Source organism: Pseudomonas sp. GV047 (assembly GCF_003058245.1).
GTDB classification, from domain to species: domain Bacteria; phylum Pseudomonadota; class Gammaproteobacteria; order Pseudomonadales; family Pseudomonadaceae; genus Aquipseudomonas; species Aquipseudomonas marginalis.
Genome location: NZ_QCWA01000007.1, coordinates 284185 through 340915, shown reverse-complemented (window position 1 = coordinate 340915; position 56731 = coordinate 284185). Strand labels below are relative to the sequence as shown.

Below are 56731 nucleotides of genomic sequence, written 5' to 3'. Positions count from 1 at the left end.
ATCTGCCCCAACTGCCCGTCACGGGGCGCCGTAATGCGGGTGTTGGACAGGTCGATCCGCGCCAGCTCCACCGCCGCCTCGGCACTGGCCACCGCCGCTTCCAGGGAGCCGCGATTGACGATCACCGTCTGCAAATCCTGCCGCGCAATTTCCAGGCTGGCCTGGGCCTGGGCCACCGCCGCGATGGTCTGGGCATTGGCGGCGCGGGTCACGTCCAGCTCGCGCCGGGACACCGAACCGTCGCTGATCAGCTCTTCGTTGCGGCGCAGGTCGGCAGTGCTTTTGCGCGCCTGGGCCTGGCTGTCCACCAGTGCGGCCTGGCGCAGCTTGATCGTCGCTTCGGCACTGTTGCGTTGCTGCACCACATTGGCCAGCGCGGCCTTCTGCACCGCCAGTTGCGCCAGGGCCTGGTCGAGGCGTTGCTTGTAGATGCGGTCATCCAGGCGCACCAGCAGGTCGCCGGCCTTGACGTACTGGAAGTCCTGCACCGGCACCTCGAACACATAGCCGCTGAGCTGCGGGCCGATGATGGTCACCTGGCCGCGCACCAGGGCGTTCTCGGTGGTTTCCACCGCGCTGCTGAACGGCGGCAATTGCCAGGCATACAGCACGATCAGCACGCCGACGATGGCAATCGCGGCAAAGCCCAGGGACGAGAGAATGCGCACGCGCAATGAGCGCGGCTCGGTGACCGTGGCGCCGGGCGGCGTGGTGCCTTCCGGGGTGGCGGCGATGGCGTTGGTGGTCGTGGTGGTCGGTTCGGTCATGAAGTAGCGCCGCTGGGTTGAACGGGAGTGGCTGTTTTAGTGGTGCTCATCAGCCACAGACTGCGGATAAAGATCCAGATCATGGTCAGGATCGCGATAATCGCGATCAGCATGAACACATCGTTGTAGGCCATGACATTGGCCTCGCGGGTCGCCGCGGTGGCCAGGCTGCGGATGCCCATGAGGTTACGCAATTCCGGGTCGGCGACGATGCCGCCATAGGCCGAGCCGCCGCTCTGCACCCGCGCGGCCACACGCGGGTCAAGCAAGGTCAGATGCTCGACAATCATGCTGGAATGATACTTCTCGCGCACGATCTGGAAGGTCCCGAGCAAAGCCGCGCCGATCAGGCCGCCGAGGTTCTGGCAGATCCCGAACATCACCGAAAAGCTCACCAGGTTACGCGGGTTGGCCAGCACGTTTTTGGTCCCCAGCACCATGGTCGGCCCCAGGAAGAAGGTGCCACCGAAGCCTAGCAGGAACTGGCTGATGTACAGGTTCTGCGGACGCGTGAGGTTGCTGGAGAAACTGTCCATCACCGAGCCGGTGGCCATCAGCGCCAGGGAAATCACCAGCGGCATCAGCAGGTGCGCCGGGTTGATCGTCAGCGCACTGACCACCAGCCCGCTGATCGCGCCGGCCAGCATCACCACGTACAGCGTATGCATCTGCTGGTAGCTCATGTTCAGCATCTGCATGAACCCCACCGCACCGGTGGACTGCTCCGACAGCACCATGCGAATCAGGATCACCGCCAACGCCAGGCGGATCATGGTGCCGCTGCCCAGCCAGCGGGTCATCAGCATCGGGTTGGCGCGGTTATGCTCGATGGCCAGGCCGGCCATGATCAGCAGCAGGGAACAGGCCGAGGCCACGCCGATCCACGGCGCTTCCAGCCACCAGTCGATACGCCCCAGGGACAGCACCGCACACAGCAGCGCGACACCGCTGGCGAGAATGGCGAAGGTGACGAAGTCGAGTTTTTCAAAGGTCTTGAAGCGGTCGCCGGGGGGCAGTTTGAGCAGGAATACACAACCCAGGCAGATCAGCGCCAGGCCCAGTTCGAACAGGTAAAGCCCGCGCCATTCGGCGATCTGCAGCAAGTCCTCGGAGAACAGTCGCGCCAGGGGCAACGCCAACTGCGCCGTACCCAGCCCCAGCACCAGGGATTTCAACCGCCACTTGGCCGGGAACGCCTGGATCATGTAGTACAAGCCCAACGAACTCAGCGCCGCGCCGACCATGCCGTGGGCGGCCCGTACGGCGATGGCCGAGTTGAGGTCGTTGACGAACAAGTGGCCGAAGGTCACCAGCGCGTAGAGCACCAGGAACACCTCGGTAAACGCGCGCAGGCCGAATTGCTGGCGGAACTTCACCAGCAGCAGGTTCATGCACACGTTGGTCATCACATAGGCGGCGGGCAGCCAGGCCATTTCCGCGGTGGTCGCACCGAGGGCGCCTTGCAGGTATTGCAGGTTGGCGATGACCAGCGCGTTGCCCAGGCCACCGGTGATTGCCACCAGCACGCCGACCATCGCGAACAGCCAGCGCTTGTGCGTCGGATGCAACGGCGTCGACGGCGAGCCCGGCAGGCTCGGGCGCTCGTGGGGTTCCCAGGGGCGGGGGGTGTATTTGTCCATTCGATGACCTAGATGAGCCGACGGGTGACGTCGGTAAAACCACTACTCAGAGTAGTAAACCTGAGCGGGGTTCATCTTGCCATCTTGGGCGCGTCGGTCAGCGCCCATCTTGCCACTCATGCGCTGCTTTCTTTACTCGATGGCAGGGATGCCATTATCTCAGCGCGGCACGTTTCCAATATTTCATCCGCCAGGGCCGAGTCATCCGGACACGCCCGCGACAGCATGACCGCACCGATTGCATGGGCCAGCAGGTCGATCATTTTCGCGCGGACCTCTTGCCTGGGCACATCCACACCCGCCATGTACTTGTCCTCGAGTGCTGCCAGCGTGTTTTCAACGCCACTGGCAAAGGTTGCCTTCAGATCATCTGACTGACGGGCCGCGTCACCACACAGGGCTGCCATGGTGCACCCCTCTCCCCTGCCGTCTCTGTGATCCCTGGACACGTACAGGTTCACAAAGCCCGGAATGTCCAGATCGGAGCTATTCGACAGGGACTTTGCCAGGCTATTTTCCGCTGCTTCGGCCATCAAGTCGGCCTTGGAGCCGAAGTGTTTGTAGAAGCCTCCCTGGGTAAAACCCGCAGTAGCCATGAGTTCTGCCACACCCACACCGTCATAGCCACGCTCACGAAACAGCTCTGACGCCGTCTCCACAATATGAGCTCGGTTGGCGAGTGATTGTGTCTTGGTGATCTTCATTTCGCGCCCCTGGGACTCCTGAACAATGGCCTGACTATACTCTGATGTCGATCACAATCAAAACTGTTGACAGCTTTGATTATGATCGACATCATAAAACCACCAGCCCATGTCTCTGCGGCTGTGCGGCGCGGGTCGCCGTCTCTGATCATCCTGAACAATCAAGAGCATCTACTTATGAGCACCCCAGAAACCGTACTGATTACCGGCGCCTCAACAGGCATTGGCGCGACCTACGCCGAGCGTTTTGCCCAACGTGGGCACAATCTCGTGCTGGTAGCCCGCGATAAAGGCCGGCTGGACGCACTGGCCTCGCAGCTGCGTGAGAAACACGCGGTGTCCATTGACGTGATCCAGGCCGACCTGACTCAAACCGGTGACCTGGTCCGCGTCGAAGCACGCCTGCGTGACGACGCCAGTATCGGCATCCTGGTGAACAATGCGGGCGCCGCCCTCTCCGGCAGCTTCATCGAGCAATCCATCGACAGCGTTACCAACCTGGTCGCGCTCAACACCACCGCCCTGGTGCGACTCGCCAGCGCCATCGCGCCACGCCTGGTACACGCCGGTAACGGCGCGATCATCAACATTGGCTCGGTGGTGGGGCTGGCACCGGAATTCGGCATGAGCGTCTACGGCGCAACCAAGGCGTTCGTGCTGTTTCTATCCCAGGGGCTGAGCCTCGAACTCTCGCCCAAGGGCGTCTACGTGCAAGCCGTTCTTCCAGCCGCCACCCGCACGGAAATCTGGGATCGCGCAGGCATCGACATCAATACCCTGAGCGAAATCATGAGCGTGGACGAGCTGGTCGATGCTGCGCTGGTCGGTTTTGATCGTCGCGAGCCGGTGACCATTCCGCCCTTGCAAGACGCCGCCCGCTGGGATGCCCTGCAAGCCGCCCGCCAGGGTTTGCTGTCAGAGATTCGCCAGTCGGTCGTCGCCGAGCGCTATCAAGCCAAGGCGTGATTGTCACCTATAGCCATGGGAACCGAACGATGAAAGCCTTCCTGATCGACCGTTACGGCAAGCATCAAGGACGCCTTGCCGAGGTACCGGACCCGGAACCGGGCATCCACGACGTACTGGTCAAGGTACATGCCAGCAGCGTCAACCAGCTGGATTCGAAGATCAGCAAGGGTGAATTCAAACTGATCCTGCCCTACACATTCCCGCTGATCATGGGCAACGACCTGGCCGGCGTCGTCGTTCGCGTAGGGTCAGGCGTGCGCACCTTCAAACCCGGTGACGAGGTCTACGCGCGCCCGCCCGACGCGCGCATCGGTGGCTTTGCCGAACTGATCGCGATTGAGGAAAGTGCCCTCGCACTGAAACCCAAAAACACCAGCATGGAACAAGCCGCCGCCCTGCCCCTGGTGGCACTGACCGCCTGGCAGGTGCTGGTTGAAACAGCCCGCGTGAAGAAGGGGCAAAAAGTCTTTATCCAGGCGGGCTCCGGTGGTGTCGGCAGCATTGCCATCCAGCTGGCAAAACACCTGGGGGCTTTCGTTGCCACCACGACCAGCACCGCCAACGTGGAGTGGGTCAAGGCGTTGGGAGCGGACGTGGTCATCGACTACACGCAGCAAAACGTCGAAAACGTGTTGCGTGACTACGACGTCGTCTTGAACAGCCTCGGCCCCGCCGAACTGGAAAAATCCCTACGCATTCTCAAGCCGGGTGGGCAGCTCATCTCCATCTCGGGACCACCGACCGCCGAGTTCGCACGCGAGCAAAAGCTGTCCTGGGGACTGGGCTGGATCATGCGCCTGTTAAGCAGCGGCATACGCAGAAAAGCCCGCAGGCAGGGCATCGACTACGGGTTCGTGTTCATGCGTGCGAGCGGTGCGCAATTGCAGAAAATCACCGCGCTCGTCGAGTCCGGCGCCATCACACCGGTGATCGACCGAACCTTCCCTCTCGAGGCAACGGCTGAGGCCTTGAGCTACGTCGAACGGGGCAGAGCCAAGGGCAAGGTGGTGATCAAGGTCCTATGACTAAGCCCACCCAACGCTCAAGCTGATGGCGATGCAGACTTGTCCCCCGTGAGGGTGCGAAGCGCCCCCAATGAAGGACGAATGGGGTGTACCCGATATTGCGCAGTGGCTGGTTTTGGGGCTGCCGAGCAGCCCAGCGCGGGACAAGCCCGCTCACCACATCCACAGTGGATCTCATGGGCATCCAGAAACGCATTTCAAATCAGATCCAACCGAGCCAGCTCCAATAAGTCGCCGCAAACACCAACATCAACCCATACCCGATCAACGTCACCAGGATCCCCACCTTGGCAAACTGCCGCGCCGTAAACGTCCCGGTCCCCAAACACACCATGTTCTGCGGCGCATTGATCGGCAGGATAAACCCGTAGCTCATCACAAACCCCAACAGCATGGTCATGCCCAAGCGGTTGAACTCCCCCGGCAAGGTCTGCAGCACCGCAATCAATATCGGCAACAACGCCGAGGTCAACGCCGTGGCGCTGGCAAAGCCCAGGTGGATCACAATCAGAAACGCCCCAAGGATCGCAAACACCCCCAACGGCCCGACCTGATCCAGGCCGGTGTGCGTCACCACCTGGGACCCCAGCCATTGCCCGGCCTGGGTGGTCAGCAATGCGGTACCGAGGCTGATGCCCACGCCAAACACGATCACCGTGCCCCACGGAATGCGCGATTGCACATCTTTCCAAGTCATCACCCCGATGCCCGGCAGCAGCAGGAACACCAACCCGGCGTAGGTGGTCGAGGTGGTGTCGAACGGGTGCAGGCGCCCTTCCGTGGCCCATGCCAACAGCAGCAGCACCGACACCGTCAGCAAACGTTTCTGCGGGCCGGTCATCGGGCCGATGTCCACCAGGGACTGGGCCACGGCCTCCTTGCCACCGGGGATGCTGTCGGTTTCCGGCGGCAGCAGCTTGATCACCAGGAACAGCAACAGCGCCGACATGATCAGCGCCCACGGCGCGCCGGCGATCAGCCAGTCGATCCACGACACACGCTGGCCGAGCATCTTGTCCATAAAGCCCACGGTCAGCAGGTTTTGCGCGGCGGCGGTCTGGATGCCGACGTTCCAGATGCTGGTGCCCTGGGCTACCACGATCATCAGGCCGGCGGCGATGTTGGAGCGCTTGTCCACGCCGAACGCGGCGACCACGCCCATCATGATCGGCACCACACAGGCACTGCGCGCCGTGGCGCTGGGCACCACGAGGCTGAGCAGGATGGTCACCGCAATTGCCCCCAGCAGAATGCCCCGCGTGCTGGTGCCGACGCGGGTCAGGGTCACCAGGGCGATGCGCCGGTCCAGGCCGGTGTGGGTCATGGCCGCCGCAATGAACAACGCGCCCGCCACCAGGGCCAGTGCCGGGTTGGAAAAGCCGGTGAGCGCCATGCTGATGGCAGGGCTGGAACCGATCAGGTGCGTGGGGTCTTGCAGCGACGGCGCGGTGCCGAGCAAAAACGCCATGAGCGAGGTGATCATGATCGCGCTGGCTTCATAGGACACCGCCTCGGTGATCCACACCACCACCGCAAACGCGAGGATCGCCAGCATGCGCTGCCCGGCCACCGGCAGGTCGGCGGGCAGCGGCAACAGCAGCACGCCGACCATCACCAGTACGCCGATCACCAGGCCCAGGGGCAACTTGAAAGAGGCTGCGGTTGTTGCGGGGGCGTTCATGGCGGGCTCCGTCGGGCTCTGAATCAGGGAGGCAGCATGGGGCAAAGCGCCGCAACAGGTGTTGACGGGTATCAACCCGAGGTCAATAACTGGCTCAACACCGCCCGCAACTTGCCGGGCTTGAGCGGTTTGTTCAGCAACGGCGCGTCCAGCCGGCGCAGCGCGCGGCGGCACTGGTCGGTGCGGTCGGCGGTGATGATCACGGCGGGGATGTTCTGCGCGAAATGCTCGCGCAGGTGCTTGACCACCGCGCAGCCCACCACGCCATGGTCGAGGTGGTAGTCGGCCAGGATCAGCTCCGGCGCCCTGCCCTGCAACGCCAGCAACGCCCCGGCCTGGTCGGTGGCGGTAATTACCTCGCAGCCCCACTGCGCCAGCAGCGCACGCATGCTGTCGAGGATGCTCACCTCGTTGTCGATCACCAGCAGGCGCCTTCCCGGCAGCGGGTTGCCCGTGGTCGGTAGCACCGGCAGCTGGCTGATCGCCAGGGGCATCTCTTCGCTGATAGGCACCTCGATACTGAACATCGAGCCGCGCCCCGGCCACGAACGGACTGCCACCGGGTAGCCGAGGATCTCGGCGATGCGCTCGACAATCGCCAGGCCCAGCCCTACGCCTTTGCGGTCCGAGGCACGGCCGACGTCGAGCTGGTTGAATTCAAGGAAGATCGCGTCGAGGCGGTCGGCCGCGATGCCGCGCCCGGTGTCCCACACTTCCAGGCGCAGGCGATCGCCACGTCGGCGCGCGCCGAGCAGGATGCAGCCCTCGTCGGTGTAGCGACAGGCGTTGCTGAGGAAGTTGCGCAGGATCCGCGTCACCAGGCGCAGGTCGGTGCGAATCGCGTAATGTCCGGTACGCGCGCGCAGGTTCAGCCCGGCCGCCAGCGCCACCGACTGGAACTCCGAGACCAGCGGCGCAAACAGCTCATCCAGGCGATACAGCGCCACATCGGGCTTGACCGCCGCCTGGTCGAGCCGCGAAATATCCAGCAGGTCGGTGAGCAAATCCTCGGCGCCTTCCAGGGCCTGGTGCGTACGTTCCACCAGCACCTGTTCGACGCTGGGCAGGTTGCGCTCGCGCAAGGTGGAGATCAGCAGTCGCGCGGCGTTGAGTGGCTGCAACAGGTCATGGCTGGCGGCGGCGAGGTATTTGTCCTTGCTGCGGTTGGCGGCCTCGGCGGCATCGCGGGCGTCACGCAGCTCCTGCTCGACCTGCTCGCGCTGGGCGATCTGCTGTTGCAGGTTGCGGTTGGCTTCCAGCAGTTCATCGGTGCGCGCCGCCACGCGCTGCTCCAATTCATCGTTGAGACGGATATAGCGGTTGCGCTCGGCCTCCAGTTCGTCGAGACGCGCGGTGAGTTCCGGGTAGTGGCTCTTGCGCGCCGAGTGATTGCCCAGGCCCAACAGACCGGCGAGGGCCTGTTGCTGGTCGTCAGAGCGCTTCGCCATACACCACCTCGACATCACGCTGGCTGGACTCGCGCGGGTTGGTGAGGATGCACGGGTCGTGCATCGCATGCTGGGACAGGAACGGAATGTCCGCCACGCGCACGCCATGCAGGCCGAGGGTTTCATGGAAGCCGATGGCGTGCTTCAGCGCAATCAGATGCTCCACCAGCCGCCCGCGAATCTGCCGATGGTTGAGCCCCCGGCAGTCAATGCCAAAGGTCTCGGCAATCACCTTGAAGCGCTCCGGCGCCGAGTTGTAGTTGAACGCCACCACGTGTTCCACCAGGACCGCGTTGCACAAGCCATGGGGCAGGTCGAGAAACCCGCCGAGGCTGTGGGACATGGCATGCACCGCGCCAAGGATCGCATTGGAGAACGCCAACCCTGCCTGCATGCTGCCGAGCATGATCTTCTCGCGCAGGGCAATATCGCCGGGGTTGGCGATCATCTGCACCAGGTTGCCGTTGATCAGGCGCATGGCCTCCAGCGCATGGGGGTCGGTCAGCGGGCCGTGGCCGGTGGACACGAATGCCTCGATCGCATGCACCAGCGCGTCGATGCCGGTACAGGCGGACAGGAACGGGTCCATGCTCGCCGTGGTTTCCGGGTCGATCAGCGACACATCCGGCACCACCGCCTTGCTGACGATGGAGAACTTCATGCGTTCCTGCTGGTTGGAAATGATCACGAACTGCGAGACATCCGCCGAGGTGCCGGCGGTGGTGGGGATCAGGATCAGCGGCGGGCTCGGCACGCGGATGGTGTCCACGCCTTCGAACTCGAGGATGCAGCGCCCATGGGCGACCACAATGCCGATGGCCTTGCCGCAGTCCATGGGGCTGCCGCCGCCGATGGCCACGATCACGTCGCAATGGTTTTCCCGGTACACCTCGGCACCGAGCATCACTTCCTCGACGCGCGGATTGGGCGACACGGCGCTGTACAGGCAGTAGTCGATGCCGATGGCCTGCAGGCTGGCTTCCACATCGGCGACCCATCCGGCGGCGATCACACCGGGGTCGCTGACCACCAGGACCTTGCGCGCACCAAAGGTCTTGGCGTAGTTACCGACGTTGTGCCGACAGCCGGCACCGAAGATGATTTCAGGCGAGACGAATTTACGCAGGAGGCTCAGATTGGGGCTCATTGGAAAGCCTGTTGTTATTATTTTTGGGAGATGCGCTCCACACTAACCCATTCCCAGGCGTTTGCAATCAGACCAAAGGGTCATTCCCCATAGGGCACCGGCCAGCGCGAGGCTGGCCGGAGATGGATCAGCGGCTGGCGAAGTACATGGTCACTTCGAAGCCGATACGCAGGTCGGTGAAGGCGGGTTTGGTCCACATGGGGAGAGTCCTCTTGTTGTGCCGGAAGATTCCGGTAAAGGCATTAATGCATGGGGGGGATGGGGGTGCGAATGCTACTTTCGAAGTAAATGCCGCACTGCATTAGTCGCGAATGTACAGGGAGCAAAATGTGGGAGGGGGCTTGCTCCCGATGGCGGTGGGTCAGAGGCATAAATGCTGGCTGACACACCGCCATCGGGAGCAAGCCCCCTCCCACAGGGGACCGCATTGCAATCAGAGGGTTAGAAGAAACCCAATGGATTGATGTCGTAGCTCACCAGCAAATTCTTGGTCTGCTGGTAGTGATCGAGCATCATCTTGTGGTTCTCACGCCCCACGCCCGACTTCTTGTAGCCGCCAAACGCCGCATGCGCCGGGTACAGGTGATAACAGTTGGTCCACACGCGACCGGCCTTGATCGCCCGGCCCATGCGGTAGGCGCGGTTGATGTCGCGGGTCCACAGCCCGGCGCCGAGGCCGAATTCGCTGTCGTTGGCAATCGCCAGGGCTTCGGCTTCGTCCTTGAAGGTGGTGATACCCACCACCGGGCCGAAGATTTCTTCCTGAAACACGCGCATCTTGTTGTGGCCCTTGAGCAAGGTCGGCTGGATGTAGTAACCGCTGGACAGGTCGCCCTCCAGGCGCTCGGCCGCGCCGCCGGTGAGCAGCTCGGCGCCCTCTTCCTGGGCGATCTTGAGGTAGGAGAGGATCTTGTCGTATTGCTGCTCGGACGCCTGGGCGCCGACCATGGTCTCGGTGTCCAGCGGGTTGCCGCGCTTGATCTTGACGATCTTCTTCATCACCACTTTCATGAAGTCGTCGTAGATCGACTCCTGCACCAGCGCCCGCGACGGGCAGGTGCACACTTCGCCCTGGTTGAAGAACGCCAGCACCAGGCCTTCGGCGGCTTTTTCGATGAACTGCGGCTCAGCCTGCATGATGTCTTCGAAGAAGATGTTCGGCGACTTGCCGCCCAGTTCCACGGTGGAGGGAATGAGGTTCTCGGCGGCCGCATGCATGATGTGCGCACCGATTGGGGTCGAGCCGGTGAACGCGATCTTGGCAATGCGCTTGCTGGTGGCCAGCGCCTCCCCGGCTTCGCGGCCAAAGCCCTGGACGATATTCAGCACGCCCGGTGGCAGCAGGTCATTGATCAACTCGGCAAACACCATGATCGACAGCGGCGTCTGTTCGGCCGGCTTGAGCACGATGCAGTTGCCGGCGGCCAGGGCCGGGGCGAGTTTCCAGGCGGCCATCAGCAACGGGAAGTTCCACGGAATGATCTGCCCGACCACGCCCAATGGCTCATGGAAGTGATAGGCCGCGGTGTGTTCGTTGATCTCGGCGGCGCCGCCTTCCTGGGCGCGAATGCAGCCGGCGAAGTAACGGAAGTGGTCAGCGGCCAGGGGCACGTCGGCGTTGAGGGTTTCGCGCACGGCCTTGCCGTTGTCCCAGCTTTCGGTCACGGCCAGCACTTCGAGGTGCTGCTCGATACGGTCGGCGATTTTCAGCAGCACCAGGGAGCGATCCTGGGGCGAAGTCTTGCCCCAGGCGTCGGCGGCGGCATGGGCAGCGTCAAGGGCCTTGTCGATATCGGCAGCGTTGGAGCGCGGGAATTCGGCGATCGCTTCACCGGTCACCGGCGAGGTGTTGGTGAAGTACTCACCACTGAGCGGGGCGACGAACTCGCCGCCGATGTAATTGCCGTAGCGCTGCTTGAAGCTGACGATGGCGCCAGGGGTGCCAGGTTGTGCGTAGATCATGTTAAAGCCTCTGTCTGGGTCCGGGCCTGTCGGTCAACAGGCGATGACCCGATAGTAAAGAGCCCCCGCTGGCGGGCGAATGCGCCGTTGGCAGGGGGGCACTTGTCATTTGGTCGTAGTTTCAGTGCCTGGCGACCAGCTCTTTGGGCAGCTTGAAGGTCCAGAGCATGCCGCCCTGGTTGAAGTCCTTGATGCGCTTGGCCACTTCACCGCCCCACAACGGCACGGCGCCGCCCCAGCCGGAGAGCACCGAGACGTACTGTTCGCCATCCATTTCCCAGGTCACAGGCGAGCCGAGCACGCCGGAGCCGGTCTGGAATTCCCAGACCTTCTCGCCGGTCTTGGCGTTGAACGCCTGCAGGAAGCCTTCCGGCGTGCCGGTGAACACCAGGTTGCCCTTGGTGGTCAGCACCCCGCCCCACAGCGGCGCAAAGTTCTTGTGGCGCCAGACTTCCTTGCCGGTCTTCGGGTCGATGGCGCGCAGTACGCCGATGTAGTCTTCGTTCAGCGGCTTGATGGTGAAGCCGGCGCCAAGGAACGCCGCGCCCTTCTTGTAGGCGATGCCTTCGTTCCAGATGTCCATGCCCCACTCGTTGGACGGCACATAGAACAGCCCGGTGTCGCGGTTATAGGCCATCGGCATCCAGTTCTTCGCACCGAGGAACGCCGGCGCGACAAACACCGAGGTGCCCTTGGTTTCGCTGCCCGGCGCGCCTGGGCGGCTGGCTTCGTTGTAGATCGGTCGACCGTCCTTATCCAGGCCGCTGGCCCAGGTGATCTTGTCGACAAACGGGAAGCCGCGGATGAACTTGCCGTTGGTGCGGTCGAGCACGTAGAAGAAGCCGTTGCGGTCGGCGGTGGCCGCCGCTTTGATTTCCTTGCCGCCTTCGGTGTAGTTGAAGGCGATCAGCTCGTTGACGCCGTCATAGTCCCAGCCGTCGTGGGGCGTGCTCTGGAAGTGCCACTTGATGGTGCCGTCGTCCGGGTTCAGCGCCAGGCGCGAGGACGAGTAGAGGTTGTCGCCGGGGCGCAGGTGCGAGTTCCACGGCGCCGGGTTGCCGGTGCCGAACAGCAGCAGGTTGGTTTCCGGGTCGTAGTAGCCGCCCAGCCACGGTGCGGCGCCGCCGGTTTTCCACAGGTCGCCCGGCCAGGTCTTGCCCGCCTCGCCGCCGGAGATGCCGTTTTCCACGGCTTTGCCGTCCTTGTAGACATAACCCATATGGCCTTCGACCGTCGGGCGGCTCCACAGCAGCTCGCCGTTTTTCGGGTCATAGGCCTGGATCTTGCCGACCACGCCGAATTCGCCACCGGCCACGCCGGTGATCAGCTTGCCGTTGACCACCAGGGGCGCGGCGCTGATCGAGTAGCCTTCCTTGTGGTCGGCGACCTGCTTGCTCCACACCACTTTGCCGGTGTCTTTGTTCAGCGCCACCAGCTTGGCGTCGAGGGTGCCGAAGAACACCAGGTCGCCGTACAGCGCCACGCCACGGTTGATCACGTCACAGCACGGGCGGATGTCATCGGGCAGACGCGCATCGTACTGCCAGAGCTTCTTGCCGGTGCGCGCATCCACCGCGAACACCCGCGAGTAGGAACCGGTGAGGTACATCACCCCGTCCTTGATCATCGGCTGCGCCTGTTGCCCACGCTGCTTCTCGCCGCCAAAGGAAAACGCCCAGACCGGGCGCAGGTCCTTGACGTTGTCGACGTTCAGGGTGTCGAGGGGGCTGTAGCGCTGGCCCTGCACGCCCAGGCCGTTGGTGACGATCTGCCCGGGGTTTTTCGGGTCCTGGAGGATGTCCTCATCGCTGACCGAGGCCATGGCCTGGCCGGATAACAGGATGGCACCGAGCAACACACTCAAGGCGAAGGGTTGGCGACGTGCGGGTTGGGTCATGACGGCTACCTCTGCGGTTTTTTGTTATACCCGGGAAATTTTCCCGGTCTGGTGCAGATTCTTGGGCGCAGGGGCCGTTGTCACAATTGACCGCAGTATCGAGTTTGCTAGTTCCTTAGTAGCGGGTCAGCGCGGCGAATCCACGCGTTGCATCTGTTCGCGCTCGTACCGCGGGTACAGGTGGCTGACGCTGCGGATCAATTCATAGCGGCTCAGGCTGATCGCGGCGAAGCGTGCGGGGATGGGGCTGCGGATCATCTCGGCCATGTCGCTGCCCTGGGCGGCCCCGTCACGCAGCAGTTGATCGAGCCAGGTCAGGTAGTCGCGCATCTGCGTAAAGGGTTGCGCGTCGCTGGCCACCGGGCCATGGCCGGGCACGATCAGGGTCCAGGGCAAGGCTTGCAGGGTGCCGAGGTCCGCCAGCCACACCGCCAGCCCCGGGCTGTTGGGGGTGGTGAGGGCGCGCTGGTAAAACACCAGGTCGCCGGCGAACAACACGCCGGTGCCCTGGTCGAAGATCGCCAGGTCGGCGCCGGTGTGGCCGCTGAGCGCGAGCAGGCGCAGGTCATGGCGGCCCACGCTCAGCACACCGGGCTCCAGCACCTGGGTGGGCAACACCACCTCGGTGCCGCGCATCCAGTCGCCGACCATGCGGTAGAGGTTTTCCGCCATGCCGTCGCCCTGCTCGTGCAGCAGGCGCGTGGTCTCGGCCAGGGCGCCGATGGGCACGTCCTTGAAGGCCTGGTTGCCCAGCGCATGGTCGGGGTGATGATGGGTAATCAGTACCTGGATCACCGGCTTGGGGGTGACACGGGCGATGGCCTCGCGCATGGCTTCGCCGTAGCGCCGCGACGGTCCGGTATCGATCACCACCACACCGGCCTCGGTGACGATGAAGGCGGTGTTGACGATATTGCCGCCGTTGGCCTTGGCAAAATTGTCGGTGCTGCCTTCGAGCAGCCAGGTGTCGTCGGCGATCAGCCGGGGCTTGAGGGCGTAGTCGAGGTCCGCCAGGGCGGGCAGGCTCAGGCCCAGGCATAACAATAGAATCCAGCGCATGCGGCGCTCCTTCTGGTCAGGGAATGGCCGCGTCGAACTCATTGCCGCTGTTGTCGCGCAGCACCAGGCGGGTGGGCCCCGGCGCGTCGATGTCGAAGGCCAGGTTGGGGTTCTCGCTGACCGCCGGGAACAGCTCAAGATCAGCCAGCACCTGGCCGTCCTGGCCGCGCAGTTGCGCATGGTTGATAAAAAACTCGGGGATGCCGCTGACCATGCCGTTGTCCATCGGGTGCGCCACCTGCACACGCACGCGGCTGAACTCGCCACGCGGGTAACGGCCGCCGAGCACTTCGCCGATGTGCTCTTCCCAGCCCGGCTGGGTGCGTACCACGCTGGGCGCGGTGCAGCCGCCACCGGCCGCGTCGATCAGGGTCGAGCCCACATGCCACAGGCCGTCATCGGTGAGCACCGCCGCCCGCAACGGGGTGGCCTGCTCGATACGAATCCGCAGCGACAGCCATGGCAGCACCCCGGCCTTGAGCTGGAAGTCGACGATTTTCGGCAATGGGTTGAGCTCGGCCCAGGCCAGGATCTTCACCACATGGCCGTTGAAGGCGCGCGCATCGATTTCCAGGGGCACCTGACGCGCATCTTCGGCGAACGGCGGCGCGAGCAGCTTGACTCGGTCGTCGAACACGAACGGCGCCTGCGCCAGGAACTGCTTGTGATAGAAGTCCCACATCACCGACGGCACCGGGTCGACCTCCACGGCGTGCGCCGCCAGCGGCAGCCAGCAGGCCAGGATGCAGCTCAGTCGCCAGTTCATCCCCTGCTCCTATTGATACATCTCGGGCACTTCGTACTGCAGGCCGTAACGGGCATAGATGGCTTGCACCGCGCCGTCGCGGATCAGGCCTTCCAGCGCCTCTTCCACCGCGTAGGCCAACTGGCGATTGCTCTCGTGCACTGCCATGCCGATCTCCCAGCGTTGCTTGCCCATGTTCGGGTAGGCGTTTTCGGCGAGGGCCAGTTGCGGGTCATGGGCCTCGTGCACCTGCCAATCGACTTCGCCGCGCATCGCCATCACCGCATCGACCTCACCGGCTTTCATCGCCGCAAAGGCCTGGGGTACGTCAGGGTAGTGATGGGTCCTGGCGGCGAGCATGCCGTTGAACACCGAGGTGAGGTAGAACGACGGCACACTGTCGACCTCGACGCCAATCGGGTGCTGCTCGAACACCGCCACGCTGGCGACCGTGTCCAGGCGCCGACGATCGTAGGCCACCTGCCATTGTTCGTTCTGGTACGGCCCGAACATCACCACATGGCCGTTTTCCAGTTCGCCCTGGTCGTTGCGCTTTTGTGCGTAATCGCGGTCGTAGGGCGCGCGCATCATCAGGTCGGCCAGTTGCTGGTTGTGCAACGGGCTGCCGCGCCAGATGTAGTCGCGCAGGTCGTCGTCGAGCTTCTCGCCGGCCGGCGCCCAGATCAACGTGAGCCGTACCCCCAGGGCCGTGGCCAGGGCCTGGGCCAGTTCCACGTCGACCCCGCGCGCGGTGGCGCCGTCCTTGAAGCTGTAGGGGGCAAAATCCTTGTACACCGCCACGTTGATTTCGCCGGCGGCGATCATCTGGTCATAGCTGCGCACCTGCGCCTGTGCCGGCTGGCAACACAGCAGGGCCAGGCCAAGCACATAAGCGAACAGGCGCATGGCTTACTCCTCGACGTGCACGCTGTCCAGGTAGGTGCGCACGGCCCACAAGGCTTCCTGGCTCAGGTAGTCGGCCATTTTCGGCATGTACACGCGGCCGTCACGCACCGCGCCATGGCGCACGCGCTCGACGAACCACTCATCACCGGCTTCGCCCACATCCAGCATGCGCAGGTCGGGGGCGATGCCGCCGGACTTGGCTTCCAGGCCGTGGCAGGCGGCGCAGTTCTGGTTATAGGCGGACGAGCCGATTTCCACGGCCCGGTCGTGTTCAGGCGAGGTGCGGTACGGATTGACCGCCGCCCAGCCGTCTTCGTTGACCGGTACGCCGGCGTCCTTGATCGAGGTCAGGCCCTTGGTTTCCACCGCTTGCGGGACCACGTTGCCATGGGCCCAGGCGGAGCCCCCGGCGATCACACCGACCAACAGCCCGGCGACGAGCAAGGCATTGTGTTTTGTTGTCATTATTTTTGCCCTCAGGATTGCACGCAAAACCTCATTGCAGAGGCTATGGCAACCATCTTAGAAACCCCGGGGCATGGGCCGTATGCTGCTTTGGTGGCCGCCCTCTCCTCCCTTGGTAGTAGGGCTTGTGGGGCACGCCTAAAACAGCGGCGCCTCGGGAAGTCTTCCCGGCCACAGCGGGAGTTTTTCCGTATCCGCCCGGCGCCCCGGCGTTCCACCCTGTGCAGGCCAAAACCTCCACTGGGAACTGCAACCATGACAATAAGATCGCTACCCGCCCGCTCACCTTTAAGCCTTGCCGTGCAAGCCTTCGTGCTGGTGGGCAGCCTGTCCCTCAGTGCCGTAACGTTCGCGGCCGCCGAACCCGCCAAGCCGACGCACAATGTCACCTGGGAAGACATCGCCAACGACCACCTGACCACCCAGGACGTGCTGCAATACGGCATGGGTACCAACGCCCAGCGCTGGAGCCCGCTGGCCCAGGTCAACGACAAGAACGTGTTCAAGCTCACCCCGGCCTGGTCCTATTCCTTTGGCGATGAGAAGCAACGCGGCCAGGAGTCCCAGGCCATCGTCAGCGACGGCGTGGTCTACGTCACCGGCTCCTATTCCCGGGTGTTCGCCCTCGACGCCAAGACCGGCAAGCGCCTGTGGACCTACAACCACCGCCTGCCCGACAACATTCGCCCGTGCTGCGACGTGGTCAACCGCGGTGCGGCGATCTTCGGCGACAAGATCTACTTCGGCACCCTCGACGCACGCCTGATCGCCCTCGACAAGCACACCGGCAAAGTGGTGTGGAACAAGAAGTTCGGCGATCACGCCGCGGGCTACACCATGACCGGCGCCCCGGTGCTGATCAAAGACAAGGTCAGCGGCAAAGTGCTGCTGATCCACGGCAGCTCCGGCGATGAATTCGGCGTGGTCGGCCAGCTGTTTGCCCGCGACCCGGACACCGGGGAAGAAGTGTGGATGCGCCCGTTCGTGGAAGGCCATATGGGCCGCCTCAACGGCAAGGACAGCACCACCACCGGCGACGTCAAGGCGCCTTCGTGGCCGGATGACCCGACCACCGCAACCGGCAAGGTCGAGGCCTGGAGCCACGGCGGCGGCGCTCCTTGGCAGAGCGCGAGCTTCGATGCCGAGACCAACACGATCATCGTCGGCGCCGGCAACCCCGGCCCGTGGAACACCTGGGCGCGCACCGCCAAGGACGGCAACCCCCACGACTTCGACAGCCTCTACACCTCCGGCCAGGTCGGCGTCGACCCGAGCACCGGCGAAGTGAAGTGGTTCTACCAGCACACCCCGAACGATGCCTGGGACTTCTCCGGCAACAACGAGCTGGTGCTGTTCGACTACAAGGACAAGGACGGCAAGGTGGTCAAGGCCACCGGCCACGCCGACCGCAACGGCTTTTTCTATGTGGTGGACCGCAACAACGGCAAGCTGCAGAACGCCTTCCCGTTCGTGGACAACATCACCTGGGCCAGCCATATCGACCTGAAGACCGGGCGTCCGGTGGAGAACGAAGGCCAGCGTCCGGCCAAGCCCTTGCCGGGTGAAACCAAAGGCAAACCGGTGGAAGTCTCGCCGCCGTTCCTGGGGGGCAAGAACTGGAACCCCATGGCCTACAGCCAGGACACCGGCCTGTTCTACATCCCGGGCAACCAGTGGAAAGAGGAATACTGGACCGAAGAGGTCAACTACAAGAAAGGCTCGGCGTACCTGGGGATGGGTTTTCGCATCAAGCGCATGTATGACGACCACGTCGGCACCCTGCGGGCGATGAACCCGACCACCGGCAAGGTAGTGTGGGAGCACAAGGAAGCCTTGCCGCTGTGGGCCGGCGTGCTGGCGACCAAGGGCAACCTGGTGTTTACCGGTACCGGCGACGGTTTCTTCAAGGCCTTCGACGCGAAAACCGGCAAGGAGCTGTGGAAGTTCCAGACCGGCAGCGGCATCGTTTCGCCGCCGATCACCTGGGAGCAGGATGGCGAGCAGTATGTCGGCGTCACCGTCGGCTACGGCGGCGCGGTGCCATTGTGGGGCGGCGACATGGCCGAGCTGACCAAGCCGGTGGCACAAGGCGGGTCGTTCTGGGTGTTCAAGATCCCGAGCTGGGATCAGAAGACCGCGCAAAAATAACCTCCGCGAGAATGCCGGGCCGCTTTTTGCAGCAGGCGGCTTCTTCCCTTGTGGTGAGCGGGCTTGCCCCGCGCAGGGCTGCGAAGCAGTCGTAGAACCTGAGCGCACGGTGGTGCTGGAGGAATGCCGGGGCCGCTTCGCAGCCCAGCGCGGGGCAAGCCCGCTCACCACAACAAGCCCACTCACCACAACAAGCCCGCTCACCACAGGATCCCCAGAGGTCGTACGATGAACTACCTGCCCTTGTTACTCCTGCTCTGCCTGCCCGTGGCCCACGCCGACGACGGCGACGATGCGCCGCTGATCATCAACGGCTGCACCATCGCCGCACACAGCCAATGCCCCGGCGCCAACCTCAAGGGCGCCAACCTGCGCAACCAGGACTTGAGCAAGATGAACCTGGCCGGCGCCGACCTGCGCGAGGCGGATCTGCGCCATGCCAACCTCGACCTGGCCAACCTGGAAAAAGCCCGACTGCAAGGCGCCAACCTGACCCGCGCCAGCCTGCAACAGGCCAACCTGCGCCTGGCCGACTTCAGAGGCGCCACGCTGATGGCGATCCAGGGTTGGGGCCTGTTCGCCCAGGGTGCGCAGTTCGAAAACGCCAACCTCAGCGCGGCCTACCTGCAATTTGCGCGGCTGTCGGGGGCGAAAATGCACAAGGCCAACCTGCGTGCGGCCGACCTGGAAATGACCTGGTTGAGCAAGGCCGACCTGCAAGGGGCCGACCTCAGCGATGCCAACCTGCAGGAAGCCAAGTTCGGCGAGAGCAACCTGGAACAGGCCACCCTCACCGGCAGCCGCCAGCACTACGCGAACTTCCAGGATGCCAATATGGAAGGCTGCATCGACTGCCCCACCACCTGGGATCGCTAGCCCCCCCGCGCATACGCTGTTATCCAACCACCCGCACCACGCCCATGTCGATCCCCAGGTGCACCAGTTCGGCATGGGAACTCACCTGCAATTTGCTCTTGAGCAAGGTCAGGTGATTGGACACGGTCTTGCTGCTGATATTCAGCTGGTCGGCAATCGCTCGGGTCGGCGTGCCCCTGGCCAGCATCAGGAAGATTTCCAGCTCGCGCGGGGTCATGCCCTGCAAACGTTGATCACCGGGCGTATAGGCCAGTTCAGTGGCCAGGGCCTGTTCGATGTAAGCGTGACCGTCGAGGATGCGCCGCACCGCTTCGATCAACACCTCGGGTGCCGAGGTTTTGGTCAGGTAGCCCGAGGCGCCCGCCTCCAGGGCCTGGCGCACCAGGGGCAACTCGTCGTGCATGCTGAAAAACAGCACGCGCAGGTGCGGCAGGCGCTGGCGCAGGCGCCGGGTGGTTTCCAGGCCGCTGATGCCCGGCAGGCCGAAGTCCATGATCACCAGGTGCGGCAGCGCTTCCTGGACCCGGCTCAACGCCTCTTCGCCACTGGCCGCCTCGCGCACTTCAACGGCCGGCAGCAGCGCACGCAACAGGCTGGCATAGCCTTGGCGTACCACCGCGTGGTCATCCACCAACAGAATATTCATGAGGCCTCCAACGGCATGTTCAACGCCAACGCCCAGCCGGCGCCGGGCTGGCTGATGATCTTCAATTCGCCGCCCAGGCAACGGGCGCGTTCGGCCATTGAATACAGGCCCACGCCGGGCCGCTGGGGCGTGTCTGCACCGCGACCGTTATCACGCACCCACAGGCGCAGGCGCGAACCGCGATGTTGCAGGCGCACGTGCACCTGGCTGGCGTCGGCATGCCGCAGGATGTTGGTCAGGGCTTCCTGGAGCAGGCGGTACAGATGAGTCTTGCTGGCGCCGGGCAACAGCGGCAGGTCGGTGCTGACCTGCAGGTGGCAGGGAATGCCGTGGCTGGCCTGCCACTGGGTGACCAGCAGCGCAAACGCCTCGGCCATCGGCATGTGTTGCAGGGCCACCGGATAAAGGTCGTGGACCAGTGCCCGGAAGCCTTGCTGCAAGTGCTCGCAGTGATCCTCGAGTTGCGCCACCGTGGGCGCCAGCAGGTGCGGCTGGTCGGTGGCCAGGCGCAACAGGCAGGCCTGGGCGCGAATGCCGGCCAGGTATTGGCCGAGGTCATCGTGCAGGGTCTGGGCCAGGTGGGTGCGCTCCTGCTCCTGCACCGCCAGCAGGGTCTGGGTAAGCCGGGTGTTATCTGTGCGCGCCTGCTCCAGGGCGTCGGTCATGCGGTTGAAGTGCAGCGCCAGTTGGCGTGCTTCCGGCGCGCCTTGGCTGCGCAGGCGCACATTGAGCTGGCCGGCGCACACCTGTTGCAGTGCGCGCAGCAATTCATCCAGCACGCCCATGCCCCGGCGCACCGCCCAGCGGATGGTCAACAGGCTCAGGGCCAGAGCCAGTGCGCACAGGCCCAACAATTGTTGCAGGGAGTCCCAGACCTCGTCGATTTCATCCCGTGGGTCGACAGCGATGGACACACGCCGGCCGTCCGGCAAGTCCAGCACCTGGGCACTGCGCCGCGCCTCGGCAAACAGCAGGCGCCCAAGCCAGGCGTCCAGCCCGTCCGCGTCCGGCGCTTGCACGGTGTCGCCGCTCGCCAGCCAGTGCACACGCACATGACGCAAACTCGCGGTGAGGTGGGGTTGCAGGCTGGCCGGATCGCGCGCGGCGGTTTCGCTCAGGTAGTGCACCACCGCTTCGGCCGATTGCAGCTCGCGCTCCACATCGGCCAGGGCCTGGTGCAGCAACAGCGCGGTGCAGGCGCAGGTCACCAGGATGAAGAAGCCGCACACCCATAGGTTGATGCGCCACAAGGCCGACAAGACGCGCATGCTGGTGTCACTCCTGTGGATAGAGCCCGTGGTGCTCCATGCTAAAACCCCACGGCGCACCCGGGGCTACTACCTTGGTACTGCCCCAGCGCTACTTTCTGCATATTTGCAGCGACGTTCAGGGTTCCTATGCTGGCGCTACCTGTCATGGAGTGCCCTATGCGCCAGCTCGCCCCCTACGCCGTGATCTGCCTGCTGGCGATCGCCTGGGCCGCCACCGGCCAGGCCGCCGAAGCGCCCTTGCAGGTGCAGATCGGCTACCTGGGTTATCGGCCCGATCCGGGGCCGCTGCTGTCGAATGTGATTGCCGAGCCCGCCGATGCCGGGCGGCGTGGCGCTGAACTGGCGATCATCGACAGCAACAGCACCGGCGCCTTTCTCAACCAACGCTACAGCCTGACCAGCGCCACGGTGGACACTCCGGACGCGCTGCTCGCCGCCGCCCAGGCCCAGCATGCCCAGGGCCTGCGCCTGTTCGTGATCAACGCACCCGCCGCCAGCCTGCGCCAACTCAGCGCGGCGTTGCCCGACAGCCTGCTGTTCAACGCCGGCAGCCCGGATGACCGCCTGCGCAGCAGCGACTGCCTGGGCAACGTGCTGCATACCCTGCCCAGCCGCGCGATGCTCGCCGATGCCCTGGCGCAGTTCCTGGTCGTGCGCAAATGGCAGAAGGCACTGCTGATCGTCGGCCCCACCGAGGATGACCAGGCCTACGCCGCCGCCCTGCGTCGTGCCGCCAAGCGCTTCGGCGTGCAGCTGGTGGCGGAAAAGGCCTGGCGCTTCGATAACGACCAACGCCGCAGCGCCCAGGCGGATATGCCGCTGTTCACCCAGACCGCCGAATACGACGTGGTGCTGGTGGCCGACGAGCGCGGCGACTTCGGCGAGTACGTGCCCTACCAGACCTGGTACCCGCGCCCCGTCGCCGGCACCCAGGGCCTGACGCCCACCGGCTGGCACAAAACCGTCGAGACCTACGGCGCCGCCCAATTGCAGAAACGCTTCGAGGCCCTGGCCGGGCGCTGGATGAACGACCGCGACTTCGCCGCCTGGATGGCCGTGCGCAGCGTCGCCAGTGCAGTGAGCAAGTTGCGCCAGGTCGAGCCCATGGCGATCCGCCAAGTGGAAATCAGCGAGCAACTGCCCCTGGACGGGTTCAAGGGCCGCAAGCTCAGTTACCGCCCCTGGAACGGCCAACTGCGCCAACCGATTCCCATCGTGCAGCCCCGCGCGCTGGTCAGCACCTCACCCCAGGACGGTTTCCTGCACCCCACCAACGAAATGGACAGCCTGGGCTATGACAAACCCGAGGTGACCTGCCGCTTCCCTTGATCGCCTACCCACAATAATAAGGAATCCGCCATGCGCCGCACCCTGCTCCCATGCGCCCTGCTGCTTGCCGCCGGGCACGCCGTGGCCAGTACCGCCTGGGTCTCCAACGAGAAAGACAACAGCCTGAGCCTGATCGACATGCAGACCCTGCAAGTCACCGACACCCTCAAGGTCGGCCAGCGCCCACGGGGCCTGCTGCTGTCCCATGACAACAAGCTGCTGTACATCTGCGCCAGCGACTCGGACCGCGTGCAGGTGATGGACGTGGCCACACGCAGGATCATCAAGGAACTGCCCTCTGGCAAAGACCCCGAGCAGTTTGCCCTGCACCCCAATAACCGCTGGCTGTACGTGTCCAACGAAGACGACGCGCTGGTCACCGTGATCGACACCGAGACCTCCAAGGTGCTCGGCCAGATCAACGTCGGCGTCGAGCCCGAAGGCATGGCCGTGAGCCCGGATGGCAAGTGGGCGGTGAACACCAGCGAAACCACCAACATGCTGCACTGGATCGACACCAGCACCCAAACCCTGGCCGACAGCACCCTGGTGGACCAGCGCCCGCGCTTCGTCGAGTTCAACCACGATGGCTCGCAGCTGTGGGCCTCGGCGGAAATCGGCGGCACCGTGACCATCCTCGACGTGGCCAGCCGCGCGATCCTCAAGACCCTGACCTTCAAGATCAAGGGCGTGCACCCGGACAAAGTCCAGCCGGTCGGCATCAAGCTCAGCGCCGACGGCAAGTACGGCTTTGTCGCCCTCGGCCCGGCCAACCATGTGGCGGTGATCGACGCCAAGACCTTCGAGGTCCTCGACTACCTGTTGGTGGGCCGCCGCGTGTGGCAGATGGCATTTACCCCGGACGAGAAACAGTTGCTGGCCACCAATGGCGTGAGCGGTGATGTGTCGGTGATCGATGTGGACAGCCTAAAGGTGATCAAGTCGGTGAAGGTCGGGCGTTATCCGTGGGGCGTGGTGGTCACGCCATGAACGCCCTGGAAGTGCGCGAGCTGAGCTTCGCCTACGGCGCACGGCAGGCCTTGTGCGAGGTGAGTTTCAGCCTGGCACCAGGGCGCTTTGCGGCGCTGCTGGGGCCCAATGGCGCCGGCAAATCCACCTTGATCGCCCTGCTCACGCGGCTGTATGACCTGCAAAGCGGCGACATTCGCGTGGGCGGTCATTCCCTGCGTGAGGCGCCGCGTGCGGCCCTTGCGCAATTGGGTGTGGTGTTCCAGCAAAGCACCCTGGACCTGGATTTGAGCGTGGAACAGAACCTGCGTTACCACGCTGCGTTGCATGGTTTGTCGCGGCGCCAGACCGACCTGCGCGTCGCCGCCGAACTGGCCCGCCAGGCCCTCACCGAACGGCGCCGGGAAAAAGTCCGCGAACTGAACGGCGGGCACCGCCGCCGGGTGGAAATCGCCCGCGCATTGCTGCATGAGCCGCGCCTGCTGCTGTTGGATGAGGCCAGCGTCGGCCTCGACCCCGCCAGCCGCCTGGCGCTGAACCAGCACGTGCGCAGCCTGTGCTGCGAACACGGCATCAGCGTGCTGTGGACCACTCACCTGCTCGACGAAGTACAGGCCGACGATGCCTTGATGATCCTGCACCAGGGCCGCCTGGCGGCCAGTGGGCAAGTCGATGCCTTGATCGCGCAACAAGGCGGCGACCTGGGCAGCGTGTTCGCGCGCTTGACCCGCCCCACCACGACGGGAGCGGCGGCATGAACGCTTACTGGCAATGCCTGCGCGGCATCGTGCTGCGCGAGTGGCTGCGCTTTGTGTTGCAGCGCACGCGGTTTCTCAGTGCGCTGGTGCGCCCCTTGCTGTGGCTGCTGGTATTCGCCGCCGGGTTCCGCGCCGCGTTGGGCATCTCGGTGATCGAGCCCTACGACACCTATATCCCCTACGAGGTGTACATCGTCCCGGGGCTTGCCTGCATGATCCTGCTGTTCAACGGCATGCAGGGCTCGCTGTCGATGGTCTACGACCGCGAGATGGGCAGCATGCGCGTGCTGCTGACCAGCCCGCTGCCGCGCACGTTTTTGCTGTGCAGCAAGCTGTTGGCCACCGCGCTGATTTCGCTGTTGCAGGTGTATGGGTTCCTGGCGATCGCCTGGGTGTACGGCGTGCAACCGCCGGCCATGGGGCTGGTCGTCGCCCTGCCGGCGTTGCTGCTGGTGGCCTTGATGTTGAGTGCCCTGGGCTTGCTGCTGTCGAACGCGATCCGCCAACTGGAGAACTTTGCCGGGGTGATGAACTTCGTGATCTTCCCGCTGTTTTTCCTGTCATCGGCGCTGTACCCGCTGTGGAAGATGCGCGACTCCAGCGAATGGCTGTACTGGCTGTGCGCGGTCAACCCGTTTACCCACGCCGTGGAGTTGGTGCGCTTTGCCCTGTACCAACGCTTCGCCGGCCTGGCCCTGGCGGTGTGCCTGGGCTTGACCGTGCTGTTCGCGGTGTTGGCGGTGCTGACCTTCAATCCCCAGCATGCGGCGTTGCGCAAAAAGGGCTGAAGGCGGCAAAACTACTACTTTGGTACTGGTTTTCCTGTCTATCGTCGCATTCCCAAGGGCTCGGGACTCACGTGTAATGCGCGCATAACGATAAGGATTGCCCTGCCATGCTGCCTGCCCGACTGCCTCTATTGGCGCTGTTGTGCCTGTTCGTCGCCCACGTCCAGGCCGACACCCCACTGTTTTCCGCCGAGGGCTACCGCATCAGCCTGTACCGCAGCCCCACGCCCGACCACCTGCCAGGCGCCACGATTGTCGACACCGCGGCCCTGCAAACCCTGCTCAATCAAAGCCCGGCACCGGTGCTGATCGACGTGTACCGCCGCCAATGGCTGCAAGGCCGCTTCATCGAAGACCAGCCCCACGCCAACCTGCCCGGCAGCCACTGGCTGGCCAATACCGGCGACGGCGACCTGACGCCGGAGTGGCAAAGCTATTTCGTACGCCACTTGTATGCCTACAGCGGCGGCGACCTCAAGCGACCGTTGGTCTTCTATTGCCGCTCCGATTGCTGGCTGAGTTGGAACGCGGTAAAACGTGCCGCCAACCTCGGCTATACCTCTGTGTACTGGTATCGCGACGGCCTGGATGCCTGGGAAGCGGCGAAGCTGCCGGTGACGGTCGCCCAACCCGAGCCATTTCAAACCTCACAATAAGAAAGGTGAACGGCCATGTACAAAATCCTGATTGCCGACGATCACCCACTGTTTCGCGAAGCGATCCATAACGTCATCAGCGACGGCTTCCCCGGCAGCGAAGTGATGGAAACCGCCGACCTCGACAGCGCCCTGGCATTGACCCAGGAACACGACGACCTCGACCTGATCCTGCTCGACCTGAACATGCCCGGCATGCATGGCCTCAATGGCCTGATCAACCTGCGCAACGAGGCGCCGACCATTCCGGTGGTGATCGTCTCGGCCGAGCAGGACAAGCAGATCGTGCTGCAAGCCATCACCTACGGCGCCGTGGGCTTTATCACCAAATCCTCGCCGCGCCTGCAAATGACCGAGGCGATCCAGCAGATTCTCAACGGCAACGTGTACCTGCCGCCGGACATCATCCGCACCCAGAAACCCGGCACCCACCGACGCCTCAACGAAAATCCCGGCTTCGCCCCCGAACTGCTGCAAGCCCTGACGCGCAAGCAGTTGCTGGTGCTGGAGCGCATGACCAAGGGCGAGTCGAACAAGCAGATCGCCTACACCCTGGAGATTGCCGAGACCACGGTGAAGGCCCATGTGTCGGCGATCCTGCGCAAGTTGAATGTACATAACCGGGTGCAGGCGATCCTCAGTGCCGGGGATATCGATTTCGGCTCGTACCTGCGCCGCTGACCCATCTGACACAACACAAATAAAATGTGGGAGGGGCTTGCTCCCGATGGCAGTGGAGCAGTCGGCATCTACTTGACTGAACCACCGCTATCGGGGGCAAGCCCCCTCCCACATTGGTTCTCTGTTTGTCAGGGCCGGCCGAGCAGGTGGCTCATGGCAGTCTTGAGCATCAGCGCCGCCAATCTTCCAGACACAACACAAATAAAATGTGGGAGGGGCTTGCTCCCGATGGCAGTGGAGCAGTCGGCATCTACTTGACTGAACCACCGCTATCGGGGCAAGCCCCCTCCCACATTGGTTCTCTGTTTGTCAGGGCCGGCCGAGCAGGTGGCTCATGGCAGTCTTGAGCATCAGCGCCGCCAATCTTCCAGACACAACACAAATCAAAGGTGGGAGGGGGCTTGCCCCCGATGGCGGTGCATCAGTCAGTTATGATGTCGACTGACCCACCGCTATCGGGAGCAAGCCCCCTCCCACATTTTGATCTCCACTTGTGGGTATTTCGCCGTTCATTTTCCGAGCAGGTGGCTCATGGCGGTCTTGAGTTTCATCGGCCGCACCGGCTTGTGCATCAGCGTGTGCCCCAACTCGCGAATTTGCAGCTTGAGTTCATTGCTGTAGTTGGCGGTGATCATCAGCGCCGGTATCGCGCGGCCGCGGCGTCCATTGATGCGGGCGACGGCGTCGACGCCGTTCTGGTCGTCGTCGAGGTGGTAGTCGGCGATCAGCAAGTCGGCTTCGGCATGGTAGTTGTCCACCTGGCGTGCCAGGTCCTGCTCGGACAACGCGGTGATCACCTGGCAGCCCCACCCTTCGAGCAAGGTGCGCATGCCCGCGCAGATCGCCGCGTCGTTATCCAGCACCCACACCCGCGCGCCTTGCAGGCGTTCGAGCATCGGTTCGCTCATGGCCAGGATCGGCAGAGACTTGGGCGCCGTGGCGCTCAACGGCACCTCCACCGAGAACATCGAGCCCTTGCCCGGCCAGGATTTGACGCTGATGCGATGCCCCAGGATCCCGGCGATCTTTTCCACGATCGCCAGCCCCAGGCCCAGCCCACGGTCCTGGTCGGGCCGCTGCACATCGCCGCGCTTGAATTCCTGGAAAATCTCCTCCAACCGCTCCTCGGCGATGCCCATGCCGCTGTCCCACACTTGGATCGACAAACGCTGATGCTGGCGGCGACAGCCCAGTACCACCCGCCCCTTGTAGGTGTAGCGAAGCGCATTGCTCAGCAGGTTGCGCAGAATCCGCGCCAGCAACTGAATATCGCTGCGCACCAGCGCCGAACAACCGACAAAATGCAATTCCAGGCCCTCGCTGCGGGCCAATTCGGTGTACTCGGCGGCCAGGTTATCCAGCAGTTCACTCAGGGCAAACGGCGCGATGTCGGCCTTGATCACCCCGGCATCCAGCTTGGAAATATCCACCAGGGTGCCCAGCAGGTTTTCCACGTCTTCCAGGGAATTGCTCACGTTGCGCACCAGGGTTTCGCTGGGCCGCTCCAGCAGTGCGCTGGTGAACAGGCGCGCCGCATTCAAAGGTTGCAGCAGGTCATGGCTGACAGCGGCGAGGAATTTGGTTTTCGACAGGTTGGCCTGCTCGGCCTCGAGCTTGGCTTCGCGCAGGCGCGCCTCCATGCGCCGGCGCTCGTCGATCTCCTGCAACAACTGGTCGTTAAGCGCGGTGAGCTCCGAGGTGCGCTGGGCCACGCGCTGCTCCAGGTGCTGATAGGCCTGGTGCAGGGCTTCGGCGGTGCGGCGGCGTTCGGTGATGTCGCGGATCAGCACGAAGATCCCCACCACTTCGCCGCTGGCCAGCATATTCGGCACATAGGAGCGCAGCATGTAGCGCTCCTGGTTATTGATATTGGTCTCGGCGAACTCGAAGGTCACGCTCTCCCCGGCCAGGGCGCGGGCGACGTAGGCGTCCAGGCGCTGGCAATGCTGTTCGCTGTGGACTTCGCGCAGGCTCTGGCCGAGCATCATGCCGCGCGGCCAGCAATACCATTCTTCATAGACTTTGTTGGTGAACTCATAGACCAGGTCGGCATTCAGGTAGCCGATCAGGGCCGGGACGTTATCGGTGATCAGGCGAATCCAGCGTTCGCTTTCCTGGGCCTTTTGCGCCGCCGCCTGTTCGCCGCGCAGGGTTTCGGCGCGCAGCCGGGCGTTGATCAGCAAGTGGTTGCTGGCCTTGAGTTCGGCCATCGCCTGGTTCAGCGCGTCGGTGCGTTCGCGCACTTGCTCGGCCAGCACCACCGAATGCTGGAAGGTGGTGTACGGGTTATTGCCCTGGGCCATGCCGGACTCGATGCGCTCGATCAGCGCCGCGTTGATCCGCGCCAGCTTGTGGTTGTCCTGCTGCAGCTGGGCAACCTGGGCGAGCAGTTCAGCGCCGGCCTCGGGCAATGGCGACCCCGGTGAAGGTCTGGTTGATATGCATGCCATTGAACTGTTCTCCGTAGGTGTTGAAACCCATCACCCGCTGGTCGCGCAGGAAGCCGCCGATCTGTTCCAGATTGTCACTGTCTTCCAACTCCAGGCGGCGCAGGAAGCAGTCGCAGCCGATGGTCAACAGCAGGTCGCCAAGGCGCGCCTGCAGGCCGTCGAACAGGGTTTGCAGGTTTGGCAGGATCGGCCCAGGCTTCATCACGGTAAGGACGATGCCGTTTTCCACCGCGCAGTAGAAACTCAGGCTCAGGTCGTCGTGCACTTGCTGGATCGCGCGCACGTAGTACTGGTCGTGGATGCGCACCGCCAACGGGTGCGCGGCGAAGACGCGGTGGTCGAGGTCGGCCACGGCCACGCCGATATGCCGCGCGTACTCTTCGGCGGCGGGTTCGGCGTTGAGCTCGAAGACCCGGCGTGACGGGCTGTCGGCGCCGGTCACCACCAGCTTTTCACTGCGCGGCAGGATGTGGTGGGTGGTGAACACCTCGAAGTCCAGCCAGGTATTGACCAGCACCACCACCGCCGCGCCGCTGTGGAAGGCGCCGTTGAAGTACACATGGGTGTGGGTGAGGAAGTTGTCGTCGCCGGCCGAACCGCCGAAATGCGGAATGTCGCCGAGCGCCGCGCTGAGGGCGGCGAGCACCACTTCTTCGCGGCTGGACAGGCCATCGAGCAGGGTCAGGGCGAAGGTGTTGCCCTTGATCGGTGCCAGGGTATTGCTGCGGCAACCGCCGACCAGACGTTCGACCATCTGCTGGGCGTCGATCAGGCTGAAGTGTTCCACCTGGTCGATCAGCTCCGTGGCGATGGAAAAGTGCGCGTGGTTGAAGCCCATCGCCGTAATGCAATTGCGGCCATAGCCCTGGGGCGTTATCTCGCCGGCGCTGGTGCAGCCCACCACGCGCACGTTGCCGAAACACTCCTGCAGGGCGCGGCCCAGGGCCTGCAGGTCGTAGGACGCCGAGCAGAAAAACAGCACGAAGCCCAGGTACGGATGCAACAGTTGCCGCGCCAACTCCTCGGCGGCCTGCCCGGCATCGGTGGCCTGGGACATGGCACTGACTACGCCTTCACTGTTGTGCATCGTTGCCTCCTCCTCTGAAGCATGAGTGTACGAAGGGCGGGGGACGGGACCTATGCTACTTGGGTACTGGGTGGGGGGATGCGATGGGATGAATCGCTCAAAAACAAGGGAGATTCAACTGTTGGACGGCATTTCAAATTCACAGCAAAGCGTTCACAAGCATTCCAGCTGCAACCACTACACACAGGCTGGCAAACCCCACCTGCAAGGTGCGGGCGGGGATCACCGAACACAGGCGCCGGCCGATCAGCATGCCGACGATGCTCGCCGCGATAAACACCCAGCCCACGGGTTCGATGCGCACACCGGCATGGAACGCGCCAGCCACGCCGATCAGCGAAATCAGGCTGATCACCATCAGCGACGTGGCGACGATGCCGCGCATCTGCACGTCGGTGAGTTGCTTGAACGCCGGTACGATCAGAAAGCCGCCGCCCACCCCGAGCAACCCCGAGACTGCCCCCGTCACCGCGCCCAGTGCGGCCAGGGTGGCGCTGCATTTGGCGGTCCAGGCCAGGCGCCCGGTCTGCTGGTTGAGCATGCAGTTCTTCTGGCCCCAGGACGCCGCGCCATGGTCACTCGGCCCGGCCTCGAGCTTTTCGCGCTGCAACATGCGCCAGGCCACCAGCACCATCAAGGCACTGAACAGGCCCATCAGCGCCGGCTCCGGCAACTGGTGGGCGAGAAACACCCCCAGCGGCGAAAACAGCGCGCCGAGCAAGGCGATCAACAGCGCGGCGCGGTAACGCACCAGGCCGTGGCGCAAGCCGTCAACCGCCCCGACGGCCGCGGCCGCGCCCACGGCCAGCAACGACACCGGTGCGGCCTGGGTCATGGTCAAGCCCAGCCCCAGCACCAGCGCCGGCACCCCGAGGATGCCGCCGCCCGCGCCGGTCAGGCCCATGACCAGGCCCATCAACACGCCTAAAACACTCGCCAGCAGCATTCAGTCCACCTTGCTCAGACGGGTCAGCCACTCGCGGCCCTTGAGCATGCCGTTCCAGTAGAACCACGGCAGCCAGGTGGCCTTGAGGAACCACATCGAACGGCGCGCCCGGGTCGGGTCGAGGGGAAAGGTCGGCAGCAGCTTGCCGCCGTAGCCGAACTCGGCCAGCACCACCTTGCCCTTCTCCACCGTCAGCGGGCACGAACCGTAGCCGTCGTACTTGAGCGGCAGCGGCGCCTGTTTGCGCAGGGCCAGCAGGTTTTCGGCGACCACCACGATTTGCTTGCGCACGGCGGCGGCGGTCTTGGCATTGCTGGTGCCGCACACATCGCCCAGGCCGAAGATCTGCGGGTAGCGCTGGTGTTGCAGGCTGTGGGGGTTCACCTCGCACCAGCCGGCAGCGTCGGCCAGCGGGCTTTGGCGGATAAAGTCCGGGGCAACTTGCGGCGGCACCACGTGCAGCAGGTCGAAGGATTTTTCCTCGAGGGTGATAGTGCCCTCGGCGTCCTTCACCTCGAACCAGGCCTTGCGCGCCGGGCCGTCGACCTTGACCAGGTTGGCGTTGAACGCCAGGCGCGCGTTGTACTTCTCCACGTACTTCATCAGCGGTGGCACAAAAGTCGCCACGCCGAACAGTGCCGCGCCGGCCAGGTTGAATTCGACGTCGATGTGCTTGAGGTCACCGTGCCTGAGCCAGTGATCGCAGGACAGGTACATGGCCTTTTGCGGTGCACCCGCACATTTGATCGGCATGGCCGGCTGGGTAAAGATCGCCTTGCCGCGCTTCAACTGCTGCACCAGCTGCCAGGTATACGCCGCGTGCTCATAGCTGTAGTTGGACGTGACGCCGTTGCGGCCCAACGTGTCTTCCAGGCCCTCGACTTTCTCCCAGGCCAGGCGCAGGCCTGGGCAGACGATCAGGTGGTTCCAGGTCACCCGCTGGCCGCTGTCGAGCACCAGGGCGCGCTCATCCGGCAACAACTCGGTAACGGCAGCCTGCACCCAGGTGACGCCATTGGGCAGCACGTCGGCCAGGGGGCGTCGGGTCTTTTCCAGGTCGTAGGCGCCGCCGCCGACCAGGGTCCAGGCCGGCTGGTAGCAGTGCTGGTCGCAGGGTTCGATAAGGGTGATGTTGAGGTCGGGGTCGCGCTTGAGCAGGCTGGCCAGCAGGCCGATGCCTGCCGAACCGCCGCCGATGACGACGATATCGCCACTGATGGTTGGCCCCCAGTGTTGGTCGGTCATGGTCTATTGCCTTTTATCGTCAATGCACACAAGGGTCGCTGCCGTATGGCATCACGCCCAGCTTTTTATCACCGCGCCGCAGTAAAGGCCGGACAGTGTCTTCATCACTTGGATCACTTCGTGGCTGGCCAGCCCGTAGAAGATGTACTTGCCTTCGCGACGGGTGGCGACCAGCCCTTCGTCACGCAGGATGCCCAACTGCTGTGACAGCGTGGGCTGGCGTACGCCGGTCATGGTTTCCAGCTCGCCGACGTTGCGTTCGCCCTGGGTCAGTTGGCACAGGATCAACAGGCGATCCTCATTGGCCAGGGCCTTGAGCAAGGCACAGGCCTTGGATGCCGACGCGCGCAACTGGGCGACTTCGCCTTCACTCAGAGTAGATTCCATTTGCCTCGGGTCCTTTGCGTCACTTAAGCTCAAAACATTATGTGTAAATGTAAAGTGATTGTAATCACTTTTTTCAACATCAGGGGCAGCCATCATGTCAGCGTTGATTAATTCCTTTCTGGACGAGGCGTCGTCGACCTACACCTATGTCGTCTATGAAGCAGACGGCGGCCCCTGCGCCATCGTCGATTCGGTGCTCAACTACGACCCGGCCTCCGGGCGCACCGACACCGCCCAGGCCGACAAGGTCATCGCCTTTGTGCGTGAGCACGACTTGCAGGTGCAATGGCTGCTGGAAACCCACGCCCACGCCGACCACCTGTCGGCCGCGCCGTACCTGCGCCGCACCCTGGGCGGCAAGATTGCCATCGGCCAGGCGATCAGCAAGGTGCAGGACGTGTTCAAGCACCTGTTCAACCTGGAGCCGGAATTTCGCGTCGATGGCTCGCAGTTCGACCACCTGTTCGCGCCGGATGAAATCTTCCACATCGGCACCATCAAGGCCCAGGCCCTGCACGTGCCCGGGCATACCCCGGCGGACATGGCCTACCTGATCGACGACCGCTTGATCCTGGTGGGCGACACCCTGTTCATGCCCGATGTCGGCACCGCCCGCTGCGACTTCCCCGGCGGCGATGCGCGCCAGCTGTATGCATCGATGCGCAAGCTCTTGGCCTTTGCCCCCGACACCCAGCTGTACGTGTGCCATGACTACCCGCCCGAAGGCCGCGAGGCCAAATGCCTGACCACCGTGGCGGAGCAGCGCGCGGGCAATATCCATGTGCATGACGGAGTGGATGAAGCGGCGTTCGTGGCGATGCGCACCCGACGCGATGCCGGGCTGGGGATGCCCACGCTGTTGTTGCCGGCGATCCAGGTGAATGTGCGAGCGGGGAATATGCCGCCGGCGGAGGAGAACGGGGTGGTGTACTTGAAGATTCCGTTGAACCAGCTCTAAAACCGTCCTGCCTGGCGTCCATGCCGTTCCATGCTCCGGGGGTGCTGCGCAGGTGTGATCAGGCTACGGCAAATTTCGACACGATCTGCTTGAGGTCCACCGCCAGCCTCGACAGTTCCTGGCTGGCGATCGAGGTCTGGCCGGCCGCCGAAGAACTCTGGATGGAAAGATCACGGATGCTGATCAGGTTCTGGTCCACCGAACGGGCCACGTGGGCCTGTTCCTCGGAGGCCGTGGCGATCAACAGGTTGCGGTCATTGATATCGGTAATGGCTTCGGTGATCTGAGTAATTGCCAGGCCCGCTTCATGGGCAATCTTCAAGGAGTCCACCGCTTCGTTGCGGTTGAGGGCCATGGAAGACACTGCTTCGCTGGAGCACGTCTGGATTTTCGCGATCATCTGCTCGATTTCCTGGGTCGATGTCTGCGTTCTGTGGGCCAGGGCCCGCACCTCGTCGGCCACCACCGCAAAGCCCCGGCCCTGCTCCCCTGCCCTGGCGGCTTCAATGGCGGCGTTCAAGGCCAGCAGGTTGGTTTGCTCGGCAATCGAGCGGATCACTTCAACCACCCGGGCAATATCCTGGGCCTGCCTGGCCAGCCCTTCGACTTCGACGCCGGTCTGCTGCACCGTGGCGCTGAGTTTCTCGATGGAGGCGATGGTTTGCGTCACACGCTCCTGGCCCACTTTGGCCGAGCGTTGGGAGTCCTGGGTGGACTGGGACGCCGACACCGCATTGCGCGCCACTTCTTCAACTGCTGCCGTCATTTGGTTAACCGCCGTGGCGGCCTGATCGGTTTCCATGCTTTGGCGTTCAATACCGGCGCTGGACTCGCGGGTGATGGCGCTCATCTCCTCCGCCGCCGAAGCCAATTGCCCGGACGCCTCGGAGATGTGCTGCAAGGTACTTTTCAGGTTCATTTGCATGGACGCGGTGGACCGTTGCAACGCGGTCAACTCGTCATTGCCATTGATGGCAATCGCCACGCGCAGATCGCCGTCGGCAATCTTGCCGGTCGATACCAGCAATTCACGCACCGGAGTAATGATGCTGCGGGTAAACAGGCTTGCTACCACGACGGTGATCAGCAAGGAGGCGGCCATCAATATCCAGGTGAACAGACGCGCCGCGTCATATTCGCTGGAAGCCACCTGCACCGCCGCCTTGGAGCCCCGTTCATTCAACGCGATCAACTCGCTGATGGAACGCTGCACATCCAGGGCAATCGGCCCGTTGACTTCGCGCAGGTAGGTCGACATCTGTTCAGCGGACAAGGTGGAGGCTTGTGCGAGGAACTCATCCATCTTCTGGCTGTAGTTCTTGATGCTGGCTAATGCTTCGTTGTACTTGGCTTGCTCTTCGGGGCCTGAGACTAACGGCCCATAGCGTTCGGCAATATCGAGGGCTTCGGTACGGGTCGCCTTGAGTTTTTCCAGGGAGGCCGGATCCTGGCGGCTGATATCCATGGCATAACGACGCAGATCGAGACGAAGTTTATAAAACGCCGAATCTATTTCACCCGCCAACCGAATACTGGGGAGCCAGTTAGTTTCGATTTCAACCGTCGACGAATAGACCTTATCGACTTTTATCAGGGTCATTGCCCCTTGTATCAGCAGCAAAAGGCACACCAGACCAAAACACAGTGTGGTACGGAAGTTCAACTTCAAGGCTCTCATGGACATCGCGGCTTACCCCTTTCCTGGGCCGCGAACTTCACGGCCTGATGGGGCCAATGTGTTGAAATACGTGTGAAAAATACGTGACCGCTGATGCAATTTTTCATTAACTGAAAATAAAAAGCCCGCCCTGATTATTACTTGGCTAACTATCAGGATCAGCGGTGCAGCCCCTATTGAAATCAAACCATTAACCCACCCGGCGGCAATGGCAGCGCCGTCTTGTAGCGCACTTGCTTGAGGGCAAAGCTCGAGCGGATGTTGGCGACACCCGGCACCTTGGTCAGGAAGTCCATCATGAAACGCTCCAGCGACTGGATCGTCGGCACCAACACCCGGATCAAATAGTCCGGGTCGCCGGCCATCAAGTAGCACTCCATCACCTCGGGCCGGTCGGAAATCGCGCCTTCGAACTGCTGCAACGCCAGCTCGTTCTGCTTTTCCAGGCTCACATGGATAAACACGTTGACGTGCAGCCCCAGCAGATCGGCGTCGAGCAGCGTGACCTGCTCGCGAATCAGGCCCAGTTCCTCCATCGCCTTGACCCGGTTGAAACACGGTGTGGGCGACAGGTTGACCGAGCGGGCCAGGTCGGCGTTGGTAATCCGCGCATTCTCCTGCAGCGCGTTGAGAATGCCGATATCGGTACGGTCCAGTTTGCGCATGAGAAAAAATCACCTGTTTATTATGTTTATGCAGGTTTTTTATCCGCAAATGATCGCGGGCGCAATGAAACACAGATAAATATTCTTCTACGCCACGCCTATGATTGTTGTAGGACAAGATTTCTCTTACCCGGAGACTGACTGTCAGCTAGCGCGCCCACTACAAGAAATTCACAAGATCGAGCGTAGAAAGCCATGAATCAGCCGTATGCCCCACTGCGCCTGCACGTTCCCGAACCCTCGGGCCGCCCAGGCTGCAAGACCGACTTTACCTACCTGCGCCTGACCGACGCCGGCCTGGTGCGCAAACCCGCCATCGACGTAGAACCCGCCGACACCGCCGACCTGGCCAAGGGCCTGATCCGCGTGCTCGACGACCAGGGCCAGGCCCTGGGCCCGTGGGCCGAAGGGGTTCCCGTGGAGATCCTGCGCAAAGGCATGCGCGCCATGCTCAAGACGCGGATCTTCGACAACCGCATGGTGGTCGCCCAGCGTCAGAAAAAAATGTCGTTCTACATGCAGAGCCTTGGCGAAGAAGCCATCGGCAGCGCCCAGGCCCTGGCCTTGAACATCGACGACATGTGCTTCCCCACCTACCGCCAGCAAAGCATCCTGATGGCCCGCGACGTGCCGCTGGTGGACCTGATCTGCCAGTTGCTGTCCAACGAGCGCGACCCGCTCAAGGGCCGCCAGTTGCCGATCATGTACTCGGTCAAGGATGCAGGCTTCTTCACCATTTCCGGCAACCTCGCCACCCAATTCGTACAGGGTGTGGGCTGGGGCATGGCCTCGGCGATCAAGGGCGATACCAAGATCGCCTCGGCCTGGATAGGTGACGGCGCCACCGCCGAATCCGACTTCCACACCGCCCTCACCTTTGCCCACGTGTACCGCGCCCCGGTGATTCTCAACGTGGTCAACAACCAGTGGGCCATCTCCACCTTCCAGGCCATCGCCGGTGGTGAAGCCACCACCTTCGCCGGACGCGGCGTCGGCTGCGGCATCGCCTCCCTGCGCGTGGACGGCAACGACTTTATCGCGGTATACGCCGCCTCCGCCTGGGCCGCCGAGCGCGCGCGCCGTAACCTCGGCCCAACCCTGATCGAATGGGTCACCTACCGCGCCGGCCCGCACTCCACCTCGGACGATCCGTCCAAATACCGCCCCGCCGACGACTGGAGCCACTTCCCGCTGGGCGACCCGATTGCCCGCCTCAAGCAGCACCTGATCAGGATTGGCCAGTGGTCCGAAGAGGAGCACGCGGCGGTCAGTGCCGAGCTGGAAGCCGAGGTGATCGCCGCGCAGAAACAGGCCGAACAGTACGGCACCCTGGCCGGTGGCCAGATCCCAAGCGCCGCGACCATGTTCGAAGACGTCTATAAAGAGATGCCGGAGCACTTGAAGCGCCAGCGTCAAGAGTTGGGGATCTGACATGAACGATCACAACAACAGCATCGAATTGGAAACCGCCATGACCACCACCACCATGACCATGATCCAGGCCCTGCGCTCGGCCATGGATGTGATGCTTGAACGTGATGACAACGTGGTGGTGTTCGGCCAGGACGTCGGCTATTTCGGCGGCGTGTTCCGCTGCACCGAAGGCTTGCAGACCAAGTACGGCAGCTCGCGGGTGTTCGACGCACCGATATCGGAAAGCGGCATCGTCGGCGTGGCGGTTGGCATGGGTGCCTATGGCCTGCGCCCGGTGGCCGAGATCCAGTTCGCCGACTACGTCTACCCCGCCACCGACCAGATCATCTCCGAAGCGGCGCGCCTGCGTTATCGCTCGGCCGGCCAGTTCACCGCGCCCTTGACCATGCGCATGCCCTGCGGCGGCGGCATCTACGGCGGCCAGACCCACAGCCAGAGCATCGAAGCGGTGTTCACCCAGGTCTGCGGCCTGCGTACGGTGATGCCGTCCAACCCCTATGACGCCAAGGGCCTGCTGATTGCCTCCATCGAAAACGATGACCCAGTGATCTTCCTCGAGCCCAAGCGCCTGTACAACGGCCCGTTCGACGGTCACCACGACCGCCCCGTAACGCCGTGGTCGAAACACCCGCAAGCCCAGGTGCCGGACGGTTACTACACGGTGCCGCTGGACGTGGCCGCCATCGTGCGTCCGGGCTCGGCCGTCACTGTGCTGACCTACGGCACCACGGTGTATGTGTCGCAGGTCGCCGCCGAAGAAACCGGCATCGACGCCGAAGTCATCGACCTGCGCAGCCTGTGGCCGCTGGACCTGGACACCATCGTCAAATCCGTGAAGAAGACCGGCCGTTGCGTGGTGGTGCACGAAGCCACCCGTACCTGCGGCTTTGGTGCCGAGTTGGTGGCGCTGGTGCAGGAGCATTGCTTCCACCACCTGGAAGCGCCGATCGAACGCGTCACCGGTTGGGACACCCCCTACCCGCACGCGCAGGAGTGGGCGTATTTCCCAGGCCCGTCCCGAGTGGGCGCGGCGTTGAAACGGGTCATGGAGGTCTGAATGGGCACGCACGTTATCAAGATGCCGGACATTGGCGAAGGCATCGCGGAAGTTGAATTGTCGCAGTGGCATGTGAAGGTCGGCGACATGGTCGTCGAAGACCAGGTGCTGGCGGATGTGATGACCGACAAGGCGATGGTGGACATTCCCTCGCCGGTCCATGGCAAGGTGATTGCCCTCGGCGGCGAGCCGGGTGAAGTGATGGCGGTGGGCAGTATCCTGATCAGCATTGAAGTCGAAGGCGCGGGCAATGCCAAGGAGGTGCCGGTAGCCGCGGAGCCGGTGAAAGCGGCTGCCGTTGTCGAGGCCAAGCCGGCAACGGTGGTCGAAAGCAAGCCCGCACCAGTGGCAGCCGCACAGGCCCCCGTGGCCCGCGATGCCGACGAACGCCCTCTGGCCTCCCCCGCCGTGCGCAAGCACGCGCTGGATGCCGGTATCCAACTGCGCCTGGTCCAGGGCTCCGGCCCGGCCGGGCGGATCCTGCACGAAGACCTCGACGCCTACCTGCAACAAGGGGCGTCAAAAGCTTCGATGGCCGCCAACCCTTACGCCGAACGCAACGACGAAGAACAGATCCCGGTGATCGGCATGCGCCGCAAGATCGCCCAGCGCATGCAGGACGCCACCCGGCGTGCCGCGCATTTCAGCTATGTGGAAGAGATCGACGTCACCGCCCTCGACGAGCTGCGCGTGCACCTCAACGACAAGCACGGCGCCACGCGCGGCAAGCTGACGTTGCTGCCGTTTATCGTGCGCGCCATGGTCGTGGCGCTGCGGGAATTCCCGCAGATCAACGCGCGCTACGACGACGAAGCCCAGGTCATCACCCGCCTCGGCGCGGTGCATGTGGGCGTCGCCACCCAGAGCGACGTGGGCCTGATGGTGCCGGTGGTGCGTCACGCCGAAGCGCGCAGCCTGTGGGGCAACGCCGAGGAAATCACGCGTTTGGCCACTGCTGCACGCAATGGCAAGGCCAGCCGCGATGAGCTGTCCGGTTCGAGCATTACACTGACCAGCCTGGGCGCCCTGGGCGGCATCGTCAGCACCCCGGTGCTGAACCTGCCGGAGGTGGCCATCGTCGGCGTCAACCGTATCGTCGAGCGGCCGATGGTGATCAAGGGCCAGATCGTGATCCGCAAGATGATGAACCTCTCCAGCTCCTTCGATCACCGCGTGGTCGATGGCATGGACGCGGCGCAATTCATCCAGGCCATTCGCGGCCTGCTCGAACAACCCGCCAGCCTGTTCCTGGAGTAAGGGCATGACCCAGACATTGCATACCACGCTGCTGATTATCGGCGGCGGCCCTGGCGGTTATGTGGCCGCCATTCGTGCCGGCCAGCTGGGCATCCCGACCATCCTGGTGGAAGGCCAGGCGTTGGGCGGCACCTGCCTGAATATCGGCTGCATTCCGTCCAAGGCCTTGATTCACGTGGCCGAGCAATTCCAGCAAACCGTGCATCACAGCCAGGGTTCCCGGTTGGGAATCGAGGTGGATGTGCCGACCCTGGACATCCGCAAAAGCGTGGAATGGAAAGACGGCATCGTCGACCGCCTGACCACGGGTGTCGCCGCACTGCTTAAAAAGCACAAAGTGCAGGTGATCCATGGCTGGGCCAAAGTAGTAGACGGCAAGACCGTCGACGTCGGCGACCAGCGCATCCAGTGCGAACACCTGCTGCTGGCCACCGGTTCGACAAGCGTCAACCTGCCGATGCTGCCGATCGGCGGGCCGATCATCTCGTCCACCGAAGCCCTGGCGCCGACCCGCGTGCCCAAGCGCCTGATTGTGGTGGGCGGCGGCTACATCGGCCTGGAGCTGGGGATTGCGTATCGCAAGCTCGGCGCCGACGTGAGTGTGGTCGAAGCTCAGGATCGTATCCTGCCGGCCTACGACGCCGAGCTGACGCAACCGGTGCACGAATCCCTCAAGCAATTGGGCGTGAAGCTGTACCTCAAGCACAGCGTCACGGGTTTTGCCGATGGCAGCCTGCAAGTACGCGACCCGAATGGCGACATCCTGTCGCTGACAGCCGATCAGGTGCTGGTTGCCGTTGGTCGCAAACCCAACACCCAGGGTTGGAACCTTGAGGCGCTGAACCTGGAGATGAACGGCGCGGCGATCAAGATCGACAGCCGCTGCCAGACCAGCATGCGCAACGTGTATGCCATCGGCGACCTTAGCGGCGAGCCGATGCTGGCGCACCGCGCCATGGCCCAGGGCGAAATGGTCGCCGAACTGATCAGCGGTCAATCCCGCGAATTCAACCCGGCGGCGATCCCGGCGGTGTGCTTTACCGACCCGGAACTGGTGGTGGTCGGCAAGACGCCCGACGACGCCAAGGCCGCCGGCCTGGACTGCATCGTGTCGAGTTTCCCGTTCGCCGCCAACGGCCGTGCAATGACCCTGGAGTCGAAAACCGGCTTCGTGCGGGTGGTGGCGCGACGGGACAATCACCTGATTGTGGGCTGGCAGGCGGTCGGCGCCGGCGTGTCCGAGCTGTCCACCGCCTTCGGCCTGAGCCTGGAAATGGGCGCACGCCTGGAAGACGTGGCCGGCAGCATCCACGCCCATCCGACGCTTGGCGAGGCGGTGCAGGAAGCTGCGCTGCGGGCCCTGGGCCACGCCTTGCACCTATAGCGTTTGTGGCGAGGGCGCTACAGGGGATGCGAACGGGCCCGGGAATGAAGTATTGTTGCGCCCATTCAGAAAAAAACCGACTTGACCAAAGATAGAGGGTGTCATGGGTAACGAAAGCATCAATTGGGACAAGCTGGGTTTTGACTACATCAAGACCGACAAGCGGTTTCTCCAGGTCTGGAAAAACGGCGAATGGCAAACCGGCACCCTGACCGACGACAACGTGCTGCACATCAGCGAGGGCTCTACCGCCCTGCACTACGGCCAGCAGTGCTTCGAAGGCCTCAAGGCCTACCGCTGCAAGGACGGCTCGATCAACCTGTTCCGCCCGGACCAGAACGCCGCGCGCATGCAGCGCAGCTGCGCCCGCCTGCTGATGCCCCACGTCCCGACCGACGCGTTCATCGACGCGTGCAAGCAAGTGGTCAAGGCCAACGAGCGGTTCATCCCGCCGTACGGCAGCGGCGGCGCGCTGTACCTGCGCCCGTTCGTGATCGGCACCGGTGACAACATCGGCGTGCGCACCGCACCGGAGTTCATCTTCTCGGTGTTCTGCATCCCGGTCGGCGCCTACTTCAAGGGCGGCCTGGTGCCGCACAACTTCCAGATCTCCACCTTCGACCGCGCCGCGCCACAGGGCACCGGCGCGGCCAAGGTCGGTGGCAACTACGCCGCCAGCCTGATGCCGGGCTCGGAAGCGAAGAAATCCGGTTTCGCCGACGCGATCTACCTGGACCCGATGACCCACTCGAAAATCGAAGAAGTCGGCTCGGCCAACTTCTTCGGGATCACCCACGACAACAAGTTCATCACACCGAAATCACCTTCGGTGCTGCCAGGCATCACCCGCCTGTCGCTGATCGAACTGGCCCAGACCCGCCTGGGCCTGGAAGTGGTCGAAGGCGAGGTATTCATCGACAAGCTGGATCAGTTCAAGGAAGCCGGTGCCTGCGGGACTGCGGCAGTGATCTCGCCGATCGGCGGTATCCAGTACAACGGCCAGTTGCATGTGTTCCACAGCGAGACCGAAGTCGGCCCGATCACCCAGAAGCTCTACAAAGAGCTGACCGGCGTGCAGACCGGCGACGTCGAAGCGCCAGCGGGTTGGATCGTTAAGGTCTAACAGGCTCAACGCATATCCCATGTGGGAGGGGGCTTGCCCCCGATGGCAGTGGGTCAGTCAATGAATCTGTTGACTGATACACCGACATCGGGGGCAAGCCCCCTCCCACATTTGCTCTCCAGTGTCCTCAGGATTGAGCCGGGATATTCTCGGCAATCTTCTTGCCCATGCTGATCCTCGGCTCCACCCCATACCCCAGCGCCTCATAGAACCCCACCACCGCCTCATTGCCACCGGTGATCTGCAGGTTGATCTTCATGCAGCCCAGGGCCGTCAGGGCCTGTTCCGCATGCCGCACCAGCGAGGAACCGAGGCCATGACGCCGATAGCCAGGGTGCACGGCCACCGAGTACAACCAGCCGCGATGACCGTCGTAGCCGGCAAGCACCGTCCCGATGACAGTCTTTTTGTCCGTCGCCACAAAAAACAGCCCGTCATTGACCGCCAGTTTCTTATCGATCGCCAGGGTCGGCAGGTTATGCGCCGTGTCATACCCAAACGCCTCCTGCCATAACGCCACCACTTGCCCGCGGTGCTGGCGGTCGCGATACGGACCGATGGGATGGCGCGACAACAGCGCCTTTTCCATCACCAACGTGCGCTCATTGCCGTGGTAGACGTCGCGTACCGTGTGAAAACCCAGCCTGGTGTAGAACGGCTCGGCGGTCAGCGAAGACGGCACACTCAGCGTCGTCACCCCCGCTTCCCGCGCGCGCAGTTCGATTTCAATCATCAGCAACCGGCCAATGCCCTGCCCTTGCAGCGTAGGGTTGACGAACACCGAACGCACCACATTGGCATCCAGGGCCGCCGTGGCGACGATCACCCCGTCCTGGACCGCCACCAGCACCACACGGCGCTTGAGCAGGTCGAGCACCGCGTCCGGGGTGAAGTTGCTGGCCACCCGGGCAATCACATCCGCTGGATAGTCCCGCGCATTGCTGCTGTGCAAGGCCGCCAGGATGACCTGGCTGATCCCTTCGGTATCCTCGGATTGGGCAAGACGTACGACGGTAGACATGATTCCTCCTGGCTGACGGCGTTATTGTCGCCACTGTACCAATGTGGGAGGGGGCTTGCTCCCGATGGCGGTGTGCCAATTGATGGATGGAGTGACTGATATACCGCAATCGGGGGCAAGCCCCCCTCCCACATTTTGACCGCGCTCCAGCTCCAACAGCCGATTCGGCTGCCTCACCCCCCTTTTCAGCTTTCCCGGCTGAGCCGCCCCTGGGTTTCAGCCGGGATTCCCCTGCCACAGCGAACAAAATAGCCCCACTGCTCAACCCCATGGATTCGTGCCCCCATGCAAACCACCAACACCGTCCTGATGATTCGCCCGGCGCGCTTTGCCTTCAACCCGGATACCGCGATCAACAACCGTTTCCAACGCCCGCCCCTCGACCCGCGCAGTGCACAGCAGAAAGCGCTGGAAGAGTTCGACGGCTATGTCGACACCCTGCGCCGGCACGGCGTGGAAGTGCTGGTGGTGCAAGACACTCCGGCGCCCCACACACCCGACTCGATCTTCCCCAACAACTGGTGGAGCAGCCACGCCGACGGCAGCCTGGTGCTGTACCCGATGGAAGGCCAGAACCGACGACTGGAGCGCAACAAAGGCGTGCTGCAAGTGCTGGAGCAGCGCTTTGCGATCAAGGACACCATCGACCTCAGCCACCTCGAACAACAGAACATTTTCCTCGAAGGCACCGGCAGCATGGTCCTCGACCGCCAGCACCGCATCAGCTACGCCTGCCACTCCGGGCGCACCCACCACGACGCGTTGCGCCAGTTTGCCGAACGCCTCGACTACCGGCTCTGCGTCTTCCACGCCGTCGACCGCCACCACGCACCGATCTACCACAGCAACGTGATGATGAGCGTCGGCCGCGACCTTTCGGTGGTGTGCCTGCAAGCGTTGCCCGACGCCGACGAACGCCAGGCCCTGGAACGCTCGCTGCGCGACACCGGCAAAGACATCCTCGGCCTCGACTTCGACCAGCTCGAAGCCTTCGCCGGCAACATGCTCGAAGTCCACGACCGCGACGGCCAGCCGCTGCTGGTGATGTCTGCCAGTGCCTGGGGCGCGCTGCAACCGGCCCAGCGCCGGCATGTGGAGCGCCACACCCGGCCGGTGGTGGTGAACATCGACAATATCGAACGCATCGGCGGCGGCAGTGCCCGCTGCATGCTGGCAGAAGTGCACCTGCCCGCCCGTCCCTCATTTCAATAAGGAGTCTTGCCATGACCCGCTATATCGACGTCAACGACCTCAGCTATCTGGTTTCGCAAAAAGGCCTGCACACCTGCATCACCGAGATGGCCGAGTACATCCGCGCCGACTACCTGCGCTGGCAGGATTTTGAAAAATGCGCACGCCTGGCCAACCACTCGCCGGATGGCGTGATCGAGTTGATGCCGGTGTCCGACGCCTCGCTGTACGCCTTCAAGTACGTCAACGGCCACCCGAAGAACACCTTGGCCGGCATGCTCACCGTAATGGCCTTTGGTGCCCTCGGTGACGTCGACACCGGCAAACCGGTGCTGCTGGCGGAAATGACCCTGACCACTGCCATTCGTACCGCCGCCACGTCGGCCCTGGTGGCCCGCTACCTGGCCCGCGCCAACAGCCGCAGCATGGCGTTGATCGGCAACGGCTCCCAGAGCGAATTCCAGGCCCTGGCCTTCCACGCCATGCTCGGCATCAACGAGATCCGCCTGTTCGACATCGACGCCAGGGCCACCGCCAAGCTGGCAGCCAACCTCAAGGCGTTCCCGGCAATCAAGGTGATCCTGGCCGGCAGCGTGGCCGAAGCGGTCAAGGGCGCGGACATCGTCACCACCGTCACCGCCGACAAGGCCTACGCGACCATCCTCACCGACGACATGATCGAGCCCGGCATGCACCTCAACGCCGTGGGCGGCGACTGCCCAGGCAAGACCGAGCTGGACCGCCGCATCGTCGAGCGCGCCCGTGTGATCGTCGAGTACGAACCGCAAAGCCGCATCGAAGGTGAAATCCAGCACATGCCGGAAGACTCGCCGGTGACCGAGTTGTGGCAGGTCATCAACGGCCAGGTCGCCGGCCGCGAGCATGAGCGCCAGATCACCCTGTTCGACTCGGTGGGCTTTGCAATCGAAGACTACTCGGCCCTGCGCTATGTGCTGGACGTGGCCAAGGCCCTGGATGTCGGCAGCGAACTGGAACTGGTGCCGGACCTGGCCGACCCCAAGGACTTGTTCGCGCGCCTGGCCCAACAGCCTCGAGCACAGCATAAAAAGCGCGCCTGAGACCGCTCTGGCCTGCCCCTTTGCGCCATGGGCAGGTCGGATTTCCAGGGCTGAAAAGCCGATTCAGCGGGTGCCACAGCCGATTCCGCTGCATTGCGTGTTTTAACAGCGCAATTTGCGCTTTGAGCACCGGGTAAACGACACAAAAAACGCACCATCATGAAGCATTCTGAGCCCGACCAAAGAGTCACCGAATGCATGCACGCTGCACCCTTTCTACTGCCCTGACATCAATTACAAAATATAGGGACTGACACATGACTCCACTGCGATCACTCTTCGCTGCGTTGCTGTTGCCACTGTGCGCCAGCGCCGCCCACGCCCAGGATTGGAAAGAAATCCGCTTCGGCGTATTCCCCGAGTACCCCCCGTTTGAATCCGTGGCCGCCGACGGTAGCCTGCAAGGCTTCGATATCGAATTGGGCAACGCCATCTGCGCCAAGCTCGAGGTCAAATGCACCTGGGTGCACAACGAATTCGACGGCATGATCCCGGCCCTGCGCGCGCGCAAGTTCGACGCGATCATGTCGTCCATGGCCGTGACCCCGGCGCGCGAGAAAGTCATCGACTTCACCGACCGCCTGTTCCTCAGCCCCACGTCGGTGATCACGCGCAAAAACGCCGACTTCGGCGACACCCCGGAATCGTTGAAAGGCAAACAGGTCGGCGTGCTGCAAGGTTCGTTGCAGGAAGCCTATGCCCGCGCGCACCTGGCCAGGCTGGGCGCGCAGATCAAGGCGTACCAGTCCCAGGAACAGAACTACGCCGACCTGCAGAACGGCCGTCTCGACGCCACCCTGACCGACAAGCTCGAAGCCCAGCTCAACTTCCTGTCCAAGCCTGAAGGCGCCGACTTCAAGACCGGCCCGGCCTTCAAGGACCCGACCCTGCCCCTGGACATCGCCATGGGCCTGCGCAAGAACGACCAGGACTTGCGTGCGCTGATCAACAAAGGCATCGCCGCCGTCCAGGCCGATGGCACCTACGCACAGATCCAGAAGAAATACTTCGGCGATCAAGACATCTACAACGAATAAGCCAACACAATCCCTTGTGGGAAGGGGCTTGCTCCCGATAGCGATGGGTCAGTCAATACAGGTGTCGACTGGCACGCCCTCATCGGGAGCAAGCCCCCTCCCACAGGGGTATGTCTGCGCCCTTTAGAGATCTCCCCATGAACGAACTCCTCAACCTGCAAGGCTACGGCCCGATGCTCGCCCAGGGTGCCTGGATGACGGTCAAGCTGGCGCTCCTGGCGCTGGCCCTGAGCCTCGCCCTGGGCCTGATCGCCGCCGGCGCCAAACTGTCCAGCGCCCAATGGCTGCGGGTGCCGGCCACGCTGTACACCACGCTGATCCGCAGCGTGCCGGACCTGGTGCTGATCCTGCTGATTTTCTACAGCCTGCAACTGTGGCTCAACGACCTGAGCGAAGTGTTCGGCTGGGACTACTTTGAAATCGACCCGTTTACCGCGGGGGTCATCACCCTGGGGTTTATCTACGGCGCGTATTTCACCGAGAACTTTCGCGGTGCGATCCTCAGTGTGCCGGTCGGCCAACTCGAAGCCGCCACCGCCTACGGCCTGAGCCGCTGGCAGCGTTTTCACCTGGTGCTGTTCCCGCAGTTGATGCGCTTTGCCCTGCCGGGCCTGGGCAATAACTGGCTGGTGCTGCTCAAGTCCACGGCGCTGGTGTCGATCATCGGCCTGTCGGACCTGGTCAAGGCCGCGCAGAACGCCGGCAAGACCACCAACGAGCCGTTGTACTTCCTGATCCTCGCAGGCCTGGTGTACCTGGTGATCACCACCCTCTCCAACCGCATCTTCAAGCGCCTCGAACGGCGCTATAACCTCGGCATCAAGGGGATGGCGCGATGATCGAACTGTTCCAGCAATACGGCGTGGCCTACCTGTTCAGCGATGGCACCGGGTTGTCCGGCGTTGCCATGACCTTGTGGCTGTTCATTATCTCGGTGGTGCTGGGGTTTTTCCTCTCGATCCCGCTGGCGCTGGCGCGCGTGTCGGCGCACTTCTGGCTGCGCTGGCCGGTGGAGGTCTACACCTATCTGTTTCGCGGCACGCCGCTGTATATCCAATTGCTGATTTGCTACACCGGGCTGTACAGCCTGGAGGTGGTGCAGGACAACGCCCTGCTCAACCAGTTTTTCCGCAATGCCCTCAACTGCACCCTGCTGGCCTTTGTGCTCAACACCTGCGCCTACACCGTGGAAATCTTCGCCGGGGCGATCCGCAACATTCCCCACGGCGAACTCGAAGCGGCCCGCGCCTATGGCCTGCACGGCTGGCGCCTCAACCTGTTTGTGGTGGTGCCTGCCGCACTGCGCCGGGCACTGCCGGCCTACAGCAATGAAATGATCCTGATGCTGCACGCCACGTCGCTGGCGTTTACCGCCACCGTCGCCGACATCCTAAAGGTGGCGCGCGATGCCAATGCCGAGACGTTCCTGACGTTCCAGGCCTTCGGCATCGCCGCCCTGCTCTACATGCTGCTGTCCTTTGCACTGGTGGGCCTGTTCCGACTGGCCGAACGTCGCTGGATGCGTTTTCTTGTTCCTACCCGAGGCTAACCCATGAATCAGTCCGCGCAGGCCCTGGCCACTTATCCTGTCGATGTACCCGTTACCCAGGCGGCAACTGCTGCCGTCAAGCTGCAGGTCGAGGGCATCCATAAACGCTACGGCGAACACGAAGTGCTCAAGGGTGTGTCCCTCAACGCACGCCACGGCGACGTGATCAGCCTGATCGGCGCCAGCGGCTCGGGCAAAAGCACCCTGTTGCGCTGCATCAACTTTCTCGAACAGCCGGACGCCGGTGTCATCACCCTGGACGGCATCAGCATCGAAATGCGCCAGGGCCGCGCCGGCGCCCGCGCGCCACACCAGGAACAATTGCAGAACCTGCGCACGCGCCTGGCCATGGTGTTCCAGCACTTCAACCTGTGGAGCCACATGACCGTGCTGGAAAACATCACCATGGCCCCACGCCGGGTGTTGGGGGTAAGTGCCGCCGAAGCCGAAAAACGCGCGCGCATGTACCTCGACAAGGTCGGCCTGCCGGGCCGCGTGGCCGATCAGTACCCGGCGTTCCTGTCCGGTGGCCAGCAACAGCGCGTGGCCATCGCGCGGGCCCTGGCGATGGAGCCGGAAATCATTCTGTTCGATGAACCCACCTCCGCCCTCGACCCCGAACTTGTAGGAGAAGTCCTCAAAGTCATACAGACGTTAGCTGAGGAAGGTCGTACCATGCTGATGGTCACCCACGAAATGGGCTTTGCCCGCCAGGTGTCCAGCCAAGTGCTGTTCCTGCATCAAGGCCGAGTCGAGGAACAAGGCGGCGCCGAGATCCTCGACCACCCCAACAGCGAGCGCTTGCAGCAATTTCTTTCCAACCGTTTGAAGTGAAACCCATGGATACCAAGGCCAACGGACCCCATACCTCCCCTGCGCTGGATCGCATCGATGAGGCGATCATCGAAGTGCTGCGCCACCAGGGGCGTATCACCTATGAAAAGCTCTCGTCACTGGTGCACCTCACCCCCAGGCCCTGCCTGGAGCGGGTGCGCAAGCTGGAGCGACGCGGGGTGATTCGCGGGTACGGCGCGATCATCGATGTGCAGATGGTCTCGCCCGGGCTGTCGCTGCTGGTGCTGGTGGCCTTGTCCAACCAGAGCGGGCGCTCGGCGCAAAAGGCCTTCGAAGCCTGTATGAAGGCCTGCCCCCAGGTGTTCGAATGCCAGCTGATCAGCGGGCCGTTCGACTACAGCCTGCGCATGCGTTGCCGGGACATGGAGCACTACCGGGTGGTATCGGAAATCTGGCTGAACAATGATGAGCTGCACATCGATAAGTTGGTGGCGCATCCGGAGTTGGCGGTGGTGAAAAATACCGCCATCGAACTGGCCTGAGCCCCACTCGCCAAGCCAATGAGGTCGAATGTGGGAGGGGGCTTGCTCCCGATAGCAGTGTGTCAGTCAGCTCATCTTTCACTGACCCACCGCTATCGGGAGCAAGTCGAATCGTCGCACCGCCCCTCCCACATTTTTAACCATGCCCGCTTAAGATTTTCTTACCTTGGCGCGCCCCCACCAGCTTCGCCTGCCCATCCTTCTGCTTCCCCGTACGCGCCTCGCTGATCAACCCCGGGATCAACCTGCCCTCCGGCAGATTCTTCCAGAACCGACTCGGCAAGTGCCCCTCCATCACCTTGGGGTTCAATCGCGCCGGGTTGAAAATGTGGCTGTAGTACGTCAGCCACATCGCACTGTGGGGATCCTCGACGTTCTGCGCCAGCTGCTGCCAGGCCTCGGGGCATTGGCGTTGATGAATCAGCTGTTCGCCATCGTAATAAACCCCGTCCAACGGCGTGGCTATCATCCAGCGCTGGCGCCCCATGCGCCCGACAAAATGCTGGCTGGCCGATTTGAGGATGTCATGGGCCGGTTCATGCCAGGCCACGTACTCCGGCAACTCGGGCCCTGCTTCTGCCGGCAGGGCGATAAAGCGCACAAACGCATGCAGGTGATGGGCCTCACGACTCACCTGCTTGATGCGTCGCTGCAATTCAGTGCCGAGTTTATCCCCTGCCAGCATCGCGGTGCGGTCGCCATGGCTGACGCGCCAGAGCACTTCGTACAACAGGCTCCAACGCTGGTCGCCTTGGTAACAGGCGGCTGACGCCAACAGCTCCAGCAGCGCCTTGGGAATACGCGCCTGGAACGGCCCCAAGCCCGCGGGGATCGGCTCATCGGTGGCAAACAGGTCCGCCGCCTGCACCTCGCCCCAGCTGACCTGGCTGGGGTCGACCTGATGGCTGAGCAGCCAGCGCGCCTGTTCGCGCCAGGTGCTGAAGAGGTTGTCGCATTCCAGGCTGATCATCCCCACAGCCCCATCTGCTGCGGCTGCGGGCGGTCACGCAGTTGTTCGCGCAGCAGCACGCTGGTGCTGTCCGCCTGTTGCGGGTGGTAGTCACTGGTGATGAAGAATGGCTTGGCCTTGGCCAGTACACAGCGCATGCGGGCCAGGTCTTCAAAGCGGATCTTGCGTTCGCGGCGCAGGTCCACCAGGCGCTGGGTGGTGCGCAGGCCGATGCCCGGGATGCGGGCGATCAAGGTCGGCTCGGCACGATTCAGGTCCAGGGGGAATACCTCGCGGTGCTCCAGGGCCCAGGCCAGCTTGGGGTCGATGTCCAGGGCCAGGTGGCCGGGGCCTTCGAACAATTCGTTGGCACTGAAGCCGTAGCTGCGCAGCAGGAAATCCGCCTGGTACAAGCGATGCTCGCGCATCAACGGCGGCGCGGCCAGGGGCACGCTTTTCGGGCTGTTGGGGATGGGGCTGAAGGCCGAGTAATACACGCGGCGCAGCTTGAAGTTGCCATACAGCGCCTCGGCACTGTGGAGGATGGTGCTGTCGTCGGTCTCGTCGGCGCCGACGATCATCTGGGTACTCTGCCCGGCCGGGGCGAAACGCGGTGCACGGGGTTCGTTCAGGACCGTCTGCTCGCCGGTGTAGATGGTCTGCATGGCCTGCTTGATCGAGACGATCTGCTTTTCCGGCGCCAGGGTTTGCAGGCTGGCATCGGTGGGCAGTTCGATATTCACGCTGAGGCGATCGGCGTAGCGCCCGGCCTCGGCAATCAGCGCCGGGTCGGCCTCGGGGATGGTCTTGAGGTGGATGTAACCGCGAAAGTCATGCTCTTCGCGCAGCAGTTTGGCCACCCGCACCAATTGCTCCATGGTGTAGTCGGCCGAACGAATGATGCCGGAGCTGAGGAACAGCCCGCTGACGCAGTTGCGCTTGTAGAAATCCAGGGTCAGGGTGACCACCTCCTCCGGGCTGAAGCGTGCACGGGGCACGTCGCTGGAGCGGCGGTTGACGCAGTATTGGCAGTCGTAGAGGCAGAAGTTGGTGAGCAACACCTTGAGCAAGGATACGCAGCGACCGTCCGGCGTGTAGCTGTGGCAGATGCCCATGCCATCGGTGGAGCCCAGCCCTGCCTTGCCTTCCGAACTGCGCTTGGGCGCGCCGCTGCTGGCGCAGGAGGCGTCGTACTTGGCGGCGTCGGCGAGGATGCTGAGTTTTTCGATCAACTGCATGGAGGCTTACCGATACTGGTTTTTTGTACAGTATCAGCCAGCCCCCCGTGTCACAAGTGCAGCCTGTCAGCTGGCGGTGGCTAGGAGCAGATCCTGCACCGAACGCCCCTTGCCACGGCTACGGTCATTTTCAAACAGCGACGCCGCAATCTCATCCGCGCGAATCGGCAGTACCGACAGCAACGTATCGCTCAAGCCATGGCTGGCCTGGCTGAAGCCCTGGATGTAGATGCCGGCCTTGCAGCGCTCGTCGGTGACGATGCGGTAGTCGCGCGCCACTTCAAAATCACCCAGATACTCCTCCAGCGGCGCCAGCAATGCGCGGTGGGTCTCGCGCTCGTAGCCGGTGGCGAGGATCACCGCGTCGTAATGGTTGACGCTGGTTTCGCCGCTGGCGTTGTTGCGCAGGGCCAGTTCGATGCCCAGGGGGCCGGGGGTGGCCTTCTCGACCACGGTCATGGTGCGGAAGGCCTGGCGGGCGATGCCGGAGACTTTCTGGCGGTAGAAAATCCCGTAGATGCGCTCGATCAGGTCGAGGTCGACCACCGAATAGTTGGTGTTCTGGTACTCGGCGACCAGGCGCTCGCGCTCGGCACCGACTTGCTGGAACACCAGGTCGGTGAAGGCCGGCGAGAACACTTCGTTGACGAACGGGCTGTCATCGGCAGGCTTGAGTGCCGAACCGCGCAGGATCATGTCGACCTGTACCGATGGGAAGCTGTCGTTCAGGTCGATAAAGGCTTCGGCCGCGCTCTGGCCACCACCGATGATTGCGATGCGCATCGCCTTGCCGTCCACGCAAGGCTGGGTGGCCATGCGCTCCAGGTACTGGGAATGGTGGAACACCCGGCTGTCGCCCTTGAGGGCCTTGAAAGTTTCGGGAATGCGCGGCGTGCCGCCGGCGCTGACCACCACCGAACGGGTGGTGCGCACATGCTGCTCGCCCAGGGCGTCGCGGGAGATCACGCGCAATGCCTCGACCTGTTGCTGGTGCAGGATCGGCTCGATGGCCAGTACTTCCTCGCCGTAGCGGGCCTGGGCCTGGAACTGCCCCGCGACCCAGCGCAGGTAGTCGTTGAACTCCATGCGGCACGGGTAGAAGGTGCCCAGGTTGATGAAGTCCACCAGCCGGCCGTGGGTTTTCAGGTAATTGACGAAGGAGTACGGGCTGGTGGGGTTGCGCAGGGTCACCAGGTCCTTGAGGAACGAAATCTGCAATTCGCTCTGGGTCACCAGGGTATTGCCGTGCCAGCGGTAGTCGGCCTGTTTGTCGAGAAACAGTACGTCAAGTTTGCCCTGGGCCTTTTCGCGCTCCTGCAGGGCGATGGCCAGCGCCAGGTTCGAAGGGCCGAAACCGATACCGATCAGGTCGTGAACCGCGGGCGAAGCAATTGCCTGTGTCATTCCAGTGTCCTCTGGATAAGCCCCTTGGCGGTGGGGCGGGAATACCTTCGAGACCTGCACAACAGGTCATGTGTTGATAGGAAACGAGGACAGTGAAAAAAAATTTAACCGAACAGTGATCAGTGCGCGTCCCACTCGCGCATCCGCACCCGGCAGTGCTTCATGGCGTTGACGATGTGTTTTTCCACCAGAGCGCGGGAAATACCCAGGCGCTCGGCGATTTGCAGGTGGCTCAGACCCTCGAGTTTGCGCAGCAGGAAGCTGTCACGACAGGCCGCCGGCAGCTCGGCCAGGGCGCGTTCGAGCAAGGCCAGGCGTTGGCCGTAGTCGTGGGTGGCATGGGGCGAACAGGCGGCAAAGCGCTCCTCGCTGTCGAGCACCTCCAGGGGTTCGACCTGGCGCAGGGCATTGCGCCGGTGGCCGTCGATCACCAGGTTCAGCGCGGTGCGATACAAAAAGGCACGCGGCTGTTCGATGGGCGTCTCGCTGGAACGTTCCAGCACCCGGACATAAGCGTCATGCACCACATCCTCGGCCACCTGACGGTTGCCCAGCTTGGCGTTGAGGAAACACACCAGCTCGCGATAGTAGTTTTCCAACATGACTCCCGGCCGCCGGGTGGCGGCATCAGATCCTTGAGTGCGAAAAAAGACGGCGTATTCAGTAATGGCAGTTTGGGTAGGTGCAATTTATAGTAATTCTCATCTACTTTTAAACAAGACTTGCACCTACAGGCCGTTTTTTTTCTCCACAAGACCTGTAACCACTTATGTAACAGCCTAAATCCTCGGGCAATTCTCTCGTTTAACTGTCAGCTCTGCGCAACTGCGCTCCGAACTTTCCCGGCTGGAACCTAAGCATGAAACGCCCTCGACCTGCCCGACGCGCCTTGCTCGCTATCGCGTGCCTGATTCCCATCATCGCCGTGGCCGCCTGGCAGGTGTTGCCGCCGGGGCGTGACAACCTGACCACCGTCACCGTCACCCGCGGCACTATTGAAAACAGCGTCACGGCCCTGGGCACCCTGCAACCGCGCCGGTATGTCGACGTGGGCGCCCAGGCGTCCGGGCAGATTCGCAAGATCCACGTTGAAGCCGGCGACCAGGTGCAGGAAGGCCAATTGCTGGTGGAGATCGACCCCTCGACGCAAAAAGCCAAGCTCGACGCCAGCCGCTACGCCATCGAAAACCTCAAGGCCCAGTTGCAGGAGCAAAAGGCCCAGCACGCCCTCGCCCGCCAGAAGTACCAGCGCCAGCAGCGCCTGGCCGCCGGCAACGCCACCCGCGAGGAAGACGTGCAAACCGCCAAGGCCGAACTGAGCGCCACCCAGGCCCGGATGGACATGTTCCAGGCGCAGATTCTCCAGGCCCAGGCCAGCCTGCGCAGCGATGAAGCGGAACTGGGCTATACGCGCATCTACGCACCGATGACCGGCACCGTGGTCGCGGTGGACGCGCGGGTCGGCCAGACCCTCAATGCCCAGCAGCAGACGCCGCTGATCCTGCGGATCGCCAAGTTGTCGCCGATGACCGTGTGGGCGGAAGTCTCGGAAGCCGACATCGGCCACGTCAAACCGGGCATGACCGCCTACTTCACCACCCTCAGCGGCGGCAACCGGCGCTGGACCAGTACCGTGCGGCAGATCCTGCCGATCCCGCCCAAGCCGCTGAATGAAACCCAGGGCAGCGGCAGCCCCAACAGTTCCAGCAAGAGCGGCAGCGGGCGCGTGGTGCTGTACACCGTGCTGCTGGATGTGGACAACAGCGACAACGCGTTGATGGCCGAAATGACCGCCCAGGTATTTTTCGTCGCCAGCCAGGTCAAGGATGTCCTCACCGCACCGGTGGCCGCACTGCTGGGCACCTCCAGTGCCGACAAGCAGATCGCCCGCGTGGTCGCCACCAACGGCCGCATCGAAGAACGTGAAGTCCGCCTGGGTATCAGCGATCGCCTGCGGGTCGAAGTGCTCGACGGCCTGCACGAAGGCGATCACCTGCTGATCGGCCCGGCCGACGGCAACGGGGGTTGAGGTGACCACGCCCCTGATCGAACTCAAGAACATCCGCAAATCCTACGGCGGTGGCGACAGCCCGCAGGTCGACGTGTTGCGCGGCATCGACCTGTCGATCCATGCCGGGGAATTCGTCGCCATCGTCGGGGCTTCCGGTTCCGGCAAGTCCACGTTGATGAATATCCTCGGTTGCCTCGACCGCCCAAGCCTGGGCGAGTACCTGTTCGCGGGGGAAAACGTCGCCCACCTGGACAGCGACGAATTGGCCTGGCTGCGCCGCGAGGCCTTTGGCTTCGTGTTCCAGGGCTACCATTTGATCCCCTCGGGCTCGGCCCAGGAGAACGTCGAGATGCCGGCGATCTACGCCGGCATCAGCGCCGCCGAACGCCATGCCCGCGCCCACGCCCTGCTCACGCGCCTCGGCCTGGCCGAGCGCACCGGCAACCGTCCGCACCAGCTGTCCGGCGGCCAGCAACAGCGTGTCTCGATCGCTCGGGCGCTGATGAACGGCGGCCACATCATCCTTGCCGATGAACCCACCGGCGCCCTCGACAGCCACAGCGGCGCCGAGGTGATGAGCCTGCTGGACGAACTGGCCAGCCAGGGCCATGTGGTGATCCTGATCACCCACGACCGCGAAGTGGCGGCGCGGGCCAACCGCATCATCGAGATTCGCGATGGCCTGATCATCAGTGACTCGGCCGATGACAACGCCGCGCCCCCACCCGCCACCCGCGGCGCGCTGCAAGCCGTGGACCTGCGCCAGCGCCTGGCCGACGGCGCCGAACACAATGGCGCGTGGAAAGCCGAATTGCTGGACGCGGTCCAGGCCGCCTGGCGGGTGATGTGGATCAACCGTTTTCGCACCGCGCTGACCCTGCTGGGGATCATCATCGGCGTGGCCTCGGTGGTGGTGATGCTGGCCGTGGGCGAAGGCAGCAAACGCCAGGTCATGGCGCAGATGGGCGCGTTCGGCTCCAACATCCTCTACCTCAGCGGCTCATCGCCCAACCCGCGCACGCCGCTGGGTATCGTTACCCTCAACGACGTCGCGGCGCTGGCGGCGCTGCCCCAGATCAAGCGCATCATGCCGGTCAACGGCACCGAAGCCGGCGTGCGCTATGGCAACGTCGACTACATGGCCTATGTGGGCGGCAATGACACCAATTTCCCGGACATTTTCAATTGGCCGGTGGTCGAGGGCAGTTACTTCACGCCGGCCGACGAGCGTGCGGCTGCCACCGTGGCCGTGATCGGTCATCGCGTGCGGGAAAAGCTGTTCAAGGGAGAGGTCGACCCCATCGGGCAATACATCCTGATCGAAAACGTACCGTTCCAGGTGATCGGCGTGCTGGCGGAGAAAGGCGCCAGCTCCGGCAACAAAGACAGTGATGACCGTATCGCCATCCCCTACTCCGCCGCCAGCGTGCGCCTGTTCGGCAGCTACAACCCCGAATACGTGGTGATTGCCGCCGCCGATGCGCGCAAGGTCCACGAGGCCGAAGTGGCCATCGATCAGTTGATGCAAAAGCTGCACAACGGCAAGCGCGACTACGAGTTGACCAACAACGCGGCGATGATCCAGGCCGAGGCGCGCACCCAGAACACCCTGTCGTTGATGCTCGGTTCGATTGCCGCGATTTCCCTGCTGGTGGGCGGCATTGGCGTGATGAACATCATGCTGATGACCGTGCGCGAACGCACCCG

At 63.4% G+C, this 56731-nt stretch carries 52 protein-coding genes (2 of these 52 running past the window's edge); 25 read left to right on the top strand and 27 right to left on the bottom strand.

What is annotated here, in order from left to right:
* The 3 genes from C8K58_RS20395 to C8K58_RS20385 form a co-directional block, all read right to left on the bottom strand.
* A protein-coding gene (locus tag C8K58_RS20395) for an HlyD family secretion protein (RefSeq protein ID WP_027606218.1) crosses the window boundary here: on the bottom strand, positions 1–767 show its 5' portion. Its footprint begins 379 nt before the window's first position; the window shows 767 of its 1146 coding nt (coding positions 1–767); the start codon lies at positions 765–767; its stop codon lies beyond the left edge, outside the window.
* Positions 764–2407 (bottom strand): MFS transporter, encoded by a 1644-nt coding sequence (locus tag C8K58_RS20390; RefSeq protein WP_108574207.1) that lies wholly within the window; start codon positions 2405–2407, stop codon positions 764–766. The genes C8K58_RS20395 and C8K58_RS20390 overlap by 4 nt, the downstream gene beginning before the upstream one ends.
* A gap of 116 nt (positions 2408–2523) precedes the next feature.
* Positions 2524–3111, bottom strand: coding sequence for a TetR/AcrR family transcriptional regulator (locus C8K58_RS20385; RefSeq protein WP_027606216.1), 588 nt, complete (start codon positions 3109–3111; stop codon positions 2524–2526).
* A gap of 177 nt (positions 3112–3288) precedes the next feature.
* On the opposite strand from C8K58_RS20385, the gene C8K58_RS20380 reads away from it, so the two are divergent.
* On the top strand, positions 3289–4077 hold the full coding sequence (locus C8K58_RS20380) for an SDR family oxidoreductase (protein WP_092354632.1): 789 nt from the start codon (positions 3289–3291) through the stop codon (positions 4075–4077).
* A gap of 29 nt (positions 4078–4106) precedes the next feature.
* A complete protein-coding gene (locus tag C8K58_RS20375) occupies positions 4107–5105 on the top strand; it encodes an NADP-dependent oxidoreductase (RefSeq protein WP_108574206.1) in 999 nt (332 codons plus the stop codon).
* 202 nt (positions 5106–5307) lie between these two features.
* On the opposite strand, the gene C8K58_RS20370 is transcribed toward C8K58_RS20375, so the two are convergent.
* The 10 genes from C8K58_RS20370 to pedF form a co-directional block, all read right to left on the bottom strand.
* Positions 5308–6786 carry a DASS family sodium-coupled anion symporter gene (locus tag C8K58_RS20370; protein WP_108574205.1) on the bottom strand — a complete coding sequence of 493 codons (1479 nt, stop codon included), beginning with the start codon at positions 6784–6786 and terminating at the stop codon, positions 5308–5310.
* A gap of 71 nt (positions 6787–6857) precedes the next feature.
* The gene (locus C8K58_RS20365) at positions 6858–8234 is read right to left on the bottom strand and encodes a hybrid sensor histidine kinase/response regulator (protein WP_027606212.1); all 1377 of its coding nucleotides are present in this window, start codon (positions 8232–8234) and stop codon (positions 6858–6860) included.
* On the bottom strand, positions 8218–9381 hold the full coding sequence (gene ercA, locus C8K58_RS20360) for an alcohol dehydrogenase-like regulatory protein ErcA (protein ID WP_027606211.1): 1164 nt from the start codon (positions 9379–9381) through the stop codon (positions 8218–8220). The genes C8K58_RS20365 and ercA overlap by 17 nt, the downstream gene beginning before the upstream one ends.
* Before the next feature lie 127 nt (positions 9382–9508).
* The gene (gene pqqA, locus C8K58_RS20355; protein ID WP_010209364.1) at positions 9509–9580 is read right to left on the bottom strand and encodes a pyrroloquinoline quinone precursor peptide PqqA; all 72 of its coding nucleotides are present in this window, start codon (positions 9578–9580) and stop codon (positions 9509–9511) included.
* A 242-nt stretch (positions 9581–9822) separates the two neighbouring features.
* Positions 9823–11343, bottom strand: coding sequence for an aldehyde dehydrogenase family protein (locus C8K58_RS20350; protein ID WP_027606210.1), 1521 nt, complete (start codon positions 11341–11343; stop codon positions 9823–9825).
* Between the two features lie 121 nt (positions 11344–11464).
* Complete coding sequence (locus tag C8K58_RS20345; RefSeq protein WP_027606209.1) at positions 11465–13240, bottom strand: PQQ-dependent methanol/ethanol family dehydrogenase; 1776 nt, start codon at positions 13238–13240, stop codon at positions 11465–11467.
* Between the two features lie 126 nt (positions 13241–13366).
* Positions 13367–14299: a quinoprotein relay system zinc metallohydrolase 1 gene (locus C8K58_RS20340; protein ID WP_108574204.1), complete on the bottom strand. Its 933-nt coding sequence runs from the start codon at positions 14297–14299 to the stop codon at positions 13367–13369.
* Between the two features lie 16 nt (positions 14300–14315).
* A complete protein-coding gene (locus C8K58_RS20335) occupies positions 14316–15065 on the bottom strand; it encodes a quinoprotein dehydrogenase-associated SoxYZ-like carrier (protein WP_108574203.1) in 750 nt (249 codons plus the stop codon).
* Positions 15066–15074: 9 nt separating this feature from the next.
* Positions 15075–15950 carry an ABC transporter substrate-binding protein gene (locus tag C8K58_RS20330; RefSeq protein WP_027606206.1) on the bottom strand — a complete coding sequence of 292 codons (876 nt, stop codon included), beginning with the start codon at positions 15948–15950 and terminating at the stop codon, positions 15075–15077.
* 3 nt (positions 15951–15953) lie between these two features.
* Positions 15954–16415 (bottom strand): cytochrome c-550 PedF, encoded by a 462-nt coding sequence (pedF, locus tag C8K58_RS20325; protein ID WP_027606205.1) that lies wholly within the window; start codon positions 16413–16415, stop codon positions 15954–15956.
* Between the two features lie 255 nt (positions 16416–16670).
* On the opposite strand from pedF, the gene exaA reads away from it, so the two are divergent.
* A complete protein-coding gene (gene exaA, locus C8K58_RS20320) occupies positions 16671–18563 on the top strand; it encodes a quinoprotein ethanol dehydrogenase (RefSeq protein WP_108574202.1) in 1893 nt (630 codons plus the stop codon).
* A 228-nt stretch (positions 18564–18791) separates the two neighbouring features.
* The gene (locus tag C8K58_RS20315) at positions 18792–19439 is read left to right on the top strand and encodes a pentapeptide repeat-containing protein (RefSeq protein ID WP_027606203.1); all 648 of its coding nucleotides are present in this window, start codon (positions 18792–18794) and stop codon (positions 19437–19439) included.
* A gap of 19 nt (positions 19440–19458) precedes the next feature.
* Here C8K58_RS20315 and C8K58_RS20310 read toward each other — a convergent pair whose 3' ends face one another.
* On the bottom strand, positions 19459–20085 hold the full coding sequence (locus C8K58_RS20310) for a response regulator transcription factor (RefSeq protein ID WP_065948415.1): 627 nt from the start codon (positions 20083–20085) through the stop codon (positions 19459–19461).
* A complete protein-coding gene (locus tag C8K58_RS20305) occupies positions 20082–21344 on the bottom strand; it encodes a sensor histidine kinase (protein ID WP_098479984.1) in 1263 nt (420 codons plus the stop codon). The genes C8K58_RS20310 and C8K58_RS20305 overlap by 4 nt, the downstream gene beginning before the upstream one ends.
* Positions 21345–21512: 168 nt before the next feature.
* Here C8K58_RS20305 and C8K58_RS20300 point away from each other — a divergent pair, with 168 nt between their 5' ends.
* The 6 genes from C8K58_RS20300 (at position 21513) to C8K58_RS20275 (ending at position 26537) form a co-directional block, all read left to right on the top strand.
* Positions 21513–22685: an ABC transporter substrate-binding protein gene (locus C8K58_RS20300; RefSeq protein ID WP_108574201.1), complete on the top strand. Its 1173-nt coding sequence runs from the start codon at positions 21513–21515 to the stop codon at positions 22683–22685.
* 30 nt (positions 22686–22715) lie between these two features.
* Entirely contained in the window at positions 22716–23675 is a 960-nt protein-coding gene (locus C8K58_RS20295) for a YVTN family beta-propeller repeat protein (RefSeq protein WP_027606199.1), read from the top strand.
* Positions 23672–24412, top strand: a complete 741-nt coding sequence (locus C8K58_RS20290) for an ABC transporter ATP-binding protein (protein WP_108574200.1) — start codon at positions 23672–23674, stop codon at positions 24410–24412. Before C8K58_RS20295 ends, C8K58_RS20290 begins: the two co-directional genes overlap by 4 nt.
* Positions 24409–25200, top strand: a complete 792-nt coding sequence (locus C8K58_RS20285; protein ID WP_108574199.1) for an ABC transporter permease — start codon at positions 24409–24411, stop codon at positions 25198–25200. Before C8K58_RS20290 ends, C8K58_RS20285 begins: the two co-directional genes overlap by 4 nt.
* A 107-nt stretch (positions 25201–25307) precedes the next feature.
* Positions 25308–25856, top strand: a complete 549-nt coding sequence (locus tag C8K58_RS20280) for a PQQ-dependent catabolism-associated CXXCW motif protein (protein WP_027606196.1) — start codon at positions 25308–25310, stop codon at positions 25854–25856.
* A 15-nt stretch (positions 25857–25871) separates the two neighbouring features.
* Positions 25872–26537 carry a response regulator transcription factor gene (locus tag C8K58_RS20275; protein ID WP_032889994.1) on the top strand — a complete coding sequence of 222 codons (666 nt, stop codon included), beginning with the start codon at positions 25872–25874 and terminating at the stop codon, positions 26535–26537.
* Between the two features lie 509 nt (positions 26538–27046).
* Here C8K58_RS20275 and C8K58_RS20270 read toward each other — a convergent pair.
* From C8K58_RS20270 to C8K58_RS20250, 5 genes are all read right to left on the bottom strand, one after another.
* Positions 27047–28987: a NahK/ErcS family hybrid sensor histidine kinase/response regulator gene (locus C8K58_RS20270; RefSeq protein WP_051429362.1), complete on the bottom strand. Its 1941-nt coding sequence runs from the start codon at positions 28985–28987 to the stop codon at positions 27047–27049.
* Positions 28929–30074: a nitric oxide-sensing protein NosP gene (gene nosP, locus C8K58_RS20265; RefSeq protein ID WP_027606194.1), complete on the bottom strand. Its 1146-nt coding sequence runs from the start codon at positions 30072–30074 to the stop codon at positions 28929–28931. Before nosP ends, C8K58_RS20270 begins: the two co-directional genes overlap by 59 nt.
* 139 nt (positions 30075–30213) lie before the next feature.
* Positions 30214–31020, bottom strand: coding sequence for a sulfite exporter TauE/SafE family protein (locus C8K58_RS20260; RefSeq protein WP_108574198.1), 807 nt, complete (start codon positions 31018–31020; stop codon positions 30214–30216).
* Positions 31021–32265: an FAD/NAD(P)-binding oxidoreductase gene (locus tag C8K58_RS20255; RefSeq protein WP_108574197.1), complete on the bottom strand. Its 1245-nt coding sequence runs from the start codon at positions 32263–32265 to the stop codon at positions 31021–31023.
* Positions 32266–32316: 51 nt separating this feature from the next.
* Entirely contained in the window at positions 32317–32652 is a 336-nt protein-coding gene (locus tag C8K58_RS20250; protein ID WP_017527038.1) for a helix-turn-helix transcriptional regulator, read from the bottom strand.
* A 94-nt stretch (positions 32653–32746) separates the two neighbouring features.
* Here C8K58_RS20250 and C8K58_RS20245 point away from each other — a divergent pair, with 94 nt between their 5' ends.
* The gene (locus tag C8K58_RS20245) at positions 32747–33610 is read left to right on the top strand and encodes an MBL fold metallo-hydrolase (protein ID WP_108574196.1); all 864 of its coding nucleotides are present in this window, start codon (positions 32747–32749) and stop codon (positions 33608–33610) included.
* 58 nt (positions 33611–33668) lie between these two features.
* Here C8K58_RS20245 and C8K58_RS20240 read toward each other — a convergent pair whose 3' ends face one another.
* Together C8K58_RS20240 and C8K58_RS20235 are read right to left on the bottom strand one after the other, a co-directional pair.
* Positions 33669–35288: a methyl-accepting chemotaxis protein gene (locus tag C8K58_RS20240; RefSeq protein ID WP_371921656.1), complete on the bottom strand. Its 1620-nt coding sequence runs from the start codon at positions 35286–35288 to the stop codon at positions 33669–33671.
* Positions 35289–35470: 182 nt separating this feature from the next.
* Positions 35471–35953: an Lrp/AsnC family transcriptional regulator gene (locus tag C8K58_RS20235; protein ID WP_027606189.1), complete on the bottom strand. Its 483-nt coding sequence runs from the start codon at positions 35951–35953 to the stop codon at positions 35471–35473.
* A gap of 195 nt (positions 35954–36148) precedes the next feature.
* On the opposite strand from C8K58_RS20235, the gene C8K58_RS20230 reads away from it, so the two are divergent.
* The 5 genes from C8K58_RS20230 to C8K58_RS20210 all read left to right on the top strand — a co-directional run bounded on the left by C8K58_RS20230 (position 36149) and on the right by C8K58_RS20210 (position 42208).
* Positions 36149–37384: a 3-methyl-2-oxobutanoate dehydrogenase (2-methylpropanoyl-transferring) subunit alpha gene (locus C8K58_RS20230; protein ID WP_098479110.1), complete on the top strand. Its 1236-nt coding sequence runs from the start codon at positions 36149–36151 to the stop codon at positions 37382–37384.
* A gap of 1 nt (position 37385) precedes the next feature.
* Complete coding sequence (locus C8K58_RS20225) at positions 37386–38444, top strand: alpha-ketoacid dehydrogenase subunit beta (protein ID WP_027606187.1); 1059 nt, start codon at positions 37386–37388, stop codon at positions 38442–38444.
* On the top strand, positions 38445–39701 hold the full coding sequence (locus C8K58_RS20220; RefSeq protein WP_108574195.1) for a dihydrolipoamide acetyltransferase family protein: 1257 nt from the start codon (positions 38445–38447) through the stop codon (positions 39699–39701).
* Positions 39702–39705: 4 nt separating this feature from the next.
* A complete protein-coding gene (lpdA, locus tag C8K58_RS20215; protein ID WP_108574194.1) occupies positions 39706–41085 on the top strand; it encodes a dihydrolipoyl dehydrogenase in 1380 nt (459 codons plus the stop codon).
* 103 nt (positions 41086–41188) lie between these two features.
* A complete protein-coding gene (locus C8K58_RS20210; protein ID WP_027606184.1) occupies positions 41189–42208 on the top strand; it encodes a branched-chain amino acid aminotransferase in 1020 nt (339 codons plus the stop codon).
* 127 nt (positions 42209–42335) lie between these two features.
* Here C8K58_RS20210 and C8K58_RS20205 read toward each other — a convergent pair whose 3' ends face one another.
* Positions 42336–43229, bottom strand: a complete 894-nt coding sequence (locus tag C8K58_RS20205) for a GNAT family acetyltransferase (RefSeq protein ID WP_108574193.1) — start codon at positions 43227–43229, stop codon at positions 42336–42338.
* Positions 43230–43514: 285 nt separating this feature from the next.
* Here C8K58_RS20205 and ctlX point away from each other — a divergent pair, with 285 nt between their 5' ends.
* The 7 genes from ctlX to C8K58_RS20170 all read left to right on the top strand — a co-directional run bounded on the left by ctlX (position 43515) and on the right by C8K58_RS20170 (position 49422).
* Positions 43515–44441, top strand: a complete 927-nt coding sequence (gene ctlX / locus C8K58_RS20200; RefSeq protein WP_108574192.1) for a citrulline utilization hydrolase CtlX — start codon at positions 43515–43517, stop codon at positions 44439–44441.
* An 11-nt stretch (positions 44442–44452) separates the two neighbouring features.
* Positions 44453–45499: an ornithine cyclodeaminase gene (locus C8K58_RS20195; RefSeq protein ID WP_108574191.1), complete on the top strand. Its 1047-nt coding sequence runs from the start codon at positions 44453–44455 to the stop codon at positions 45497–45499.
* A 257-nt stretch (positions 45500–45756) separates the two neighbouring features.
* Positions 45757–46536, top strand: a complete 780-nt coding sequence (locus C8K58_RS20190) for an ABC transporter substrate-binding protein (protein ID WP_027606181.1) — start codon at positions 45757–45759, stop codon at positions 46534–46536.
* 137 nt (positions 46537–46673) lie between these two features.
* Entirely contained in the window at positions 46674–47375 is a 702-nt protein-coding gene (locus C8K58_RS20185; protein ID WP_027606180.1) for an ABC transporter permease, read from the top strand.
* Complete coding sequence (locus tag C8K58_RS20180; RefSeq protein ID WP_027606179.1) at positions 47372–48085, top strand: ABC transporter permease; 714 nt, start codon at positions 47372–47374, stop codon at positions 48083–48085. Before C8K58_RS20185 ends, C8K58_RS20180 begins: the two co-directional genes overlap by 4 nt.
* 3 nt (positions 48086–48088) lie before the next feature.
* Positions 48089–48919, top strand: a complete 831-nt coding sequence (locus C8K58_RS20175) for an ABC transporter ATP-binding protein (protein ID WP_256592536.1) — start codon at positions 48089–48091, stop codon at positions 48917–48919.
* Positions 48920–48924: 5 nt separating this feature from the next.
* Positions 48925–49422: an Lrp/AsnC family transcriptional regulator gene (locus C8K58_RS20170; RefSeq protein WP_053138651.1), complete on the top strand. Its 498-nt coding sequence runs from the start codon at positions 48925–48927 to the stop codon at positions 49420–49422.
* Positions 49423–49558: 136 nt separating this feature from the next.
* Here the strand turns inward: C8K58_RS20170 and C8K58_RS20165 are convergent, their stop codons facing one another.
* The 4 genes from C8K58_RS20165 to C8K58_RS20150 form a co-directional block, all read right to left on the bottom strand.
* Entirely contained in the window at positions 49559–50392 is an 834-nt protein-coding gene (locus C8K58_RS20165) for a TIGR03915 family putative DNA repair protein (RefSeq protein ID WP_108574190.1), read from the bottom strand.
* The gene (locus C8K58_RS20160; RefSeq protein ID WP_027606175.1) at positions 50389–51609 is read right to left on the bottom strand and encodes a putative DNA modification/repair radical SAM protein; all 1221 of its coding nucleotides are present in this window, start codon (positions 51607–51609) and stop codon (positions 50389–50391) included. Before C8K58_RS20160 ends, C8K58_RS20165 begins: the two co-directional genes overlap by 4 nt.
* A gap of 66 nt (positions 51610–51675) precedes the next feature.
* Positions 51676–53013, bottom strand: a complete 1338-nt coding sequence (locus C8K58_RS20155) for a lysine N(6)-hydroxylase/L-ornithine N(5)-oxygenase family protein (RefSeq protein WP_108574189.1) — start codon at positions 53011–53013, stop codon at positions 51676–51678.
* 119 nt (positions 53014–53132) lie between these two features.
* A complete protein-coding gene (locus tag C8K58_RS20150) occupies positions 53133–53681 on the bottom strand; it encodes a sigma-70 family RNA polymerase sigma factor (protein ID WP_223841646.1) in 549 nt (182 codons plus the stop codon).
* 191 nt (positions 53682–53872) lie between these two features.
* Here C8K58_RS20150 and C8K58_RS20145 point away from each other — a divergent pair, with 191 nt between their 5' ends.
* Together C8K58_RS20145 and C8K58_RS20140 are read left to right on the top strand one after the other, a co-directional pair.
* The gene (locus C8K58_RS20145) at positions 53873–55042 is read left to right on the top strand and encodes an efflux RND transporter periplasmic adaptor subunit (protein ID WP_098479103.1); all 1170 of its coding nucleotides are present in this window, start codon (positions 53873–53875) and stop codon (positions 55040–55042) included.
* Position 55043: 1 nt separating this feature from the next.
* Positions 55044–56731: the 5' portion of a MacB family efflux pump subunit gene (locus tag C8K58_RS20140; protein WP_027606171.1), read on the top strand. Its footprint extends 283 nt past the window's final position; 1688 of the gene's 1971 nt are visible here — the first part of the coding sequence; its start codon is at positions 55044–55046; the stop codon falls past the right edge of the window.

What these genes read in the sequence shown, in the direction of transcription:
- C8K58_RS20390 (WP_108574207.1), bottom strand. Translation starts at nt 2,407, where the DNA reads ATGGACAAATACACCCCCCGCCCCTGGGAACCCCACGAGCGCCCGAGC.
- C8K58_RS20385 (WP_027606216.1), bottom strand. Translation starts at nt 3,111, where the DNA reads ATGAAGATCACCAAGACACAATCACTCGCCAACCGAGCTCATATTGTG.
- C8K58_RS20380 (WP_092354632.1), top strand. Translation starts at nt 3,289, where the DNA reads ATGAGCACCCCAGAAACCGTACTGATTACCGGCGCCTCAACAGGCATT.
- C8K58_RS20375 (WP_108574206.1), top strand. Translation starts at nt 4,107, where the DNA reads ATGAAAGCCTTCCTGATCGACCGTTACGGCAAGCATCAAGGACGCCTT.
- C8K58_RS20370 (WP_108574205.1), bottom strand. Translation starts at nt 6,786, where the DNA reads ATGAACGCCCCCGCAACAACCGCAGCCTCTTTCAAGTTGCCCCTGGGC.
- C8K58_RS20365 (WP_027606212.1), bottom strand. Translation starts at nt 8,234, where the DNA reads ATGGCGAAGCGCTCTGACGACCAGCAACAGGCCCTCGCCGGTCTGTTG.
- ercA (WP_027606211.1), bottom strand. Translation starts at nt 9,381, where the DNA reads ATGAGCCCCAATCTGAGCCTCCTGCGTAAATTCGTCTCGCCTGAAATC.
- C8K58_RS20350 (WP_027606210.1), bottom strand. Translation starts at nt 11,343, where the DNA reads ATGATCTACGCACAACCTGGCACCCCTGGCGCCATCGTCAGCTTCAAG.
- C8K58_RS20345 (WP_027606209.1), bottom strand. Translation starts at nt 13,240, where the DNA reads ATGACCCAACCCGCACGTCGCCAACCCTTCGCCTTGAGTGTGTTGCTC.
- C8K58_RS20340 (WP_108574204.1), bottom strand. Translation starts at nt 14,299, where the DNA reads ATGCGCTGGATTCTATTGTTATGCCTGGGCCTGAGCCTGCCCGCCCTG.
- C8K58_RS20335 (WP_108574203.1), bottom strand. Translation starts at nt 15,065, where the DNA reads ATGAACTGGCGACTGAGCTGCATCCTGGCCTGCTGGCTGCCGCTGGCG.
- C8K58_RS20330 (WP_027606206.1), bottom strand. Translation starts at nt 15,950, where the DNA reads ATGCGCCTGTTCGCTTATGTGCTTGGCCTGGCCCTGCTGTGTTGCCAG.
- pedF (WP_027606205.1), bottom strand. Translation starts at nt 16,415, where the DNA reads ATGACAACAAAACACAATGCCTTGCTCGTCGCCGGGCTGTTGGTCGGT.
- exaA (WP_108574202.1), top strand. Translation starts at nt 16,671, where the DNA reads ATGACAATAAGATCGCTACCCGCCCGCTCACCTTTAAGCCTTGCCGTG.
- C8K58_RS20315 (WP_027606203.1), top strand. Translation starts at nt 18,792, where the DNA reads ATGAACTACCTGCCCTTGTTACTCCTGCTCTGCCTGCCCGTGGCCCAC.
- C8K58_RS20310 (WP_065948415.1), bottom strand. Translation starts at nt 20,085, where the DNA reads ATGAATATTCTGTTGGTGGATGACCACGCGGTGGTACGCCAAGGCTAT.
- C8K58_RS20300 (WP_108574201.1), top strand. Translation starts at nt 21,513, where the DNA reads ATGCGCCAGCTCGCCCCCTACGCCGTGATCTGCCTGCTGGCGATCGCC.
- C8K58_RS20295 (WP_027606199.1), top strand. Translation starts at nt 22,716, where the DNA reads ATGCGCCGCACCCTGCTCCCATGCGCCCTGCTGCTTGCCGCCGGGCAC.
- C8K58_RS20290 (WP_108574200.1), top strand. Translation starts at nt 23,672, where the DNA reads ATGAACGCCCTGGAAGTGCGCGAGCTGAGCTTCGCCTACGGCGCACGG.
- C8K58_RS20285 (WP_108574199.1), top strand. Translation starts at nt 24,409, where the DNA reads ATGAACGCTTACTGGCAATGCCTGCGCGGCATCGTGCTGCGCGAGTGG.
- C8K58_RS20280 (WP_027606196.1), top strand. Translation starts at nt 25,308, where the DNA reads ATGCTGCCTGCCCGACTGCCTCTATTGGCGCTGTTGTGCCTGTTCGTC.
- C8K58_RS20275 (WP_032889994.1), top strand. Translation starts at nt 25,872, where the DNA reads ATGTACAAAATCCTGATTGCCGACGATCACCCACTGTTTCGCGAAGCG.
- C8K58_RS20270 (WP_051429362.1), bottom strand. Translation starts at nt 28,987, where the DNA reads ATGGCATGCATATCAACCAGACCTTCACCGGGGTCGCCATTGCCCGAG.
- nosP (WP_027606194.1), bottom strand. Translation starts at nt 30,074, where the DNA reads ATGCACAACAGTGAAGGCGTAGTCAGTGCCATGTCCCAGGCCACCGAT.
- C8K58_RS20260 (WP_108574198.1), bottom strand. Translation starts at nt 31,020, where the DNA reads ATGCTGCTGGCGAGTGTTTTAGGCGTGTTGATGGGCCTGGTCATGGGC.
- C8K58_RS20255 (WP_108574197.1), bottom strand. Translation starts at nt 32,265, where the DNA reads ATGACCGACCAACACTGGGGGCCAACCATCAGTGGCGATATCGTCGTC.
- C8K58_RS20250 (WP_017527038.1), bottom strand. Translation starts at nt 32,652, where the DNA reads ATGGAATCTACTCTGAGTGAAGGCGAAGTCGCCCAGTTGCGCGCGTCG.
- C8K58_RS20245 (WP_108574196.1), top strand. Translation starts at nt 32,747, where the DNA reads ATGTCAGCGTTGATTAATTCCTTTCTGGACGAGGCGTCGTCGACCTAC.
- C8K58_RS20240 (WP_371921656.1), bottom strand. Translation starts at nt 35,288, where the DNA reads ATGAGAGCCTTGAAGTTGAACTTCCGTACCACACTGTGTTTTGGTCTG.
- C8K58_RS20235 (WP_027606189.1), bottom strand. Translation starts at nt 35,953, where the DNA reads ATGCGCAAACTGGACCGTACCGATATCGGCATTCTCAACGCGCTGCAG.
- C8K58_RS20230 (WP_098479110.1), top strand. Translation starts at nt 36,149, where the DNA reads ATGAATCAGCCGTATGCCCCACTGCGCCTGCACGTTCCCGAACCCTCG.
- C8K58_RS20225 (WP_027606187.1), top strand. Translation starts at nt 37,386, where the DNA reads ATGAACGATCACAACAACAGCATCGAATTGGAAACCGCCATGACCACC.
- C8K58_RS20220 (WP_108574195.1), top strand. Translation starts at nt 38,445, where the DNA reads ATGGGCACGCACGTTATCAAGATGCCGGACATTGGCGAAGGCATCGCG.
- lpdA (WP_108574194.1), top strand. Translation starts at nt 39,706, where the DNA reads ATGACCCAGACATTGCATACCACGCTGCTGATTATCGGCGGCGGCCCT.
- C8K58_RS20210 (WP_027606184.1), top strand. Translation starts at nt 41,189, where the DNA reads ATGGGTAACGAAAGCATCAATTGGGACAAGCTGGGTTTTGACTACATC.
- C8K58_RS20205 (WP_108574193.1), bottom strand. Translation starts at nt 43,229, where the DNA reads ATGTCTACCGTCGTACGTCTTGCCCAATCCGAGGATACCGAAGGGATC.
- ctlX (WP_108574192.1), top strand. Translation starts at nt 43,515, where the DNA reads ATGCAAACCACCAACACCGTCCTGATGATTCGCCCGGCGCGCTTTGCC.
- C8K58_RS20195 (WP_108574191.1), top strand. Translation starts at nt 44,453, where the DNA reads ATGACCCGCTATATCGACGTCAACGACCTCAGCTATCTGGTTTCGCAA.
- C8K58_RS20190 (WP_027606181.1), top strand. Translation starts at nt 45,757, where the DNA reads ATGACTCCACTGCGATCACTCTTCGCTGCGTTGCTGTTGCCACTGTGC.
- C8K58_RS20185 (WP_027606180.1), top strand. Translation starts at nt 46,674, where the DNA reads ATGAACGAACTCCTCAACCTGCAAGGCTACGGCCCGATGCTCGCCCAG.
- C8K58_RS20180 (WP_027606179.1), top strand. Translation starts at nt 47,372, where the DNA reads ATGATCGAACTGTTCCAGCAATACGGCGTGGCCTACCTGTTCAGCGAT.
- C8K58_RS20175 (WP_256592536.1), top strand. Translation starts at nt 48,089, where the DNA reads ATGAATCAGTCCGCGCAGGCCCTGGCCACTTATCCTGTCGATGTACCC.
- C8K58_RS20170 (WP_053138651.1), top strand. Translation starts at nt 48,925, where the DNA reads ATGGATACCAAGGCCAACGGACCCCATACCTCCCCTGCGCTGGATCGC.
- C8K58_RS20165 (WP_108574190.1), bottom strand. Translation starts at nt 50,392, where the DNA reads ATGATCAGCCTGGAATGCGACAACCTCTTCAGCACCTGGCGCGAACAG.
- C8K58_RS20160 (WP_027606175.1), bottom strand. Translation starts at nt 51,609, where the DNA reads ATGCAGTTGATCGAAAAACTCAGCATCCTCGCCGACGCCGCCAAGTAC.
- C8K58_RS20155 (WP_108574189.1), bottom strand. Translation starts at nt 53,013, where the DNA reads ATGACACAGGCAATTGCTTCGCCCGCGGTTCACGACCTGATCGGTATC.
- C8K58_RS20145 (WP_098479103.1), top strand. Translation starts at nt 53,873, where the DNA reads ATGAAACGCCCTCGACCTGCCCGACGCGCCTTGCTCGCTATCGCGTGC.